We start from the raw sequence: 57671 nt of genomic DNA, 5'->3' as shown, positions 1-57671 counted from the left end.
CCAGTTGGTTAATGGGGCGCGTATCTCGATACATCCGCAACAGATGCCAGTCGGTGCATATTTCCTCAATCATCTTCTGTTGCGCTGCTTTAACAGCCTGTTCAACAGTTGCCCCCGTCGCCAAAGCTAGATAAAGTGCCTGTGCTGCTACAATACCCGTGCGGTCATACACCGGACGCGCCCAGCCTAAAACTATACCCGCCCCCGCTTTCACCAATGCCTGCGCCATCGAGGGTACTGTCCCCTTGTTAGAAACCTGTCCTGTATGACAACCAGAGAGAAAAGTTACACGTGGCCAGCGGCCGCGAAAGGCTTCAGCTAAATTCTTGACGGTAGTCAGTTGGATATTCCCCACTTCATCTTCAGTGATGAAGCAAGGTGTATTGTCTCGTAATGCTGTACCTTTTGGCAGCAAATAGCCGTAATCTTTGTGGGTGTAAATTATCCCGTGTCCTGTGAGGTGAAAGACATCAAAATAGTCTTCTGAGTAGGATTGCACCAAATTGCTTAACTCTGCAACCGAGCCACTTTCTTCAACAATCAACGCCAAGGGCTGATTTTCAGTTGCTTGCAAAATGTTCGCTTCTTCCCGCTCAAAATCCAGAATTGGTTTTATCCCTTCAGGAGAAGTCGCCATGAACAGCAACCGCAAGGGGCGATTTTGCACGCTAATTAATGGGGTTTGACGCTGCTGCACAGAACGCACTGGTAGGACAGAAATATTTTGACGTTGCAGTAAGAATCCTGCACCATCATGTAGCAATTCCCAGGGTAAATGTGCCAATCCCAGCGCTACCCTTTCTGTTTCTGGGTTCAACCCCTGCGCTTCGCTGGTTTTAATCAAATCTAGAAGAATCGTTTGCTCATCGGCTTCATCCAGCGCCTTTCTCAGCCATCCTTCTTTACCATCCAGCCATTGATAAAGTTGCCGTCCCAACTGGGTGAGATAGGGTAGGCGATCTTCATCTTGAGCATAATAATTTTGCTCACACAAATCAATGAGTGCTGCCAACTCAGTTTTATCCAGGCGACGTGAGCCATAATCACAGCGCAGTTCAAAAGTTTGCTGTTGACTGAGGGCGAAGGTGAAGTTTAGGGGCATGGCTGACAGCAGTGATTTGCACAGTAACCTTCACCGTATTATCACCCAATTCCTGAGATTATCGCCGATATTCGTCGCCGCAATCGCCGATAAGCTGGTACAAATCGCGTGATTGGCGAGATACTGCACTGATGCGATCGCGATCGTCTGCATCTAAACTAAAACTAAATACTTTGGCGTTATCTTCTATATGTTCAGATACCCCAAGTCTGGCACCAACTATCACACCTGCCACAGTTGGCCGATCTAAAATGTAACGCACTGCCACGTTAGAAATGCTTACCCCATGCTTATTAGCAATTTCCTTTAAGATAGCTAGCAACTCTTGAAATAAGCGCCAACCACCCCAAGCATCGATCATATTTTTATATTTTTTCAAACTCGCAGTGGAGAGATCAAATCCTCGCGGTTCCGGTTTCCCCAAATAGTTTTCTGATAACAAACCGCCGCATAGTGTCCCGTAAGTAAAAAGCTTGATGTCATGCTGTTGACAAAACTCCACCATATTAACTTCAGGGCGGCGGTCAATCAGCGAAAATTGCACTTGATTAGAAACTATTTTGATACCTGCTTCGGTAATAATCTTTAAGTTTTCTGTGTCAAAATTAGTTAAACCTAGATGCTTAATTTTACCCTCAGTCTGAAGTTCTGCCATATATTTGAGGGCATCCAGATAATTTTTATCCTGATATTCCCACCAATGAAACTGCATCAAATCCAACGATTGCACATTCATCCTTCTCAGGGAAATATCAATATTTTCTTCGACGAGTTTTTTCGTCATTTTACCTGGACGAGGTACCCATTTTGTAAAGGCTTGTATCTGAGATAAAGCATCTTTTCCACGAGTATCAATTAGTTGACAGCGAAACTCACCAATAAAATCTTCTGCGGGCCCATAATGATCTGCTAAATCCCAAGTAGTAAAGCCTGCATCTAAATATTGAAACATAGTCTCAATGGCAGCTTGGGGATTAATCTTTCCGTGTGCGCCAGATACTTGCCACATACCATTTAAAATGCGGCAGATGTTTAAATCGGGAGTGAATTGGAGACGGCTAGCTGCGGGTAAATTCATTTTCAAGTTTAGGAATGAGGAGTTGGGAGTGAGAAGTTGGGAGTTAGGAGTGAGAAGAATGAAGAATTTGGGAGTTCGTAAGCATCTTATTACAACATCCTTCGCTTTTATACCTTCTAAGAACCATTTATAACAGCGATAATCAATAACTCTTAAATCTTAACTCTTAACTCCTAACTTTGAACTCCTAACTTTCTAACGCCAGCCTTTTTCAGCTTGTTCGAGAACGTAAGCAGCAACGTCTTGAATTTGCTGTTCAGTGAGACGCTCTTTGTAGGCTGACATATTATTTTTACCATTGGTAACTATAGATGTAACTGCCTCGATTGAATCCATACCATATTTTTTCAGGGCTTGCTTTTTGAGATTTTTACCCCGCCTAACTATGTTGCTACCGTTGATATGACAACCAGCACAATGAACACTAAAGATTTGTTCACCGTTAACTGTGTTTGCGGCGTTAGCAGGCAAAGTAAAAGTACTGATTAATAACAAAAAGGTTACTAATACTAATTTAAGTAATTTTTTCAATTAACTTCTCCAGATTTGGACATACTAGTTACAGGCATAAGTGTCAGAAGCAATCCTAGAGAGATTCAAAGTCAGTTGTAAATCCAGCAAAAATTGCACAATCTTCTTGAAAAGACTCTGCATCACTAACATCTTCAATTTTATAAGACATGATGCGCGTCCCATCTGGCATTTTTTTGGAACCAATCAATTCACCTTGATATTTCTCTGCGATCGCTTTAAAATCAACACCATAGACTTTCCAGGCATCGCCCGAACAAGTAATATTTACTCGCCACATATTTCACTCCTAATTACTACCACTAAATATTTATCATCTCACAAATGGGCAACATACTACACGTCACCTCTTGGAGACTGGAGTTTTCTATCTAAAGGAAGTACCTAGCTCTATCAGACTACGCCATAATGTGGGTGTAGGAACATGTCTAGAAATTTTTATCCCAATTAGTTAAATTCTCCGAGTTGAAAATGCCTAACAATATCAAACAACAAATTCAAGCCGACTTGCAACAAGCAAAAGAAACTGGACAATTAAGAACTGAGCGGATTCGAGAAATTGTCAAATCCGCAGTTTCTCAAGTAGCTTCTGAGTTTAAACAAGGTTCTAGTGAAGTTCGTAGCATTGTCAGAGATGCTGTTTCTGCTGTCATTGAAAACTTCCAAGAAAAAGGTGGCGAACTCAAAGATGAAGTGACAGCTTCCATTGAAGGAGCGCTGGAAGGAATTAATAGTCAAAGACACGAAGCTATTGCTAAAACTCAGATAGATATCAAGCGCCTACAGGCTCAACTAGATGGTGAAGAAGAACAACTCCAGCAAGAAGTTGATGTAATTTTGGCAGAGATTGAAGAGACAGGTAAGGAAAAATCTGATAGTACCAAAACTGCCATTGATTCTGCTGTCAATGCCATTAAAGATAGTGAAGAGGTTGCACTGTTAAAGAAACGTTACGCGCAACTGCAATCGCAGCTAGCCATTGTCCGAGCCAACTTAGCTGCACGCTATGGCGGACGTAATCTGGAGGTTCAAGATTATCTAGACGAGGCTAAACACTGGTATGATAAAGCTCGTCCCCAAGCGGAGTCTGTAGTCGTACAGGTAGAACAGAAGCGATCGCAGCTAGAAGATAAACTGGGTGAAGCTGGCACATCTCTCGCCAGAAAAGAACGCCAAATCAAACAAACGTTGCGAGAGTTACTCTTAACCGCAGCTGACTTATTCAAAGATAAGGAACCTGCTGATAAAGAACGGGAGACTATTCATAAATAGACTGCTTTAATGTTTAATTGAATTAAAAAATAGGGTGGGAGATTTCTCACCCTATTTTGTTAAATAATAAAAACTGCAATAATATTAACGTGAATTCGATTGCTCATATAATATCTACCCAATTTGCTCAATCAAAAAACCTCTCCCTGGTTTTACTACGCAAAACCGTCCCTCTCCGAGTCGGAGAGGGACAGACTTGAACTAAAGTTCAAGGCAGAGAGAGGTTCGTCGAACTCACGTTAATATTGATTCCCGACTTCTTGAAGAAATCGGGAATCTGGTTAGAAAATGGGTAATTATGGTTTAATTACCGATTAATAAACTTCTGATTGCGTATTAGTAAATACGTCCTTCTTGGTTAACTTGTTCGTCATGCTTGGCTATAACCCAAATTGCATGAATACTACCAGGAAGCCAACCTAGAACTGTGAGCAAAATGTTAATAATCAACGTTGGGCCAACTCCAACTGTCAAGAAAACGCCTAAAGGAGGAACTAATAGACCTAGAAGAAAACGAACTAATTTCATGATTTTACAACTTTGTGATTTTGTTTAGTGACATTCATTTGAGGATGCCGAATTAGGAAATCCAGATTCGGAGATTTTATGTAATTAAAGAAACGTGAGCTAACTAGCGTTTCTACTCCTTCTAACTTATCTAGAAGGTAACTCACTTTGATTCTTTACACTACCACTGCTGGCTAAAAGATTTCTTTCAACAAAGTAGTTGTTAATGAAGGTGTTAGCAAAGGTTAAAATTACTGGGCCAAGAAGGAAAGCAATGATTCCGCGAACTGCGAACCCAGGAACTAATACTGCTGCTAACCAGAAACATAAACCGTTGACGATGAGCGAGAATGCTCCAAATGAGAGAAAATTAAGTGGTAGGGAAAGAGCAGACAGGATTGGTTTAACTGAACCGTTAATTAGACCAATTACTAAAGCGGCAATCAACGCTGCGGGAAAATTAGCAATGTTAACGCCTGGAACAACTAAATCAACAATCAACAGGCTCAAGGCTGTAGCTAGGGCGGTTAAAAATGGAGTCAACATCGTTTCTACCTAATAGAGATTTTTTTGCAACTTCTTATATCATCTTTAACTATCTGCTAGGTTTTTACCTCTCTTGCAAGATAGAATTTCTTTCTACCATTAGGTCTATCATTCATTGATCGAGCGCTTCTCTGTTGAGTCTAATACAGACCTAACAAGAACAGCCCTTCCCTACAAGGAAAGGCTACGGTGTACACACATCTAGGTTTTGGTTCATGAAACGGTTGCTTGCTTTTATTACAATTGCTTTCCTCTGCTTTGATTTCGCTCATCTTGTCAAGGCATCTGGGTCAATCTCAACACTTTCAGATCATAGTTGTACTTTAAGGATGTTGAAAAAAGGAGAGGGTTGTTTTCTTTACAAGGTTGAAGCTGGCAATTTCTCTATCCCTGTTTACTACTACCTACCTAATCAATTGCAGGCAAATACGAAAGTGGTATTCGCTATGCATGGCGAACAACGGAATGCTGAAGATTATAGAAATAACTGGAGAAATATTTACAACCACAAGGGCAGCAACAATCCAAATTTTATCCTGCTTGCTCCCCAGTTTAAGCAAAAGCGCTATCCATTAGCTACAGGGTATAATCTTGGCAATATGTTTACAGAAGATTTGAAGATTCTAAATCCTCGAAACCAATGGGCATTTACTCAAATTGAAAATATTTTTGACTTTGTGAAAAGAAGCACCAAAGTTAACGCAACCAATTATTATCTCTATGGTCACTCTGCTGGCGCACAGTTCGTACATCGGATGATCATCTTTATGCCCCATGCACATATTAAAAAGGCGATCGCTGCCGAAGCTGGTTCGTATATAATACCCGATGAGCATAGGGATTATCCTTGCGGGTTCCATAAAAAAACCGGAGAAAAACTGCCATCTGTGGACTTGAAAACGACTTTCAGTACACCAATGACAATCATTTTAGGTACTAAAGATAACAAACCTTTATCGGATGACCATGATACCTATAAGTGCGATGCACAACAAGGTTCTAATCGTTTGGCTCGTGGCGAATATTTCTACACTCAAGTAAAAAGTATTGCGAATAAGAAGAAAGAAGATTTTCAATGGACTCTCAAAAAAATTACTGCTGCTCACATTGTTGCAAAAACGAATCCCCCCATTGAAGATCCGATGTTAGTGTCTTGTGCTGCAAAGGAGTTTTTTCCAGAATTAACGGGGGTTAACTGCCAATAGGGTAGTATTCTAAAATGTTCTGAAGTGTTGGGACAGATAAAGGATTGACAAGACAAAAATTAATCAGATTTTCCCGACTCAGGCTTATAGTAAAGGGCTGATTTATATAAGACTTGTTCTTGATGGGTTTCTAAAGTGCAATCAGACAAAGGGTAAGTTACACAAGTAACAACATAACCAGCCTCTATTTCACTTGCACGCAGAAATTTTTGCTCGCTTTGGTTAACTTCACCACTAATAAGTTTAGCAATACACGCAGAACATTCGCCTTGTTTGCACCCAGATGGTAGACGGATATGAGCATCTTCTGCCATATCCAGAATATACTGATCGTCTGGTACTAGAATGGTGCGATCTAATCCAAGTGCAGGATTGATGAATCGAACTTGATAAACTGCCATCTGCTATTTCTAATTATTGTTTAACTGCTTTCATCGACAAACTAATCCGCTTGAGTTTCTCGTTGATTTCTAACACCTGCACTTTAACTACTTGTCCCACTTTGACAATTTTGTTGGGATCGTCTACAAATCTATCAGCAAGTTGAGATATATGCACTAAGCCATCTTGATGTACACCGATATCGACGAAAGCACCGAAGTTGGCGACGTTAGTCACAATTCCCTCTAATTCCATTCCCACTTTTAAATCCCTGATTTCTTTAATTCCTTCTCTGAAGGTGGCATACTTAAACTCAGCACGAGGATCTCTACCTGGTTTTTCTAGTTCGCTGAGAATGTCGCTTAGTGTGGGTTCGCCAACAGTATCAGTAACGTATTTCTTCAGGTTGGTCTTTTTGAGTTTTTCGGCAATTTGTGTCACCTGATTTAATGGCACATTTAGATCGGATGCGATCGCTTCTACTACAGAATAACTCTCTGGATGCACTGCTGTATTATCTAATGGGTTATCACCACCGCGAATCCGCAGAAAACCGGCTGCTTGTTCAAAAGCTTTCGGCCCCAACTTCGGAACTTTCAACAGTTGTCGGCGATTTTTAAAGGCTCCATGCTGGTTGCGATAGGCGACAATATTATTGGCAACACTTGCCGTAATCCCAGAGACGGAAGTTAGCAGTTCTTTGGAGGCGGTGTTTAAGTCTACGCCGACGTAGTTCACGCAGCTTTCTACGGTGTCATCTAATTTCTTTTTTAACAACTTCTGATCGACATCATGCTGATATTGTCCCACACCAATAGATTTGGGATCGATTTTCACCAGTTCTGCCAAAGGGTCTTGTAAACGGCGACCGATACTAATTGCACCGCGCACAGTAATATCTAAATCGGGAAACTCTTCTAAGGCTACAGTACTGGCAGAATATATAGATGCACCAGATTCATTCACCATTACCTTAACTGGTTTGCGTTCTATGGTTTCTAAAACTTGCGTGACAAATTCCTCTGTCTCGCGCGAAGCTGTACCGTTACCAATAGCAATTAACTCAATTTTGTACTTTTCAATGAGATTTTTGACAGTTTGTGCAGCTTTGAGTCGCTGTTCGGCTGCTTGGTGGGGAAATACCGCTTGATATTCCAAAAATTTTCCCGTTTGGTCGAGGACTGCAACTTTGCATCCAGTTCTAAATCCAGGGTCTATCGCCAGTGTTGGTTTCATCCCGGCTGGTGCAGACAGCAACAACTCCCGCAGATTAGTTTCAAATGTCTTGATTGATTCTATGTCTGCGTAAATTTTCTTCTCAGAAATGACTTCTCCCATCAAAGATATTTTCATCAAACGGTTAAATGCATCCTTCAGCATCGCCTGATAAAAATCCCGAATTGTCCGAACTTTGGTTTTAATTTCTTGCGACTCAAGATAGTAAAGTAGCGTATCTTCATCAAAAGCAATTTCAAAACTTAATATTTTTTCAGTTTCACCCCGACACAACGCCAGCATATTGTGGGGGGCAATATTTTTTACCTTAATTTGATAGTTACGATACATCTCAAATTTGGTCGTACCTTCAGGATAATCATCTTTGATGCGGGAGACAAATACACCTTCTTCTAAAAGGTAATCGCGGATATATGCGCGTAACTCAGCTTTTTCGGCGACTTCTTCCGCTAAAATGTCGGCAGCACCTTTGAGTGCTTCTTCTGCTGTTTTGACTCCCTTGGTTTCCGAAATATACTTAGTCGCTGCTTCTTCCAGGGAAGCTGTTGTAGCATTTTTTATATTTAAAGATTTGATGAACTCAGCCAGTGGTTCGAGTCCTTTTTCTCTGGCGATGGTGGCGCGGGTACGTCGTTTTGGCCGATAGGGTAAGTATAAATCCTCAAGTTCAGTTTTTTGTAAACAGGATGAGATTTTGGCTTTGAGTTCATCCGTAAGTTTACCTTGTTGAGCGATCGCACTTAAAATTACCGATTTTCGTTCCTCCAGTTCTGTTAAGTAAGTATAGCGATCGGACAGTTCACGTAGTTGCACTTCATTCATCTCATCAGTGCGCTCTTTACGGTAACGTGCAATAAAGGGAATTGTTGCACCCTCCGCCAAAAGTTCCAGCGCGTTTTGCACCTGATGGGATTTGAGGTTTATTTCAGTTGCCAGTAGTTGAGGAATATTCAGCATTAGGTGTCTAAAATGAAAAAATGAAAATGTGACTTCTAAAGGTAATATGCTAGATTCTTAATTTTGGCGCAAGGCCAAAGTTTTACGCCAATTTACCTGATGATTGCTCACAAGAGTGTAATTGGCGAAATAGACAAAACCCACCCACGCAAGTTTTAAACCCTTTCAATCCGCGTAGATGAAGGAGAGTTTGTATAGCATAGCGCAGCTATCGGAATCCGGTTTGATTTTTGAAAAACCTCAGTACACATCTATTTCCTTCTTTCCCTCTTCCCTGTCTATACAAGTATCTTCAGTAATCGAGTAGGATTGCTATATGCTAAGTTAGAGAGCAGTAGAACGAGTATCACAAAAAGGATTCTATACACAAAAACAAGCTACGTGTAGCATCTTGTAACCTACTTTGAAAGCAAGCTTGGCGCACCATCAACTATATAAAAACAAGCTTTTGGATGCTTCATCTGTCGCCAGAATTATTCCTCTTGGTGTAATATATAACGTTACATAATTTTGATTTTCTATAATATTTATTTCGATCGGTTGTTGTGGCTGAAACCTGATTGGATGTAGAATTGACCAGAATTACAAAAACAATTTCGTTTTCTAAGCACAACAACTTTTAGTCCAGAGGTTAGTAGAATGCCTTTGTTTTTCTTGATACCACTGTGTACTGCTTTAGCTACTGGCTACTTGTTTAAAAAGAGTAATGATGAAATTGCATATCTTGCAGGTGTATTTGCAGCTATTAGCTTGATTTTAAGTTTGGTATTAGCACCTTGGCAGATTCAGTTTGGATTGTTAATCGTTGTTTTCATAATTAGCAACAGGCTTTTGCAGAAAAATGAGTCTAAACAATAGAAAAACAACCTAAAAAAACTGAATAATCCCAATATCCTAACCATGACTAACTTTTATCTTCTCATTTAGCCTATAAAGGCGATGGTTAGGTATTTCTAAAATTGTTTACCAATAAGACCACGCCAACTTTTAAAAATATACTTACAATACCAGAGGGTATCAAATAATACTTAATGTTCAAATCATTAATGGGGCTTTAGGCTGACTTGGAATCTGAATTAACTGTCAACCTCGTTCGGTGTGAGATATGTGAATTTGGGTATTTGTGTAGATAAATAGAAACCGATTCCGACTCCGAGTTACCATCTATAATATCCAGTACGTATTAGTATATTTTTTTACAAGTAAAAGTATTGTTTGTACTGTTGTTCAAGCTTAAATTCAGCCTTTTATCAAATCTGATACTAAGTCCCTACTTCTGCAAATTTATTACCCAGAAAGTACTTCATAAATGTACAAATCCTCAAAATAAAAATTCACATAAAGGAAAGTTGCGATTTTATGAAGTTTTTGTTTAAGTATATTTTCGGTTAATGAATTTTTGATGAAGTATGACGATAAATTTGCAACACGCTTTTCTCGTGGTATTCTAGTAGGTGATCACATGTAGCAATAAACTTGGAGAGAAAACCCTAGTTAGAATTACGAAGAACAATCAAGCAAACCTAATACTAAATAGTCTAAAAACATTTCAAATCTAATGCAATCAATGTCAACTCCGAGTTGAGCGCCGCATTAGCAGTTAGTGTTTGTAAAAACTATATTTGGGCATTCAGTAAAATTATCTAGTAAGCTGTAAACTGTACTCTAGTAAATTAGTTGATTTATCAATGATTTACGCAGTTAAACAGACTTCTGTTAATAATTGTATTCCCATATCGAAAACTAAGTATGTATACACACTTAGTTTGAGTACGAACAAATTTTTATTATTCGGTTTAGTTCCCAGCCAAGATTTAGAGATATGTTGGTGAGCCTCGATAATTTCTACGGTGTATCAGTATAATCAACTTTTCTGGAACAAATAGATTTATCAATCCAGCTAAGTTTTGATTTATGAGTTGATGGCTTGGGAAGTTCAGTAGTGTCTTCAACAAGATTTCTACAGCAGGATACAACAGATGAAAGTTAATGAATGGATTAATCAAAAATTCTGGCAATCCATTTTTATTCGTTTAGCTGCACCTGTTGCAGATGTGGTTAGAGTCAAAGTTCAGGATAAACGATGTCTACTACAGGCTACACCTAAACGTCCTGCTAAACTTTGTCCAGAAATGTTTTGTGGCAAAGCTTTCAACCTTTATTACATCTGTATCTTTTATAGCCTAGATATTGCGATCGCGCTCAAAGTAGTGTTGAAGGGTAACTGGCTGATACTAAAAACTTCTGCAATTCACAGTTGGGCAAAAACGAAATTGATTGTGCCAATTGCCAAGCAGGAAAAATGGTTAGCCTGGGAATATAACTCGGTAAACCAATTCAGTGCGCTCTACTCCGAATCATATCGAACGCTGCTATAAACTAACCATCGGAGAAATTGCATCGCATCTTATTTAGTTACTAACCCTAGAAAATAAGCTTCAACGATTATTTTGATTATGAGTCAGCCTTACTAACTTTATTGTCTATTGACTGAAGTGGAGGTCGAATTGCAGAGAAGGTGTAACCGAGATCCGAAACATTCAAAACAACGGGCTGTTTACTGTCCGGTTCATACCTGATATCTGAATAGAGGCAAATGTACGATGAAATCTATGTCCCAAACTTCCAACTTTAAAATAATTCCCTATATCATCTTGTTGATCAGTATTTTGTTTAGTATTTCTGGACAATTGCTGATGAAATACACCATGAGTCATGCAAATGAGGGACTATTGACATGGGAATTTATTCAAAAATTAGCACTAGCTGTTAGTGTTTATTGTTTGGGAATAGCAAATTGGATATTGGCTTTGCGCTCTGTAAAATTGAGTATTGCTTATCCATTAACTAGTTTAAATTATGTCGGTATACTTTTTGGCTCCTACTACTTTTTTAATGAGGTGATTACATTGACTCGAATAGCAGGAGTCATAACTATTTTTATGGGTGTACTTTTAGTGGCTATTCCACCGAAAAAGTCTATATAACTTTATAGTAAATTCCACAACTAAAGTATTGACAAATGAACATCACTACTTGGCTACTTTTAATGGTTGTAGTTTTATTTGGAACAATAGCTAACCTGTCACTAAAATATGGACTTTACATTTCTAGCCCTACTAATGGAGAAAGCCCATCTATCCTAAATTTGTTACTTTCTCGTTATTTTTTGATTTGGTTTATCTGCTATACATTTATGACTCTTTTGTGGCTTTATGTATTGCGGACAATTCCTTTGAGTCAAGCATTTCCAGTTCTTGGATTAATGTATGCACTGATCCCAATTGCTTCTCACTATCTTCTCAAAGAGCAAGTTGTATTGAAGCAGTGGATAGGAATTTCCATTATCATCACTGGTGTAATTCTTGTTGTAAACTAATAGCTGTACAGGTAATAACCCAGGTTATTAATATTAAAATAAAATCCTCTAAACATAAATCTCAAAAGCATCTTTACAAAAATCTAAATTTATGAATATAGGTATTGTTGGCGGGGGTATAACTGGGCTGGTATTAGCTCAACGTCTTTCACATCAAGGACATATAGTCACTGTTTTTGATAGTAATAAGCAGCTTGGTGGACTTACTACTTATCATGATTATGGATTGTTTACCTGGGATCGCTTTTATCACGTTATCCTCCCTTCTGATACTCACTTAATAAATTTTATTAGAGATATTGGTCTTGGAGATAAACTGCGTTGGCATCGAAGTTTAACAGGGTTCTATGACAATAAAAAGTTTTATTCTATTAGTAATACTATAGAATTTCTGCGCTTTCCTCTTTTTGGACTTATCGGTAAAATTAGGCTAGCTTTTACTCTTCTGTATGGTTCACGGCTGAATAACTGGCGGCGCTTAGAGAAGATTTTAGTTGAAGATTGGTTACTAAAACTCGGTGGAAGAAACACATACGAGAAGCTCTGGAAACCCTTGCTCTTATCCAAATTAGGAGAGAATTATAAGCGAATATCAGCAGTTTTTATCTGGGCTTATATTAAACGGCTATTTTCAGCGCGTGATTCTTCATTAAATAAAGAACAACTTGGTTATGTTTCAGGAGGTTATAAAACAGTTTTTGACCATATAGAAAAATTAATTTACGCGGCTGGAGGTCATATCCACACAGGTGTTTCAGTAGAATATATTGCACCTCATCAAGGGGGTGGAATGTGGGTAGAATATCAGGGGAAAAAAGAACATTTTGATAAAGTCATTTTTACTGGCCCAGTTAACATTTTGCAACAGGTTACTGCTAATGAACTGGTGAAAGTTTCAGACAGTAGTGAAACAGTAGAATACCTGGGTGTAATTTGTATGGTACTTATTACTCGCAAGGCTTTAATTCCTTATTACGTAGTAAATATAGCCGATAGAAGTATTCCCTTTACCGGAGTTATCGGCATGAGCAACTTAGTTTCTTTACAAGAGACAGCAGGATATCACATGACATTCCTACCCAAATATATACTTTCCACTGACGCCTTGTTAAAACAACCAGATGAGGAATTACGCCAAGTATTTTTCCAGGGAATACGTTTGATGTTCCCAGAACTCAAAGAGGATGACATTGTAGCAGCACACATCAATCGAGCTATTAAAGTGCAGCCACTACAAGTTTTAAATTATTCAAGTCTTGTTCCCAAAGTGAGTACAGAAAACGATGATTTTTTCGTCGTCAATACCTCACAGTTGGTCAATGATAGCGTCAACAATAACGCAGTTGTGCGACAGGTTGATGAATTTCTCAAAAAATCAACATTGCTGAATTCTTGAAATTTGAGTAATGATATTTTATTTTAAAAATCACAGGAGTTATTTATGAGTCTTTTTGTTCTTTTACCTGCATACAACGAGCAAGAATCAATTCGCCCCTTGTTCAAAAAGTTTCAGACATTGCAGCAAATCTCTAAGATGGAGATAAGACTGATTCTAGTTGATGATGGTAGTAGTGATGCAACTGCCCAAACAGCTTTAGAAGAATCTCAATCACTGGGTATATTATTAAAATTAGTCCAACATCCCAAAAATGCTGGTTTAGGTCAAGCAATTAAAACAGGTTTCACGACTTTCTTAGAAATATCTCAAGAAGGCGATTTTTTAGCGGCGATGGATTGCGACAACACTCAGCCACCAGAACTGTTAATAAAGATGTATGACACTATGATAGCTGGGAGCTATGATATTGCGATCGCATCCAGATATCGAAAAGGTTCTAAAGTCATAGGCTTATCAAAATTCCGAGAGTTTATGAGTTATGGAGCCAGCTGGCTTTTTAGAATTGCCGCCCGTGTACGAGGTGTAAGAGACTACACTTGTGGCTATAGACTATATAACCGTAATTTCCTCACTAAACTGGATATGTATTATGGAGACAATCTATTCACTGAAAGTGGATTTGCCTGCATGATAGATTTACTGCTGAAAGCCAAAGTCCTCAAACCAAACATCGTAGAAATTCCAATGGTTTTGAGATACGATCAAAAGCCTAGTGCTAGCAAAATGAAAATTCTTAAAACTATTACTCGAACCCTAAAGCTATTGTTTAAGAATTTAGTATCGACAGCACCAACATCTAATTTAGGTCAGCCTTTCAATGAGCAAGAAACAGCAAGAATTCCCTTGAAAATGGCAAATCGCAAATAAATCTGAGTAGGATAGTCTGGATTAAATTAAGCATTTGCGGTAAACAAGATTACATATTTAAGATGAGTTAGTCGTCCAAAAGCCTCTGTATGCTGTCCATAGGTGGAATTTCTTGCGTTCTACTCCTAACTCATAACTCTCTTCGTTAAGAAGAGTGCCACTTAAATACATAATGTATAGGTGCATCTCATTTTCTGAAGACATCCTCAAGGGTATGAATTTTCAAAATAAAGCCCGCAAAGGCGGGTTTTGTTATATAGTATTCCCAAACTTTTACTCTATGGGCTAATTTGCCAAGGCGTTGCTGAAGAGGAGTAAAATCCACACACCTTTCAACCAACAGTGACTTTAACTCATTTGTTAGACTGAACACACCAGGATTTTTCAGTCAAATCTCTGAACTACGCCAGCAGACGAGGCTACCCATGCTTACAAGTACGCTACTTCTCTCGAATCAACTTCCCACCCTGCAATATTCTTCCACACCAGAGCGTTTTGACGAAACCTGGGAAGCCCCCCTGGCTACCCTTCTGGGATTAGGACGCGCCGCTGGTGCTGACTTCATCGAATTATTTTTAGAACGTCGCAACTATATTAGTTCTCTTGCAGAAGACGACGCCATCACTAGTATTTCACCCAGTCTATCTACAGGCGCGGGAGTCAGAGTATTTCGCGGTAAAGCTGACTGCTACGTTAGCACCAATGACCTTTCGTTTTCCGGTTTGAAAGCAGCCTTAGAAAAAGGTCTTTCTATCTTGGGATTACAACTACCCACAGCGAAGGCTTTCATCCCAGAAATCAATCTGGAATTATTGAGAGATTATGCTACCAAAAGAGGTAAAGATGCCTGGCTACCAGTGTGTAGTTCCATCCGAGAAATGGGAGAAATCCTCCTTGAGGGTACTGCCAACCTGAAGCAAAAAGCTAGTCACGTCCAATCGAGGCGTGCTACCTATTTCCGCGATTGGCAAGAAGTTTTAATCGCCGCCAGTGATGGTACTTTTGCTCGTGATATTCGCCTCACCCAGTCAGTAGGATTTAACCTACTGTGTGCTGATGGTGCTAATCGTACCTCAATTGGCGATCGCGCAGGTAATACTAGTGATGCCAACTTCTTGAGAACTTGGGATTCTCAACAAGCCGCCGAGAAAATAGCAGAATCGGCTGGAAAAATGCTCTATGCAGATTACGTAGAATCGGGTACTTACCCCATCATTATGGCCAACCACTTTGGCGGCGTAATCTTCCACGAGGCTTGCGGACACCTGCTAGAAACTACCCAAATCGAACGCAATACTTCTCCCTTTGCTGACAAAAAAGGCGAAAAAATTGCCCACGAAAGTTTGACAGCCTGGGATGAAGGGCGCTCTGAAAATGCCTTCGGGACAATTGATATGGATGACGAAGGTATGCCTGCTCAAAGAACCCTATTAATTGAAAAAGGCGTTCTCAAAAACTTCTTAGCAGATAGAACAGGTTCCTCACGTACCGGACACCCCAGAACAGGAAGTGGACGCCGCCAAAATTATACCTATGCCGCCGCTAGTCGGATGCGTAACACTTATATCGATTCTGGCGAATACACCATTGATGAATTATTCGCCTCTGTTGATAAAGGTATTTACTGCAAAAAGATGGGTGGCGGTAGCGTTGGTGCTACAGGTCAATTTAACTTTAGTGTTGATGAAGCTTACTTGATTGAAAATGGCAAAATCACCAAACCGCTAAAGGGAGCAATTCTCATCGGTGAAGCTAAGGAAATTATGAATAAAATTTCTATGTGTTCTCAAGATTTGGAAATTGCACCAGGCTTTTGTGGTTCCGTTAGTGGCAGTATTTACACCACTGTTGGACAACCTCATATCAAGGTTGATTCTATTACCGTCGGTGGAAGATAATAATTTTAGATTTTAGATTTTGGATTTTGAATATTGTAATTCAAAATCCAAAATGCTCAAATTTCCTGATTGTTCCGTAGGCTCAATCTAAAATCTAAAATCCAAAATTGCTTGAGTATTACTTCAGTCAGAACTCACGAGAGAAGTACAAGCAATAACATCTAAAATCTAATATTCAAAATAGAATCGCTGCCAATCCAAAATCTAAAATCCAAAATCCAAAATTGACTATGCCAAATATCAATGAGATTGCAAATTCTGCCAAGGACAATGCTGAGAAGCTTGGCATTAAGAAATTCGACATTTATGGCTCAACAGTAGATGATACTAGCGTACAAGTAGACCAAGGTGAGCCAAAACAAGTTAAAGCCTCAAATCGTTCTGGTGTTACTGTTCGTGTCTGGAATGAAGATAATACAATGGGTGTCACCAGCACTACAGACGTAGACCCCAAGGGATTAGAATTAGCGTTGAAAACTGCCTACGAAGCTAGTTTCTTTGGTGTTAAAGAGAATGTTCCTGATTTTAGTCCAGAGGCTACTGTTCCTATCCCAAATCAACATCAGGATAAAGCACCCCAAGCACCTGTTGCTGAACTCATAGAAAAATTGTTGGTAGCTGAAAAAGAATTACTAGCAGCGCATCCAGCAATTAAAGGTGTACCCTATAACGGTTTATCACAAAGAGATGTTGACAGATTCTATCTCAATAGCGATGGTGCTGTGAGAACTGAATCTCACTCTTTGGCATCAGTTTATCTTTACAGCAAAACTGAGGAAGAAGGAAAAAAACCTCGCAGTGCAGGTGCTTTTAGAATCAACCAAAGTTTAGACAATCTCGATATTAATGGTTGCATCAAAGAAACCGCCGATAAAACTATCAGCCACTTGAATTATGAAAAAATTCCGACTGGTAAATATCGAGTTGTTTTCTCTGCGGAAGCTTTCTTAAGTCTATTGGGTGGTTTTTCTAACTTGTTCAATGCCCAAAGTATTTTGGACAATCAAAGCCTATCAACTCCTGATGATTTAGGAAAGGAAATTGCTTCTCCTCTACTTTCAGTTTACGATGATGCCCTTCACCCAGCTAATGTAGGTGCAGAAAGTTTTGATGGTGAAGGAACTCCTACTCGTCAGATTTCGCTGATTGAAAATGGTGTTTTAACAGGATTTCTCCATAGTGCCGGCACTGCTAAAAGGTTAAATGCCCAGCCAACGGGTAATGCCAGTATTGGCGCAAAAGTCAGCGTCAGTCCCAACTTTTATCACGTTTTTTCAACAACAACTCCTGAGCAAGAGTTGAGCTTAGAAACGGCTGAAAATGTGATTCTTATAGATGATTTACAAGCTCTCCATGCCGGAGTTAAAGCCTTGCAGGGTTCCTTTTCTTTGCCGTTTGATGGTTGGCTAGTTAACAAGGGTGTTAAGACGAGTATTGAGTCAGCAACAGTTGCCGGCGATTTCTTAGAACTCTTGAAGTCAATTATTTATGTAGAGAAAGAGCCAGAGTTAACGCCAGGGGGAGTTTGCCCAAAAATCTGGGTTAATGAACTATCAATTACTGGTGAGTAAAAGTTAGAAAGTAGAGAGTTAAGAGTCGAATATAACTCTTAACTCATCACTTTGAAATCATTATTCACCATCAGTATTCACCACCAATGCTAATGGCAGTATTAAATACATCAGCACCGCTTAAATCAATATTAGCCATAATAGCGCCATCTACATCACTATTATATAAACGGGAATTACTCAAATTAACGTTGGTGAGATTGGCATTATTTAAGATACTATCGCTGATGAATGCTTTTGTGAGATTAGCAGACTTCAAATTTGCACCGGTTAAATCAGCACCTTCTAAGTTAACGCCTTCGAGATTAGCTCCTTTTAAATTTGCATTTCTGAGGTCAACACCTATTAAGTGAGCGCCTTTGAGGTTTGCTCCTGTTAAATTACATCCAGAACATTCTCTAGTTTCCAGCAAGCGCCGAACAGCGGCGGAGTTTTCAGCTTTGACGGAAAGGGGAGCAGCTAAAGATAGTGTGCTGAGTAAGGCTGCTGCCAGCAAAAAAATTTGTTTCATATTTACCTCCGACAATTCTAGAAGTCATTAAATTTTTGAACTTCTAGGATACTAGTGTGCCAAGATTACAGAATTCTGTACTCATGCGATCGGAGGAATATATAATATCTATGAGCTTAGATATTCTTCCTTGCGGGGGGACAAAATGGTTTAGAATGCTTATATTGCAAAGAGTGCAGCAATTTGTGCTAAAAGAAAAAGAGCATTTATTCGCAATAATCTCTATTTAATGATAATATTACCAGAATTTTACGAGACAAACCTCAAGCGAGAATTGGGACGTGCAGAATATTTATTACTAAAAATCCTGATAAATTTATTACAATCTATTAAAACTGTTAGCATTGAAGCACTGGCTACTGCTTTACCTATCCCCATATTTTTTGAAAGTAGAAGAAAGAAAGTTCAAAGATTTTTGTCTTTAAATTACATAAATATTGAAGAAATTTGGTTCCCAACTATTAAAAGCTAGTTAGCGGCAAACTATTGGGTCTTTGTGACAATGCTTGCTTACTCACTCTTGCTGCTTTCACCCACATTAATTCCTCTATTTATAGCGATCGCAATACATCTATGAAATGCTGTATTTGTCGATACACTATACTCCAATACGGTTCAGTTAAGGCTGAAAGTCCTGTAAATTAAGCATTGTCCCAAGAATGAAAATGAGTGTGTGGTGTATCTCAAAGATTTCTTAGTCATTCTTTTTGCATAAAATTTCCGACAAACCAAGCATTCAAAAGGAATTATCAAAATATGTCTGAAAATTACAGCATAAATCTCAAACCTGTTTATTCTCAAACCGTCCCTACACCTGACGGGGTGAAATTATCTAAAGGTTGGTCACTTTCAAATCAGGTAAGAAAGACTCTAAGAAAGATACCAGGAATAATAAGAAAGCTGCTGCTGTAGCGGAGTAAGCAAGATGGTTTCAATTTATCGCTGTCAAATAGAACTACATGACAGCCTTTATTTCGCAACTCGTGAAATCGGACGCTTGTATGAAACAGAGCCAATAATTCACAATTACGCTCTTTGTTCTGCACTGGGTTTAGTTGATAGCCAAATCTACTCTACTACCGTTGCTGAAGAACATTCTTATCGCTATTTTTGCCCAGAACAAGTGCCAAAATATGAGGAGCATTAACGCCACTCAATCAACAGGAAATTTACGTAACCCCGGCGCGATCACTCAATCATTTTTCCATCCTCAACACCTGGAAGTATGCTAACAACAGTTTTGGGAATTAATTAATTCCCAAAACCCTGTAAAACTTAGGCGTAATGGTGGAACTTCGACAATGCTTGCAGCTTGAAAAATAGACCTCTTGCATGAATGAAATTATGCCCTCAGACTGGAAGTCTAGGGCTACTAAAATTTAACACCTAGTTTCGATATCGTATAAATTGCATAGGGTGAGGAGTTTTTGTTTGAGACGATCGCGTAGACCCTCAGGTGATACAATCACGCAATCTTCCCAATACCGTGATACTTCTCGAATCAGCCAGAAAGGATTAGCTACTCGCCGCACCACCTGACGCACATCATTAATCATGTCATCCCCAATATCATCTTCTTTAGGTTGATAGGCTTTAGATAACCAACCTCGAAAGTGTAATTGCACTTTTACATAATCAAGTTCACCCCGCCAATCTCCACTTGTCGGGACAACAGACTTGATTCGCTCAAAGCTCAAGCAACGATTGTGCCAAAGTTCAGGTAATTCTGGGATATCGTTTTCTACGTCTGCTGTCTCTTCACACCAAATCATGAGATAAAAGCGTTTCTCAAAAAACCTCACCTCAGCGTGACGAACTTTGTAATCTAACTCGTGACCTTGAGAGTTGGAATAGAGAATGTAGAAAGGCTGTTTTGCTTTACTTAATTCTTCTATGGTATTTCGCCATTCTTGGATAGGTTGACTAAGTTGTTTCATCAGCAATTGACGAAGAGGCGCTTCGAGATTGCCGCGTTCTAGCAAAAGTGCAAGTACAGTTTGAGCTTCTCCTATGTGACCTGCATCGTTTAAAGCTTTAATCGCTTGCTGTAAGGCATTAATTTGGTTAGAGTCAAGCGTAAAGGGCTTTCCGACCTCTACAGATTGTTGTGCGATCGCCACTATTAAGCCCGAAATACTGGGTTCTTTGCCCCAAGTGATATTGAGTTGGCGAGCGATCGCTTCTAGTTGATCCTTAGTTCCTGGCGGAATTGACAGTGTAATCGTTTCTTTTTTTCTTGGCATTTACAAAATGTACTTGCACTTTTAAATTAGTTGTGTCATATTCATAGATGTAATTATAAATAGTCTAGTTGCAAAAAAGTGCAGTGACATAACTTGAGTTTGTCAGGTTATCTCAGTATAAGTACTCATCTCAAAAGTTGACTTTGCAACCTAGACTCGATTTTGGATTGGAGTATCTTTATATGTCCAAGCGCAATAGGCTTTTGAATAATCCTCCTAAGACTTTGGAGGAGATTTATTTCAGTGAAATTCGCCCCCAGCTTTACGAAAATCATGCACATCATCATCAATACGGCGTAAGAAAAGGTACGACCCTTGCAGAACACCTCGATTCTGCGTGTCAGTTCATTTTGACAGTCAGCCGAATCGCAGAAGTTCCAGAAGATAAAAGACCTTTGCTACTAGCTGCAACTGCTGTTCATGACCTGAATAAATTAGATACTCAAGGACGTAATGTTAAAACCCTGGCTAGAAATCAGGAATTTTTACGAGAACAACTTGAAAAGGCTTGTGTGCTTAGATTTGTTGTCTCAGAAGATGATTTGGAGTTAGTCAGAAAGCTAATTGAACGTCATTCAGGTCATAACGTCAGCGATGGTGCAAGATTTTTACCAGAAGACCCAAATATTGAACGTTGGGCGGCGATGCTTACAGCTGCGGACTTATTTGATTTAGGAATTCCAGATGCACAACGTTTTCGCAAACTGGAAAAAGAATTAACCGTTGCTTTTGGGCGAAGCTGTAACCTTTTTAGAATCAGTATCTCTGAAGACAAAGGCTATATTACAGCCCTATTGCTGGGTGCTTGCGAAGAGGTTTTACAAAAGTATGGGTTAAATCCTTTAGCAATTTTCCCTGATGGCGAACTTTTTGAAGGGGAAGCTTTAGCAAATGTAGATTTTACAAAAGAAATAGCTGCTGTTTGGCAAAGTAAAATTGACCAAGTTTTTGGTAATAATATCGAAAGACTTGTCAGACCTACGAAGGATGGTATTAAAGTTACTTATCAAGCCATCCAACAAAATATTGAGGAAGTTTTGGTAAATGTTGAGGCTCTTTTAGAAAAGAAGAAAGCTGGTTATAAATCAGACAAGATTGCTAAAGATGTAACGAAATGGGGTGATGCGGCTGGTGAAGATGCACTAATAAAAGCGGCTGAACTTCAGTTATTACCTGTAAGCAGTGCAGAAGAATTTGCTATATCTGAAGGTTTAAAAGCAGCTTACCTCAGTTATAGAGAAGCCGGATTAAGCCCTAAAGAAGTTTGGGATAAAATCGCTCATCATACAGGTATATCTGAACAGCAACGTATTGCAATTGAGCCATTTAATGGTCAATATGGGCGACCTTTATTTGCTGCTAAGGCTGCTGTTAAAGGAATTGAGGGTATTAAAGAAGCTCTACAAGAATCTTTCCAACTAAGAAAGCAAAGTGCACAAATATCTGAAGAAACAGAAGTATCTGAAGAAATAATTGCAGCCGTTAGCCGAATGGTAAATTTACCTTTTGCTATTCGGCTAAATGGAGTCGATGATTTAAATGCTTATGTAGAAGCAAATCCTAGACAAAGATGCTCTCTAGGTTCTACTTCTACTGATATAGATGAGCTAATTTCAGATAATATGCCTCCTGGTACAAAAGTACAAGCTTTTTCTAACCGCTTACCGGGTGGTATTAGTGCTGAACCGAAAAGACAAGCAGATTCAATTGCAGCTTTAGCCTATCAATTAATGGCAGTCGGCGCGAACTTTCCTGCTGTTAAAAAACAAGATCCGCTTTATTTGCACTTAGCATTACCGAAAGGTTCTGCTCCAGAACTGTTGAGAATTTGGCGTGGACTTTTAAAACAACTTGCAGCGACAAATGCTGAAGGCGGTACTGTCACTATTGATGAATTTAAATTGTATAGAGATAACCAGCTTGAATTTAAAGCTAACAAAGTAGTCGGTTTAGCATTACCAAAGCGTCCTGATTTTGTTCATACATCTGTCATTATTCCTTTACTTTGGGGAGATGTTAATAATTCTTTAGCTTTACTAAAATCACTGAGACTTGCTTTAGAAATTTCCTTGTCTTTAGATATTGGCTTTCCTTTTACTTTGAGTAGCAATCTAGAGGTGGAATTATCTAATGATGTTTACGGACGAATAGAGGGAATTCCTTCTGCACTGCAAACTTTATTAGGAAATGGACAATATCAACAGCGCCAAGATGCAGAAAAAATTCTTGAGCGACTACGTTGCATTGGCAAATTAGCAACATCTGTTGCAAGTATTCAGAAAGCTGATGATTGTTTGTATGATTTGGCTCGTGCTTGTGTCAGACCAATTGAACTTTATTATGTCTTGCTACGTTGGACTCTGCGAGAACAAGATGAACCAAACTTGAGTGTTATTTGGAGTCGGATTTGTGAGCCGTTAAATACTTTACTGGAGAGCTTTATGCCGGATGAAAACTTACTCTTAACTAAATATCTTAGAGAAGCTGCTCAAGTTGCAGCAGAGGGAAAAATTTGGGGAAGTTCTTTTAAACGAACTGCTCAAGCAGAACCGTTTACAGCCTTTATTGCTGCTATTCGTTCTCAAAAATCTTATTTGGGATTAGATGTAATTTTTGCGGCCTTAGTACAGCAATATCATACTCGCTTAGACCGTATTCGTGAGCATGGCGTAGGTGCAACAAAGTATGAACAGGTCAAGCGTTATTACGAGCTATTACGAAAACTATATGAGGAGGTTTATTCAGCACGTCCTGAAAAGTTATTGTCTGACCAAAAAACTTTAGAAGCTGCTTATTTATTCTTCCTTGAAGAAGCACGTAAACAACTTAAAAGTCAATCTCAAGATGATTCTGTCGAAACAACTACAACTGTTTAAATAATTAGGAGTTTTTCATCATGTCAATTTCAAAACTTTCTTCAGTTCTAGCAACAAGTTATGAGAATTTTCCAAAAGGACGTTTTATTACTTTAGTTGTTTTAAGAACAACCCATTCTGAAACTATCTTTCGCACAGAAGGTTCAGGTGAACCAATGTGTAGCGAATTTGTTCAAGCTGGTTTAGAGGGTGAAAATCAAAAAACTATAATTCAACGCTTGGTAATGACTAAGCGTAAACAAGTAGCACCAGAAAGACGCTACGGACGAGAACATTTAAGAGCGCATGAGCTTTTATATACTAACCCTAAAGATGGCTCTCTTTGTTCTTTAAATACTAATGCACCTTGTGAAATGTGTGTAGATTGTTTCCTCTACGGCTTCGCGGCTGGTGGGGGTGGCGCTCAAAAAAGTCGCATTTGGACTGAAGACGCTTTTAGTATTTTACCTGCTAGTGATGTTGTAGGCGATCGCACCATAAATGCCATCTACGAAACTGGTACAATGCGCGATGAAAAAGGTAACGCCTCAACTGCTTTAAATACCAGCGAATACATCAAACCAGGTGTGCATTTTTTAGATGTCGTCACCCTAAAAGATGTAACTGCGGATGAACTGCGCTATATCATCGGTAATATTCTTTTTACAAGTCGTTATGGTGCGGTTTCCAGTCGTGTTGGACGCATGGAAAACGAGATATTAGGTGTATTTGGTAGTATTACCGAACTTCCTAGTTCTCTGGAACTTGTACAAGCTACTTATGATGTCTTAGGTAAACCTTTAGAACATCCCTTGAATATTAATCAATTAATTACAGCAAGCAAACAAGTAATTGCCAATTGGAAAAATAAGAGAGGAGTTTCTGTGCAGCTATCTGAAGAAGAGTTAGCCAACTTAGTGACTGATGTAGAAACTAATTGGTCAGAAGCTGAACGTGATAATTTTCTCAAGCGTTTAACGCAATCCTATGAATCCTTCCGTCAGGTTGCACCTGAAAAGAAAAAGGCTAAGGCGAAAGGCAAGAATACACCAGTTGAAGTAGAGATTTAGGTTATGTCAACAATTCCTTTTCAGCAGGCAAAACTTGTTGAATTATACTGTCTTGAACCAGTCTTTTTTGCCTCTAGGGAGTTGTCTGATACCTATTACACTGAGGGGGTAATTGGGAATTATGCTCTTACCTATGCTTTAGGTAGAGTAAATTCCCCCTATCGCCTCCAAGGTCAGGCTACCGGACGACCAACCTACAAAGAAGATTTACAACCAATCGCACAAGATTTTTATATATTACCAGCTTCACCAGTAGGTAGAGTTACATTCAGATTTGAACGTTTCAATGCTCTTTCTGATTCTTACTGGTATGCAATGACTAATAACCGTGTTGCTACGGCGCGGGAAGATTTACCATTACAACGCCAAGGTAAAAAACCTAGTTCATTTAGACCAAGTAATTTTCCGCAAACTGGAAGACTGCGGATGATTGAACGCAGAAACAAATTTCAAACTTTGGTATTTGGAAATTACCAATTACCAAATTATATTCGCCTTGGTAAATTCATGAGTAAAGTCAAGGTGAATGTGCTTAATGAATTTCCTGTAACTTTACTACCAGAAGGTGAATATCAAAGTCAACATTATCTAAATGCTGCTGATTTACCACAGCAAATAGAGGCTTTAGCGTTTGATTTAATTTCTATTCCTCCTGCACCCATCATTAAAAATCTGCGTTTTCGGGGTGCTGCTTGGCAAGTTGGAGAAATGGTTGTACCAGCAGGTTTGCATTTTTGCGGTAGAGAAAGTAACAATGAGTAATCAAAGATTAGTTATCAGATTAGAACCGCGCAGTATTTCAGCTTGTGCATCTTTGCCAGATGAACTATCTTTTATGGGGAATGCACTTCAGCATCAAGTAGATGTATTTGAACAATCTAAGGATGCAGATATTATCCTTGATTTAGCACCAACTGGTACAGGTAAAACCAACGCAGGACTAACAGTATTAAAACATCAGCCAAATAAAAGTGCTGTTTACATTGCTCCAACTAATGCTTTAATTGAACAGCAAACAGAAGCAGCAAAAAAGTTTGTTAGTGATGCTAATTTACCTCATGTCGTCAAATCAGCTTCTGCTAAAGATATTAAAAGCTGGTCTAACGATAAAGTCGGCAGTCGTTCAGGAGAAAAGCTGTATAACGTATTACGGAATCCAGCTACAGTCTTTCCTGATGTTGGAGCTAATACACCCATCATTTTAGTCACAAATCCTGACATCTTTTACTATGCAACTTTCTTTGCATATAACAACCTAGATAGAGGTAATATCGCCAGTAGTTTTTACACCAAATTTTCGACAGTCATTTTTGATGAATTTCACCTCTACGATGCTAAACAGCTAGTAGGAATGCTGTTTTATCTCGCTTATTCTCACGTTTTTCGCTTTTTTGAGAACGGACGCAAAGTAGTATTGCTGACAGCGACACCAGAACCAGCTTGTGAATTAGCATTACAGAATTTAAAACAGGCTGGTGTGAAGATAGCAACAATTGATGGAGAAGCAGGTAATACTAATCTTTTACCGTCACAAACAGCAGTTAATCTGGAATTAAGACCAAAACCAGATAGTAAGGAAGAGTGGTTAGCAGAGTTAGCAGCAGAAGTTGTCCAACGTTTTCGAGAAAGACCTAATGAAAATGGTGCTGTAATTCTTGACTCTCTTGATAATATTAATCGTCTCTCAGATTTGCTGCGACAGCAAGGACTTGGTGATGACATCGGACGCATAACTGGCCCTGCACCCAAAAAAGATAGAGAAAGGGCTATGCAGAGTCAAATCATTTTGGCTACTAGCACCGTAGATGTAGGATTTAACTTTGAAAGACATCCTCAACCGAAACGGCAAAATTTAGATTGGTTGATTTTTTCAGCACGCGATCGCGCCGCATTTTGGCAGAGAATTGGTAGAGTAGGGCGTGTTTTGGGTAAATCTGAAACCAATATTGATTCAGAAGCTATTGTATACTTACCTGCTAACGCCTGGGAAGAAGGTTTAACCTCTCTAGATACTACTGGGGGACGTACAGCGTTAAAAGACTTACTTGAAACACTTCCCTGCTTAGATAAGCCTTTTTTAAAAGCTTATTGGCGTTCAGAAGCATTTCTAGAAATTGCCCGTCCCTTGTTGGAATTGGAAGAAATGCTTGAAGGTTTAGCTGAAGAAAAATTGATTTTGGAGTTATTCAATACTCTAAAATCGATTTTTGAAGGAAACAGAACTTGGGATGATTATCGCTATAGAATGAAACTTTTACGAGGCGCTGAAACTATTGCGAAAAAAACTCCCAAAGAAATCAAAAAGGATTGGAAGTATATCAAAGGTGGCCAGGCTTTTGTCAGAAGTTTTATCAAAGCTAAATTTCCTGAAGATTGGGATGATTTACAGGCTGGACGTACAACTTTAGACGAATACATAGATTTATTTCAAAAAGATGAAGATGCACTAGCTGAGTTAAAAGAATTTGCTGAAGTTTTTAGTACAAGCTATGCACCTTTATTTAGTTTTCGTTCTAGTCTATTTGAAAGTCTTTCCATTCGTGACCCTCATGGTTTTATTCTAGATGAATCGGAGGAAACAAGACTAGATCCTTTTCACCTATTACGCTATTACGAATTTGTCCAAAATGGTGATTATATTGAAGTCACTAGTCGCGCTACTGAAACTTATCAATTGAGTTTTGAATTACGCTACACTGATAACTGGCAAGAACTTATCAGTACAGAGTTGAACAAACTAACAGCTTTTAAAAATTGTCAAATTATCCGCAGTGCAGGAGGAGCAATACGACCCACACCCCTAATACGAGCTTTGAGTAGGCATCTTTTACCAGGAGTAATTATTTGCCCAAGAACAAATGCTGCTGTAATTTTTCAATTAAACAAGCAAGGAATTATTTCTTATCCAATAAACATTGTTTGCAATGATATGGAGAAAGAATATAGATTCTTTTCAGGCTTGTCAGGAATTTTAACAATGGCAATGAAGTTTAAACAATTACGTCTTCCAGATGATGAAGTTTTTATTGCGGGATAAATAATTAAATTCTCGCACCAATGGTGCGAGAATTTGTAGAACATCGATTTATAAGCATATTTCTCTCACATCCCCAGTGAAACACTATCAACAACAAACCAACGCCTTCCCCAGCGATTACCTAAACAACTTGTGGGGAGAAATCCAAGCTTGTCCTTACTTTGCTATCAACAACCTCAACCGCGATTTTGTCGCCACTAAAGGATTTTCTGTAGTATTTCAGCGTTCTGGATTAGCAAAAGTGGAACAGCAGTTTCCCTACTTCAAACCTTACCTTGATTTGGCTCTCCAGCCGAATTGTAATGCTTTTTACCTCAATCCTTTACAACTCAAAGAAGGCTCCCGCGTCGATCCGCATATTGATCGCTCTTTACGTTCCTATAGCAAAACTGTTGAACCGCCTGCGGTTGTCAGTGTGCTTTATGTGCGCGTACCTGCGGATATGGAAGGGGGAGAACTGGTTTTGCGATCGCACAAACGCCAACTTGGGCAAGTTAAGCCCCAATTCAATACTTTAGTTTATTTTCAAGGTGATTTAACCCATTCGGTTAACGCTGTCAAAACCCTAGGAAATCGCCTAAGTTTAGTTTGTGAACAGTATAGTTTGAGTGAAGTTGAACTCCAGGAAATTCCTGAGTTTACTGTAGAGTCAAGAAGCACTCAGTCTACAACCAAAAAGAGAAAGTATGCCTCATAGTTTAGTGTTGAATTTGCTACCTCAATCGCCCATTCCGCCACAGTATCTTACAGGTAGACATCTCCACGCCCTATTTTTAACCCTTGTTAGTTCTGTAGATCAAAGTTTGGGCGATCGCTTGCACGATTCTACCGCAGATAAAGCTTTCACCCTCTCTCCCTTACAAATTAATTCCCCCCTTTTGAAGGGTGGTAAAGGGGGATCTAAATTGCAATACTCACATCAACAACCCATTCCCGCCGGTACTCCTTGTTGGTGGCGCATCTCCTTATTAGATGACACACTCTTTAGCAAACTTACCCAACTGTGGCTAAATCTTAATCCCAATCGCCCTTGGCATCTTGGCCCAGCTGATTTGTATATTACCAGCATTCAAGGCACACCCCAATCTATTCAACCTTGGGCAAATGCCAGTACTTATGCTCAATTATACGAAGAAGCTAGCGAGCGCAATTCTTCCATTAACCTTAGCTTCTCCACGCCTACCGCCTTCCGCCAAGGACAGTATGATAGTACCCTTCCTACCAGAGAATCTGTGTTTAATTCCCTACTTTCGCGGTGGAATAAATACAGTGGTATAGAATTTCCTCAGATTGCGATCGAATCAATATTTCCCTCATTTGTCAACATTCACACAGAAATATTAGCTGATTCTCGCAGCAAATTTATTGGCATTATTGGCGAAGTTAACTACAAGATTTTGGGACAAATTGAACCAATACAAATTAAACAACTTAATGCTTTAGCTGATTTTGCTTTGTATGCAGGAATCGGTCGTAAAACAACTATGGGAATGGGAATGACACGACGGCTATATTCTCCATAATTCTAATAATCATTTAAAAACCACCTCAATTATGAATCAAACCGAATATATTTCCATTGCGGCATTGAATCAATATGCCTATTGTCCGCATCGGTGTTGGCGGATGTTTTGTGCCGGGGAGTTTACCGATAATCAATACACAATTGAAGGCACAACTTTACACGATCGCGTCCACACCACAAGCGATATACAGCGAGGAGAAACTTGGCAGATTCGGGCAATTTGGCTGAAGTCTGAGCTATATAAACTCATCGGCAAATCTGATTTAATTGAAGAACAATCAGGTCAACTTTATCCAGTGGAATACAAACGGGGACGCAAAGGCGAATGGGATAACGATGAGTTGCAAGTTTGCGCCCAAGCCTTATGTTTAGAAGAGATGACAGGACAATCTGTTACTACTGGATATATTTATTATGCCCACTCCCATCAACGGCAATTAGTAGAGATTAATGCAGAATTACGGCAAAGTGCGATCGCTACTATTAAATCTGTTACAAATCTCCTAGAAACAGGAGCAATGCCAAAACCAGTTTATAGCAAACGCTGCCAAGGATGCAGTCTTTATTCGCAATGTTTGCCCAAAGCAACCGATAAAGTCAAAACTTATCAAGAAGTGAATTAAATCATCCAATTTATTACTAGCCTTGGCGACTAGAAGTTGCGGCTACACAGACAAAACTCACCTTTCCTACGGAACGCTACGCGAACGTGGGTTAGAAAACACCTTGATTATTAGTCCACGGAGGTGGACTTTGCTTGTGTAGCAGCGAATTCTATTCGCTAATACTTTTCAAACATCGTCTTAGCAAATTCTATTGACTTCAGCCCCAATTATTACTAGGAATCATCAAAAATGGGAACACTTTACGTAACACAAGCCGATGCTTTCATCGGTAAAGTTGACGAACGTCTCACCGTCAAAGCTGAACAAAAAACAATCTTAGATATCCCTTTAATTAAAATAGAAGGAATTGTAGTACTAGGAAGGGCTACTATTTCTCCCGCCGTCGTTAGTGAACTTTTAGAACGTCACATTTGTTTAACATTTCTCACACAAAACGGACGATATTTAGGACGTTTAGAACCAGAAGCTACTAAAAATATCTTTGTTCGTAAAGCCCAATGGCAAGCTGTGGGAGAATCAGAACCAGCAATACATTTAGTTAGGGGATTTGTGCGGGGTAAATTGAAAAATTACCGCCATACCTTACTTCGCACTCAACGAGAACATCCTGATACTGACCTGAATAATAACATCACTCGATTGGAAAACGCGATCGCACCAATTGAAAAAACTAGCAGTATTGATTCCCTCAGAGGCTTAGAAGGTGCTGGTAGCGCAGCCTATTTCGGTTCCTTTCAACAGCTAATCAAAACCTCAGAATTTCGATTTGAAGCCAGACGCCGCCGCCCACCAACCGATCCGGTTAATGCCCTACTGAGTTTTGGGTATTCATTGCTACGTCATGATGTGCAAAGTGCTTTAAATATTGTTGGCTTCGATCCCTATCTAGGATACTTACACGTCGAGCGTTATGGTAGACCTTCTCTAGCCTTAGACTTGATGGAAGAGTTTCGTCCTTTAATAGTGGATGCTGTAGTGTTGTCGCAGATTAACAAGCGATCGCTCACCCTAACTGATTTTACCACCGAACCGCTCAGTGGTGCTGTGTCTTTAACCAAAGAAGGATTGCATACATTTCTTCGCGCCTATCAACAAAAGAAACTATCGAGTTTCAAACATCCAGTTTTAGGAAACAAATGCACCTACCAAGAAGCTTTTGAAATTCAAGCTAGGTTACTGGCTAAATACCTCATGAACCAAATCGATAAATATCCCCCCTTAATTCTCAAATAAACCTCCTCAGTTCTCAAATCTGTATCTTTCAATTACGAATTACGAATTACGAATTAGTAATTATTTGTCCCATTCCCATGTATATTGTTGTCAGCTACGACATTCCAGAAGATAAGCGTCGGACTAAAATCCATTCGATTCTTAAGTCTTATGGACAATGGATGCAACTGAGTGTATTTGAGTGTGATATCACTTCCACTCAGTATGCTAAACTGCGATCGCGTTTAGCAAAATTGATTAAACCCGACACAGACAGCGTTCGCTTTTATTTTCTCTGTGGCTGTTGTCAGCGAAAAGTCGAACGCATTGGCGGAGAACAGCCACGAGACGAAACAATTTTCTTTGCTGAACCCCCTTCTAGCTAGGTTCCTGTATCTCAAATGCACCAAAGGGTAAGTGTAGAAATTTCACAGCCCCAAAAAAGTGCTTTTATCATAACTCCAGCTAGGATTTCACTCCATTAATTGCATAATCCTTATCCGTACAATCTCTGAAATGCTGATTAAGCTGTTCCACATTTAACTTGCATCATTAGGGCGGGCAAGATGCCCACCCCACAAGAGTTAATTGAATATTTTGTTATTTGTCAGTCCCCATGCCCCATGCCCAATTTGTTATATTTTCAGTCTTTCGTGTAAAGCATTGCGTGCGTGTTCTCGGTCGTCAAAATGGATTTTTTCAGTGCCGAGAATTTGATAATCTTCGTGACCTTTACCGGCAAGCAATACTCCATCACCGGGTTCTGCTTGTAAAATAGCGGTACGAATTGCGATCGCTCGATCGCAAATTACAGTTGGCTGTACTGTGTCAGCTATTCCCGCTAAAATATCTTGCAAAATCCTTTCTGGGTCTTCAGTCCGGGGATTATCTGATGTCACTACTGCTACATCAGCTAACTCAGCGGCAATTTTACCCATTTTTGGGCGCTTGGTGCGATCGCGATCACCTCCACAACCAAATACACAAATCACTTTACCCGGTATAAACGGACGTGCAGCTTTCAGTAAATTTTCTAAGCTATCGGGTGTGTGGGCATAATCCACAATCACGCTAATATCTTGCTCGGTATTAATTTGTACCCGTTCCATCCGTCCGGGAACTCCGGGAAACTCAGGTATTACAGATGCCACCAACTGTAAATCTAGCCCTAAGTGTAAAACTGCTCCGACGGCTGCGAGAAGATTTTCTAAATTATATTGTCCGACTAGGGGCGATCGAAAAGCCACCTCACCTTTTGGTGTATGTAATGTCCCACTGACACCATTGGGCTGGTAATTTAAATCACTCATCCATAAATCAGCGCTGTTGTCGTTGACGCTGTAACTCCAAACACGCTCAGAATCTAACGAAGCAATTAACCGTTTCCCGTAGGCATCATCAGCATTAATTATTGCCCGTCCCTTGAGATAATTCGGGCTAAACAACAAGGCTTTGGCCGCAAAATAATCTTCCATATCGCTGTGATAGTCGAGATGGTCTTGGGTAAGATTACTAAACACCGCTACCTCAAATTCACACCCCAATACTCTACCTTGAGCCAAAGCGTGTGAACTTACTTCCATCACCCCGAACTCACTACCAGCCTTTACGGCCTCTGCTAACTGCTGTTGCAATTCCACTGCAAAGGGTGTAGTGTGGGCAGCAGTTTGCTCAAAACCTGCCCAACGAGTGTAGAGAGTTCCCATCAAAGCTGTCGCTAAATTAGCTTTGATGAGCAGAAATTCGATTAGATGAGTAGTTGTAGTTTTACCATTTGTACCAGTCACGCCCACCAACTTGAGTTTGCGTCCTGGATAGCCGTAAAAAGCACTGGCTATTTGGGCACAAGCTTGAGTTATGTTACTGGCACTGATAACTACAGCCTCATTTGTGGGAGGATTTTTTTGTGCCGCTTCAGGAGAGACGATCGCAGCAACAGCCCCAGATGCGATCGCACTTTGCCAAAATTCCCCACCATCAACCCGCGTTCCTGGCATCCCAATAAATAAATCTCCCACACGACAAGCATGAGAATTCGTCTTTAAACCCCTAACTTCCACATCCTCTATCGGATGGCTAGGTAATTGCTCAACACTGTCTACCGCTGTTAGTAATTCCCGCAATTTCATTTTGTGAACCTCGTCACGTCGCTTCGTTCCGAATTAAAAATTCAAAATTCAAAATTAACAAGCCCAATCAATAAACTCAGTTGCTCTGTATCCTTTTCTTTTTCGTTAACATGTTTGTCTTGCGCTTATTGTGCATTATTTTTTTCTAATTGGCTAAATACTTACGCAACATTTGCTCCAACTGCTGCACACTAGCACGAGGAGAAGGACGCGGCAATAATTTCTCACTCCCCTCCGCGTCCTCTGCGTCTTCTCTGCGAGACGCTGCGCGATGGCGGTTCGATAAATAAAGTACCGGCACTTCATACTCATACGTAGCAAACCAATCTTCACGAGTTGTAATATCTCTAACTTCCAACTCGAAACTGAGATTTTGGATTTGTTCTAGCTTTTCTTGCAAGCCTTCACATAAATGACAGCCGGGTTTACTGTATAAGATTAATCGCATTTCAGTTGTCGCAAGAAGTTATTAGTTTAGAATAACTAACCGCAGAGGCACAGAGGACGCAAAGGAAGAGAGATGAGAAGAGAAGGGTTTGATGTGGGTGAGTATGTTGATCAAATGGGGTTGTTGTTGGATTTAGAAATAAGAGATGAGTATCGTGATGGGGTGGTGGCAAATTTTGAGAGAATTAAGGCGATCGCTAATCTTGTAAATTCTTTCCCTTTACCAGAGGATGTTGAAGTTGCACCAGTTTTTCAACCATGAATGATGCTGTATCAATAGCTGCTGCTGTGCGTGAAGGCAAAGTTAGTGCGGTGGAAGTTACCAAGGTTGCGTTAGCAAGAATCGCAGCAGGGGATAATCAACTCAACTGTTTTACGGCTGTGACTGCTGAGACAGCTTTAACAGATGCAGCACGTATTGATAGAGAAATTGCCCAAGGTAATCATCCTGGAATACTTGCTGGTGTACCTTTTGCGGTGAAAAATCTCTTTGATATTGCTGGGTTAACGACTCTGGCGGGATCGAAAATCAATGCAGAAAATCCAGTAGCAAGCCTTGACGCAACCGCAGTAGCCAAGCTGAAACAAGCGGGTGCTGTGCTAGTTGGCGCTTTGAATATGGATGAGTACGCTTATGGGTTTGTCACGGAAAACTCCCATTACGGTACTACTCACAACCCCCATGATTTACAGCGAGTTGCTGGTGGTTCATCGGGTGGTTCGGCGGCGGCGGTTGCGGCTGGGTTAGTACCGTTGACATTGGGTTCTGATACTAATGGTTCAATTCGGGTTCCGGCGGCGTTGTGTGGTGTTTTTGGTTTTAAGCCGACTTACGGAAGATTATCTCGTGCTGGGGTAGCTTTATTTTCTAGCAGTTTTGACCACATTGGCCCTTTGGCGCGTTCGGTGCAAGATATCGCTACGGTGTTTGATGTGCTTCAGGGAGAAGACGATCGCGATCCAGTTTGTACAAAGCGTCCGCCTGAATTGGTTTTACCACAACTTAAACAAGATATTTCTAATATCAGAATTGCCATTGCAGCTGATTACTTTGTTAAAGGTGCAGAACCCGAAGCTTTAGCAGCAGTCCAAAAAGTAGCCGATGCTTTAAATGTCACTGAATATGTAACCATACCAGAAACGCACCGCGCCCGTGCAGCAGCTTTTGTGATTACAGCTAGCGAGGGTGCAAATCTGCATTTGCATCAGTTGCAAAGTCGTCCTGAAGATTTTGATCCAGCAACACGCGATCGCTTTTTGGCTGGGGCGTTAATTCCAAGTAGCTGGTATCTCCAAGCACAACGATTTAGACAATGGTATCGCGATCGCGTGCGGGAAGTTTTTCAAAATGTCGATGTCATTCTTGCCCCAACCACACCAATTTCAGCACCGCTAATTGGTCAACAAACCATGATTTTGGATGGCGAAGAAATTCTTGTCCGTCCTCATTTAGGGCTATTTACTCAACCATTATCTTTCATTGGTTTACCTGTTTTATCAGTACCAATTGAGCGCCAAAATACCTTACCTTTAGGTGTGCAATTGATTGCAGCACCATATAATGAAGCATTAATTTTACGGGTTGCAGCTGCGTTAGAGGCGAAGAGTGTAGTTTCAGCAAATATACCAGGCGATTTCCATTCGCCAGGGTAGGCTTTTACGGTGTGTTGCATCCAAATAAGAACCGCTATGATATTTCAAGACCAGATCAAATCTAAGTTTATCTATGACCACAAAGCCTTGGGATGCTCAACTTGCTTACAGGCTAGTTAAACCTTTAAAAGATAGTTGGGTAAACCCTAATCATCTCACCACAGTCAGGCTTGTAACTGGGTTAGCGGCTGCCATCGCGATGTCTACAACCGGCTACACCTATGCAGTTACCAATGTTATCTGGGCTAACATTGGAGCAGCGTTGTTTGCTTTCTCCAACTTTCTAGATCACACAGATGGGGAATTAGCCCGTTTAAGTGGAAAAACCAGCAAATGGGGACATCAGTATGACCTTGCTAGTGATGCCATCATCCATATTCTTTTATTTGTGTGTATTGGATACGGTCTTAGGGAAGGAAGATTTGGTTGGTGGGCATTGCTGATGGGGATAGTTTCTGGCGTGTCTGTTGCCTGCATCTTTCATTTGCGAAACCAAATAGAACAGCGTTCAGGTAAAGAGGCTAACCGTCAACCAAATTTCGCCGGGTTTGATATTGAAGACGTGTTATATTTGTTTCCCATCATTACCTTACTAAATGGACTAGAGCCGTTATTAATAGCAGCGACAATTGGCGCACCAATTTTTGCAGTATGGGTAATTTGGCAATTTCTGACACTCCCGCAGCCTGAATCAAACTAGTACCGCAAGGTGGAATTAAAAATTAAAAATTAAAAATGAATACAGCGTAAGCGTTTCATTGATTTGAAATGGGTGGTTTATTTACACCGTGTTGTACTAGTAACTTCATTTTGACGGTTAGAGAGACGCGATAAATCGCCGTCTCTACAAACAATTTATCCATCAATTATTTATTGACAGACTACTATATGACTCATATTTGATTTTTGAACAAAACTCAGTACACCTTCATTCCTTCTTCCCAGTCCCCAGTCCCCAGTCCTCAGTCCCTTACCTCTACGAGTGATTCAGAAATCAAATGGAATTGCTATAGTACCGCCAAGGGGAATTAAAAATTAAAAATTAATAAATGTTAAGTCGATTATTGATTATAAAAGAAGCTATCAATGAGCGTGGGGAGACTTATAGCCTAATAGCGATCGCCTTTGCGATTGTCATAGTGCTGGAATATTTGACACCCCCTGAGTATGTATTTGGCTATCTCTACACAGGGACAATTTTGTTAGCAGATTCCCGATTGAATCGGAGAGCAGTTTTGGGCATCACTCTTGCCGCTACAGGATTAACATTATTGAATTTGTTTATCCCAGGAGGAGAAATAATTTCTCTCCCAACGGTGGCAAATAGATTGATTGCAGTATTAGCGTTGGTGGTAACAGGTTGGTTAAGCGATCGCAACCACCGTCATGAAGAAGCGATCGCTTATACTCAAGCACAATTACGCTCTCAAGAACAACTAGCGATTATGCGTGAAGATTTCGTTTCTACCCTAACGCATGATTTGAAAACACCCCTATTAGGAGCAATTGAAACGCTGAAATATTTTCAAAATGAGCAATTTGGTGAAATCACGCCCATGCAAGCAAAAGTCTTGCAAACAATGGCTCGTAGTCATCGGAGTACACTGCAATTAGTCCAAACTCTTTTAGATGTGTACCGCAATGATGCCGAAGGGCTAAAACTCCAGATATCACCCGTTAATTTAGTGACAGTAGCAGAGGAGATCATCGCTACCCTGAGTGAACTAGCGAGAACACGCCAGGTTTATATTTCTCTGCACTATGGTGAATCAGATTTTCGGAGTTTTCTCTGGGTAAACGGCGATTCTTTGCAACTTGGGCGAGTTTTCACCAATCTCCTGAGTAATGGCATTAACCATACTCCTCGTGGCGGTAAAGTGGAAATAGTATTTGAAGGTTATTCTAGCGATCAAGTGGTAAAAATACTCGATACTGGTTCCGGCATTACCGAAAAAGAATTACCCCACTTATTTGAGAGATTTTATCAAGGAAATAGCGATCGCCACGTCTCCGGTTCTGGACTAGGGCTTTATTTGACCAGGCAAATTATAGCTGCTCATGGGGGTACAATTTGGGCAGAGAATCGCTCACCACGCGGCGCACTCTTTGGTTTCCGACTCCCTGCTTGTCCACCGCCGGGGAGTTGAGAAATCAATTAAAAATTAAAAATTAAAAAACTCTTGCCTTGTCTACGACACGCTGCGCGATCTGCTTTCTCTTTCCCAATGCCCAATACCCAATGCCCAATCCCCAGTCCCCAATTACTAATGACAAAAATCTTACTCGTTGAAGATGATGAATTATTTCGGCTTGGTTTGCGGATGCGGTTGCAACAAGAAACCAGTTTGGAGATTGTCGCAGAAGCAGAAGATGGGGAACAAGCTGTAGAATTAGCAAATCGCTATCCTCTGGATTTGGTCTTGTTGGATATAGGTTTACCGGGAATTGGCGGGATTGAGGCTTGTCGCCAAATTAAGCAGAAGCACCCAAATTTACCAATTCTCGTTTTAACATCTCGTTCTGAAAAGCCCCTGATTTCGCGGTTAATTGCTGCTGGGGCCCAAGGTTATTGTTTAAAAGGTATTCCTGCTGAGTCTCTAATATTGGCGGTGCGATCGGTTGCGGCGGGCGCTTCTTGGTGGGATCAAACGGCAACCACAGAAATTAGAGCCGCTTTTGAGGGCAATTCGATGGCGATGCAGTCCGCAAAAACTGAGGAATCCTTAGAAAATCCCTTAACGAAGCGCGAACAAGAAATTTTGGCACTAGTAGCAGCTGGCAAAAGCAATCAAGAAATTGCTGAAATTCTCTACATTGCCCCTGGTACAGTGCGGGTTCACGTTCATGCTATTTTACAGAAACTAGAAGTACGCGATCGCACTCAAGCCGCAGTTTTAGCTATCCAAAAAGGATTAGTAGCACCAGAATTGTTGATTAATTAGATTTTATCGGGGACTGGGGACTGGGGATTGGGGATTGGGCATAGGTTATTCTCCTTGTCCCCTTGTCTCCCAGTCCCCAGTCCCTTATCCCCTTGTCCTTTGTCCCCAGTCCCCAGTCCCAATCCCCAATCCCTTCAAACCTGCAATAAAACCTCAGGTTGCTCTATGGGAATTTCGATCGCAAATTCTGCTCCTTTGCCAACAGATGAGTTACAGGTAATATTTCCTCGGTGTTTTTGGACGATAATCTGATAGCTAATGGATAATCCTAGCCCACTACCTTTACCCACAGGTTTTGTGGTAAAAAATGGATCAAATAAACGCGATCGCAATGATTCTTCAATACCAAGACCATTATCTGCGATCGCAATTTTGACCATATTTAAGTCTGTCACCTCTGTATGAATCCGAATTTGGGGCGTGGAAAGTAGGGAGTAGGAAGTAGAAGATTTATTTTCCACTCCCTCTTCTATTGCATCAATAGCATTATTCAACAAATGCATAAATACTTGATTGAGTTCACTCGCGTAACAAGTTACTAGGGGCAAATTACCATAATCTTTCACTATAATAATTGCCGATCGTTCGGCTGTTTCTCTGAGCCGATGTTGTAACATCACCAAAGTATTTTCAATGTCTTCATGGATATTTACCCGCTTCATCTCTGCTTCATCGTGCCGAGAGAAGTGTTGTAGCGCCAGTACAATTTCCCGAATTCGATCGGAGCCTCTATACATTGCACTTATCAGATTTTGTAGATCCTTAATCATAAAATTCAGGTCTATATCTTTGGCTATTGCCTGAATTTTTGGTGTGGGTTTGGGATATTCCTGTTGATAGACCTCGATCATATTTACTAGGTCTTCTACATATTGACCAGCATATTGGAGATTCCCATAAATAAAACTGATCGGATTGTTAATCTCATGAGCCAGCCCAGCTACTAACTGTCCCAACGCCACCATCTTTTCGTTCTGAATTTGTTGAACTTGAGAGGCTTGCAAATTATCTAAAGCCTGTTGGAGTAAAAAGTTTTTTTCTTGTAGTTTAACTTGGAGCAAACGTAAATTAATCTGATTTTCAATTCGCAATACCACCTCTGCCCCATGAAACGGTTTGGCAATATAATCTACACCACCAACATCAAAAGCTTTTACCTTATCTACAACATCATCTAGGGCACTAATAAAAATTACTGGAACTTCGCAAGTTTTCTCGTCAGCTTTCAGTTGTTGACAAACTTCATAACCATCCATCCCTGGCATGTTGATATCCAGCAAAATTACATCAGGCAGAACCATTTGACATGCAGTCAGTGCCATTTTACCGTTTAAGGCTTTGCGAACTTCAAAACCTTGTGCAGTCAACATCGCTGATAAAAGCCGTAAATTATCTGGCGTATCATCTACTACCAAAATATTTCTTTTGTAATTGTTAGTTTGATTAAAATGCATTATTATCAGAAGTTATACGTATAATTATTGAGGATAGTAAATGCTTATTTGAAATCACCCTAAAATTTGCTGATCAATTTCACCTAAATACTTATATTTATAGTTTAACTCCCCCGGTGGCTAGAGAGTTTTGCTGAATATAAAAGCTATTAACCAGTTATGAGCTTTATCTAAGGGGAGGAACTTTTTAAGACAAGGTGTACTTGTTTTAAATCCTTAAATTTACTTATGGAGTTTCCCTCCTACCTTCTCATTTAATAGTTACCATTGAGGCGCTGCGGCGAGCAACTTCAGAACTAATTGTTGTTCTATGGGTTGAGAAAATAGATATCCTTGAGCAAAATTACAATTTAAAGTTCTCAATTGTGCTAACTGTTCTTCTGTTTCGACACCTTCTGCGATCGCACTCATCCCCATTGAGTTAGCAATACCAATCATTGCTGGTACTAACCCCATATTTTCTTTATTCTCCTGCATACGTTTGACGAAAGATTGATCGATTTTAAGTGCATTAAAAGGAAAGCTGTGTAGGTAACTTAGAGATGAATATCCTGTACCAAAGTCATCCATAATTAACTTAATTTTTCGCTGCTTGAGTTGTTGCAGAATTAGTTTAATTGCATGGCTATTTTCCATAATTACACTTTCGGTAATTTCTAATTCCAAATATGCCGGATTTATTTTATTTTCATAAATTATTCGGTCAATTTTTTGTACAAAATTCGGCTGTAAAAATAATCTAGCACTCAAATTGACACTCATAGTTAGAGGTTCTGGTGTCACTGGAAAATGTTGCCAGATGCTTAATTGATGACAAGCTGATTGTAATACCCAAGTATTAATAGCATTAATCAAACCCGTTTCTTCAGCCACAGGAATAAATTCTGTGGGAGAAACTAAACCACGAATCGGATGTCGCCAGCGCACCAAGGCTTCAAATCCAGAAATCATACCTGTATTCAAAGAAACAATTGGCTGATAATAAACGAGGAATTCTTGCCTTTCCACAGCCCTTCGCAAGTCATTTTCTAACTCTAAAAGCTGAATAGCTTCCTGATGCATTGCTGGATTGAAGACGTGATATTTACCTCTTCCTTGAGCCTTAGCCCGATACATTGCCGTATCAGCATCTCGCAATAAATACTCTGGGCGCTCGTAATTTTTATTACCCCAACTAATGCCAATACTGGCATTCATAAATACTTCATATCTTGACAGTTTAAAAGCAAGGGATAGCTGTTGTAAAATCTGTTCGGCAACTTGGATTGCTATATTGATATCTGTGATATTTTCTAGGAGGATGCCAAATTCGTCACCACCCAATCGTGCTAGAGTATCAATAGGAATCAAACATGCTTGCAGGCGGCGGGCGATGTTTATCAGCAATTCATCTCCTACCAAATGACCAAGAGAATCATTGACAACTTTGAAGCGATCGCAGTCTAAAAAAAGCACTGCAAACTGATAACTAGATTCTTGCTTCGCCCGATTCAGAGCATTTTCTAGTCGCCGAATAAATAAAACTCGGTTTGGTAATCCAGTCAGGGAATCATGCAATGCTATATCTAGCAATTGACTTTGCAATTTCTGGCGGGAATGGATTTCTTGTTGAAGTTTTTGGAGAGTTTTTTCTAGCTCACTAGTCCGCTCTTTTACCCGATCTTCTAGTTCGACATTTAGTTTCAATATTTCTAATCGCGCCGATCTCAATGCCAGTTGATTTTGCACGCGTACTAAAACTTCTTGAAACTCAAAAGGTTTGGTAATGTAGTCTACACCACCCACCTTAAAGGCTTTAACTTTATCAAAAACATCATCTAAAGCGCTAATAAAAATCACCGGAATATCGGCTGTTAGTTCCCAAGCTTTAAAGGTCTGACAAATTTCATAGCCATCTACTTCTGGCATCATAATATCGAGTAGAATCAAATCCGGTAATACTGTTTGCGTTGCTGTCAGTGCCATTTGCCAGTTTAAGGCTTTACGAACGTTATACCCTTCCCTTGTCAATATGGAGGATAAAACTCGGAGGTTATCCGCCATATCATCAATGATCAAAATATCTTTTTTATTAGGGTCTAAATGCTCGTAATTCATTCTACGTTGGTTCTAGTCAATTCCATGATTTTCTCAAACTGGTAGTTATTTGCTAAATCCTTAAGAACTTGGAAAACTTGACCATTATCTGATGGAATTTGCTTAAGTAACTCTAAAATCAGTTCATCGCTACAGCTGGCTGCGGCGTAGTGGATCTGTTGGAGCCACTCAGGTGACATTTGTGATAAATGTCTCAGGAGTTCGGCAGCACTGACAAACACCTGTGTAGATTGATCCACAAAAACAGTGTTTGTGGTTTCTACTTGGTTGGTATATTTTAAACCCAGATGTTGGCTCAGTTTTTCCAATAATACTTCCTGTGTGAATGGCTTGCGAATAAAATCGTCGCAGCCAATGGATAAAATTTTCTGTCGTTCTTCTTCAAAGGCGCTAGCAGTTAAGGCAATAACGATCGTGTGTGTATTGGGGCGATTTGGCGTTGCTTCCGAGAAGTTGTAAGGAGAAGCCAAGGCTGTTGGCATCAACTTTGCGAACGTGGATACACCAGTTGCTTCGCCTACGGGAGAAGCTTTGCGTACAACTTTGATTGTCTCAGAGTTAGCTGAATCGGTTAACCCTCCCGTCAGGTAATGGGTTCCCGATGATGCCAGCTGTTTGAATTTTGGGAACCTCCGCAACTTATTGGCTGCCCCATGCCCAATTTCTCTAGCTTTAATTATTCTTGTGGCTTCATAACCGTCCATAACAGGCATTCGCATATCCATAAAAATCAAGTGTGGTTGCCAAGATTCCCAATTTGCGATCGCTTCACAACCATCTGTAGCTTCCCGGACTTCAAAGCCTAGAGATGTGAGAATTTTAACTAGCAGCAAACGGCTTTCTTTGGAGTCATCAACTACTAAGATACGGTATGCTTTCTCACTAAGGGTTAAAGCTATAATTTTGGATTTAATTTGATTTGTCGGAATTTCTCTAGGACAAGTGAGAGCAATCTGAATATTAAAGGCAAATGTACTACCGACACCAGGTATACTGCTGACCGTAATATCTCCCCCCATCAGTTGTACATATTTGCGGCTAATTGCCAAACCTAATCCCGTCCCTTGTTGCGATTTTCTGCCGATTTCAGTTTGCTCAAAAGCCTCAAACAACAAGTCAATTTCTTGGGGTGCAATACCACAGCCAGTATCTTGGATCTCGAAGATTAGGGAGTGGGGAGTAGGGAGTGGGGATTGGGGACTAGGAATTGGGAATTGGGGATTGGTTATTAATTCCTCTACCCCTGCTTCCTGCTTCCTATTCCCCACTCCCAACTCCCTAATCCCCAGTCCCCAGTCCCCAGCCCCCAGTCTCACACTTAATGTCACGCTCCCCGAATCAGTAAATTTGATGGCATTTCCTAAGAGATTGATCAAGACTTGACACAGTTTATTTTCATCTGTTTCTATGTACTTAGGAATATCTTGTGTATATTTAAACAGTAATTCTAAATTTTTAGATGCAGCACGCAAGTGCAACATTTCTTCTAAGTTCTTTAACAGATGAATTAAGTCAAAGCTGCTGCGATTTAATGTGATTCTGCCAGCTTCGATTTTGGACATTTCTAGAATTTCGTTAATTAAGTTGAGTAGATGTTCGCCAGCCCGGTTAATAATTGCTAAGTTTTCTTGATGTTCGCCAGATAGTGAATAATCTCGGCTCATAACTTGGGTAAAACCCAGAATGGCGTTGAGTGGGGTACGCAGTTCGTGGCTCATGTTAGCCAAAAATTCACTTTTGGCAAGGTTGGCGGCGGCGCTTCGTGCGGCTTCGCGAACAGCGGCTTGTTGCTCTTGTGCAGCGATTTTTTGCGATTCAATCAGTTCTTCTTGGGTGGTTTGTAGTTGCTCAATCACTTGTTGAAACTCTTCAGTGCGTTTTTTGACTTGAGCCTCTAAGTTGCGATTGTATTCTGCTAATAATTTTTCTGTTTGCTTGCGTTCAGTGATATCAAAAAATGTAGCGATCGCAAAAGCTAGATTCCCCGATTCATCATAAATTGGCTTTCCTAAAGCTTCAATAGGAGTAATCTTGTCACCATAGCGAATTTCCATATCATCAACTCTGATACTTTCCCCAAGCAATGCTCTCAAAAGCGGTATGCGCTCGTTGGGGTAAAGTTGATCTGTCCCAGCAAGGTAAGTTTGATATACCTCTGATAATTGTTCGGCGCTAACTTCTGCGATCGTTCCTTGACCAAGAATTTGCTGCCCAATTTGATTTGTATAATAAGGTTTACCTTCAGCATCTATGATAAATACACCTACCGGCATGGCTTCTAAAAATTGAGTGAGCCGACTTTGACTGTGACATAGAGCTTCATTTAAAACCTGCATCTCGGCATTCTTTGCTGACAAAGCACTAAAAGATGCTTGGAGTTGCTTTGCCATAGTTTCAAATGACTTTGCTAGTTCTCCCAGTTCATCGGAACGCTGAATTTCTGGTGTTTGCTCCCATTCACCTTGAGCAATTTTCTTCGCTGATGCATTTAATTGTAAAATCGGTTTAATTACCCACCGAGCAGTCAAAATCCCAATTCTTGTCGCTACTAAAAAAGCAACTATGGACAGCAAAATAGTAATGCGGGTGTTAGCGTTAATTTCCTGCATAAATTCGCCTTCGGGAATCACCGCCACAATTAGCCAATCTAAACCCAGTTCATCCTTCCAGCTTTTTACCTGCACAAAATAACGCATACCATCGGCGATAAAACTTAGCTGGTGCTTTCCCCCAATAAACCCCAGATTGCCAAAACGTTTAATTAAAGACTGTGTTGTAAGTTTAATTAAAGAATTTTGACTATTTAATGCTGATAGACGTTTTCCTTTACCATTAACGATGGTATATGGTGGCTCGCTTGTAGAAGAAGCTACTATATACCCAGAACGCTCTAAAATAAAAGTTTTACCCGACTCTTTGATTTTTAAGTTTGCTAAAAATTTGCCGATTTGTGATAAGAGTAAATCAACACTAATCACCCCAACAAATTTGCGATTTTTATCGTAAACAGGATAGCTGGAAGATATGGATAAAATTTCTGGTTTATCTTCCCATTGATAAATTTGACTCCAAACTCGTTTGCCGCTCTTGACTGGATCTGCATACCAAGCTTCCAGGCGAGGATCGTAATTTTTGACTTGCTGCAAATGGCGACGATTTCCTTGCTTGTCTGTAGGATAAATATAAAGTTTGCCTATACCATTCTTTTGGCTAACTTCATTAATCAAGAGCTTGCCATTATCTAGACGTTCAACACCGATAAATTCACCTTTGGGATTGGCAAAACTGTTGTAGCCAACATTGAAAACCTGCATTTGTTTCCAAAAGTAATTGCCGGTGGTTTTAAAGTCCGAAAGGTTCAGCAAACCTAGCTCAACTGCATCTAAGTTGATTTGATTGATTTGCTTCGGGGTTGTTAAATAGCGATCAAGATGCTGTTCAATGCGATCGCAGATTTCATTTTCTAATTGAGTCGCAAGCTCATTTACGGCTTTTTGACCGTTTTGATACGAAAGATAACCTACAAGTCCCACCGCCCCACAAATTTGTAGTATAAAGGGCACAATCAGAACATATCGTAGGGGCATTTTGGCATAAACTTTGCCAACTAAATAATTAATAGATTTGACGGGCTGAAGTTTGGATAACATTGTTGTTTAATTCTTCCCTAGCATATTTAGGGCTGTTCTGCCATATCAGCTACATCGTGTATCAGCATAATTACGGCGTACTATCACTTTCTCTACAGTATACTTCAAAAATTACAAGTATAAAAAACTACATTTTTATACTTGCTTAACTAGCTGAGTTCCTCCAACGCCTAATTTTCAAACTTTGCGACTGCCAAGGCTGTTCGGGTACGCGATCGCGCCTGAATTCATTTTTATCTGGCAATGTGTCAACAGATGTTCTCAGATAAGCTGAGATTTAACCGATTCCAGTATGCCATTCTAAAATTCAGGTCGCCATTAGCACCCAATCCTAAATTGAATTTTTAATTGCTGATGTCTTGATCTTCCGGTATCAAAACCTCTAGGCTTCTGAAAAATTTATCTTTTACTACAACAATTTTAAAATTGTCATGCAAATACACAGTAAAAACAAAAAAATCCAAAAAAATTTACTTTGTATTTTCTATTTTTAAGAAATGTTAACTTTGTTGTGGAAGTATGTCAACCTCGTCACCAATTTGTAAAATTTTTCCGGCTGACGACGGGGGTAATTGGGTGTTGACACTCAAGCTGTAAAAGTGCTTAAAAGGCGTTGGAGAAACCCAATTTGGCAGAGTTGCTTGTCGTTGGGTTGCAAAGATTTTTTGAAAGTTTGGGTAAGCTTCCCCTAAGAACGAATCGCGTGTTGGAACTGTACAACGCTGACACGGGTTAACCCCAAAAAAGTCTACATCTCCCACTCGAAAGGAGACTAAATCACCTGGTTCACTAAATAGCCGATCTTCCCAAAATGCTGATATACCGCTAATCTCGATATTGGCACGCATCCGACGGCGCATTTCATCTACACTTAAACCGGAAAACCAAGAAGCAACCTCTGTCAACGTTGCGGTACTAATTACCGTTGGGCCAAGTGAGTTTGTATCGTCAGGAAAACCCATCAGAGAGTTTTGTCTCAATGTGACAGAAAACTCAAAAAAATCACTCAAAGTTGCTTCTAATGCTTGCCGTTCTTCATCCAGATGAAAAGTTTGTAGCGAGTCGCCACCTGGGATTTGCAACGAGATAGTTCTATCTAATAGTGCAAATTGTGCCCTTAGTAAAAGAATTTTAGGATGACGCTTGCCATTGACAAATCTACCCTGTTCGTCAACAATGGCAAACTCTCGATCATACTGTAGTGCCCCACTAGCAAGAACTCTAGCGTTCTCAACTTCAACACCATCTAATGACTTAACTGGATACAATAAAACTTTTGCTAGGTAAGGTGTCATAGCAATTTTAGATTTTAGGTCACATTTTTGTTGCGCTTCCAGCGCAATTTGGATTTGGGATTAAAAATTGGTGTCAGAATTCTGAATTCTGAATTCTGACTTCTGAATTCTTAATTATGGATATACTGGCGATTTATCGATTCCGCCAACATGATTTAGAGGCCAGAAGCGAACTACAGCACGTCCAATAATGTTCTGGCGGGGGACAAGACCCCAACAACGGCCGTCGTAACTACTGTTACGATTATCACCTAATACTAAATATGAATCAGCTGGTATGGTCTGGGGTTTTGCTAAAAAAGGCGGCTGTGGCCCTGATTGGCAAACATCAATAACTGTGGTTTGTCCAGAACTGAGGTAATTTGCTTCTGGGAGAGGTTTGCTGTTGATATAAACTTTGCCATCCTTAAGTTGTATTTTTTCTCCAGGTAAGGCTATTATACGTTTAATAAAAGCATCTTGATATTGTTCTTTTTGTAGCTCTTTTGTCGGTGAAAATACTACTATGTCGCCCCGTTGCGGGTCAGCAAATTTATACTTCAACTTATCGACAATAATTTTGTCTGCTTCCCACTGGTTTGGTGTACCATGCAGAGTCGGTTCCATTGAGCCAGAAGGAATCCAGCGTGCTTCTGCAACAAAGGTACGAATTCCCAGAGCTAGAACAATGCTCAATACAATTGTTCTACCTAGCTCTGCGATCCAGGAATTATCAGGTTGTTGACTAGAGTTGTTATCAGACACTTGATTATGCATGAAATTACTTAACTTAACAAAAGATGTAGGTAATTAACTCGCCTAGTGAGACTTTATCTGTTAATCTTAACGGGAAATTTTTAATTTCCTAGTATATTTACATCTTGACTACCAATTTTAGATTTTGAAGGAGGTAGGAGGTTTGAATTTAGATGAGGCTTCTAGATGAGACGCTCTCATGTTCAACCCTATCTAAATCTAATTCCAGCCCACTAAATGGGAGATTTTGTGGAATTAAACCCTTGCTGCCTCTCTTGTTAAAAATAAACTTTTTTTTAAAGCGCGGCAAAAATTTGTGACTGCGATCGCGAATAAGTTTAACCTAAAAGCATGGTTCTGTGTAATACATAGCCTCCTGTCTAAACTTGGTTATCATTATGTCATCTCCAAAAAGTTTACTAATTCGCCGCGCTCGCATCATCTTACCCAATGGTGAACTGATGGTTGGGGATGTGTTGACGCGCGATCGCCAAATAGTCGAAGTTGCGCCAGAAATACCCCAAACGACACTAGTCACTGAAGTTGACGCAGAAGGCTTAACTTTGTTGCCAGGAGTTATCGATCCGCAGGTACATTTCCGGGAACCTGGACTAGAACACAAGGAAGATTTATTTACCGCCAGTTGTGCCTGTGCGAAAGGGGGAGTTACTTCCTTTTTGGAAATGCCCAATACGCGCCCTCTGACAACCACACAGCAGGCTTTAGACGACAAGCTAGAACGTGCCTCACAGAAGTCTTTGGTTAATTATGGCTTTTTTATTGGGGCAACAGCAGAGAATCTACCAGATTTGCTTTTAGCAAAGCCAACACCGGGAATTAAGATTTTCATGGGGTCGATGCATGGTCAGTTGCTAATTGATGGTGAAGCAGCATTAGAGGCGATATTTGCGAAAGGCGTTAGCGAAGCTCCTGCGAAGCAGGCTCGCTTGATTGCTGTTCATGCCGAAGACCAAGCTAGAATTAACCAACGCCGCCAAGAATTTGCCAACATTCACGATCCAGCCGTTCACTCGCAAATTCAAGACGATCAAGCGGCGTTGCTGGCAACCCAACTCGCATTAAAACTTTCTCAAAAATATCAACGTCGGCTGCATATTCTCCATCTGTCAACGGCACTGGAAGCAGATTTGCTGCGTCAGGAGAAACCAAGCTGGGTGACAGCTGAGGTAACACCACAACATTTGTTGTTGAATACTAGCGCCTATAAGGAGATTGGTACATTAGCACAAATGAATCCACCTTTGCGATCGCCCCACGATAACGAAGTTCTCTGGCAAGCTTTGCGCGATGGCGTGATTGATTTCATCGCCACAGATCACGCACCGCACACCTTAGAAGAAAAAGCCCAAGAATATCCTAATACTCCTTCAGGAATGCCTGGGGTAGAAACTTCCCTCGCTTTGATGTTAACTGCGGCGATGCAAGGAAAGTGTACTGTAGCCCAAGTTGTGAACTGGATGTCTAAAGCTGTAGCTGTGGCTTATGGTATTCCTAATAAGGGAGCGATCGCACCTGGTTACGATGCCGATTTAGTACTTGTAGATTTAAACACATACCGCCCAGTGCGGCGCGAAGAACTTTTAACCAAATGCCATTGGAGTCCTTTTGAAGGCTGGAACCTTACTGGTTGGGCTAAAACCACCATTGTCGGCGGTGAAATAGTTTATGACAAAGGCCAGGTAAATACGCAAGTGCGGGGTCAAGCTTTAACTTTCTTATAGCAAATATTTATTTAAGCTTACGTAGTAGACAAATAATTTTACATCAAAGCCATACTTGAACTGGCAAGATTTTCATCTATCCAGAGTCAAGACTAAACCAATGCGGTTTGGTTAAAACCAAAAGGCGAAAATCCTTGTTTTCCCCCTTTACCCTTTTAACCAAAGGGTATTGACTTGTCCCTGCATCAAAAATTGCAACTTGAAACACTGAATTTATTTATAAGTGTTTCAAGTCAAATCTTCAATAATTACTTTCTTTCCACTATTTAAGATTACCTATTTTTCTTTCCCCTGCTTGGCGTCCTTAGCGGTTCGTAAAAAAGCTTAGGTATTCTTTCAGTCGGATAGAAGTAAACAAAATGAGATTGTCTTGCAATTAATCTCATTTAATCCAGGTAATGTATTCCCCAGAAACTATGCCCGGAAACATAACCATAGAAATAATCAAGGAGAATTGCTATGTCCTTCAGAATTTTGACTTTAGACGGCGGTGGTGTTCGCGGAATCGTTGCAGCACGAATCCTTCAACAAGTAGAACAAGAAATTAGAAATCAGGGTAAAGGAGAGTTTTTACACGAATATTTTGACCTGATTGCTGGCACTTCTACTGGTTCAATACTAACAGGAGGAATTGCTGTCGGAAAGACGAGTGATGAACTAATTCAACTGTATAGAGAACGGGGTAAAGATATATTTCCAGTGGATAGAAAAGAGCGCTATAAAAACTTTCCATCTATCATCAGATCAATTCTTGAGGTCTTTTCAGCATCGAAATATTCTCATGAGGGAATTACTAATGTCCTCAAAGATGCATATAATTATAAAAGAATCAAAGATATTGAAAAACCCATTATTTTGATTCTTGCTTACGATACCCTATATCGCAACACAACCTTTTTTACAAATTGTCATCCCGACTTAGGAGATCGATGGTACGACGACTGTTATTTATGGGAAATATGTACCGCTTCTGCTTCAGCACCCACTTTTTTCCCACCATATAAATTAGAACCTGTAGATAAACAAAAATTTGGTGATTGGGAATTCCCACACATTGACGGAGGAGTTTCTGCTAATAACCCTTCTCTGGCCGCTTTGAGTCTAGTTATGAGGGTCAGTCAGTCTTCAGTCCCTCAAGAAATCAAGGAACAATATAAACTGGATAATCTCCGATTGGAAGATATTTCTATCCTTTCTATTGGCACTGGCCAAACTGGTGAACCATATCAATATGAGCAAATAAAAAACTGGAGAGGTTTAGACTGGGTAAAAAATCTTACTAACATCTTTATGGAACCTACATCTGAGATTGGTAGTACGATTTGCCGACAAATTATGGGTGGATATGATTCTAAACGTTATTTACGTCTTCAGTTTGATTTAAATGAAACATTTAAACCTAAACCGAAAGAGACTTATAGAGATCCTCGTATTGTATTACCTCCAGAAGATCGAACAAACCGATTTACAGGAGAAAAAGTAACTGAAGAAATAGATAATACTAATTCCGAGATTCTTCAGCAGTTAATAGATACCACCTCTGCATTCATCGATCGAGGTCTTACGTACTATACCAGAGACGACTCTGGTTATCCGATCAAAAAGGCGATCGCCTCTTTCATTAGAGATAACTAGTACTTTGTCAAGCTGGCTTTGAGGTTTCGTAGTCAAGTCATTACTACAAACTTGTTGACCATCAATAATTTCAACTTGACAGACTACAGTGCATCCACGTAGGTATATAAACTTCAATTAATTTAGGATAAAACATCTCGTATTTCTACGATAATTTCTGTAGAAATACGAGATGTTTTAGTTAATATTTTCTTGATATCAGTGCTAATTACAGATGTGAATATAATAATTTATTGCTAGTTATAAGTATTAAATCTAATTTAAAAAAATAAAAATTAGTATCTTTTATGTATAGATTGTGAACTTAACTTGGGAATACTAAATGTAAGGAAATTTAAGCGATGTATACAGAACTTGATTATTGTTTAATTTTTCTCTACTAGATTTCGTTGCTAAATGAATTCAGATTGCTTCTTGTAATGACAGTCAGGAACTAATCTGGTTCAGCAAAACTGACTAAATTCTGTAAAAACTCTCATTTATCCCAACAACAGTTTATTTACGCTTGCTTGATTCGTACACCCATCTAAATTAGCTTTGAACTGCTTATTACAGCAATAAAGCTATTAGATGCTAAATCCTGAATATATATCTCGTTCAGTTAAGAATCCTGTAGGTTCAATACTATTCAGATAAGATACTTCAGCTTAGATTGACTCCCTTTTTAAGGTTATGAAGGGAAAAGTAGTCTCCCTTTTGAAAGAGAGCCAGTGCGTTACAAACTTTTCCAAACTTATAGTAACTGGCGTCAGTTTTGCTGAGTGCCAATTTTGGATTCAAGAAAAGTCAATTTGAGATTTTTTAGTTGAGATAACAATGTTAGTAACTGACAGTGGTGAACGTGGTAGTGGCAGATAGGAGGAGTGTAAATTTCACTCTCGACTATTTGCAGAAATTTTTTATAAGGGACTTCCAAATAAAAAAATATTCAATTAACTCTTGTGGGGTGGGCGTCTCGCCATTGGTGTCAACTTTAGCTGGAAATAGCTTATCTGTTAACTTCCATACCCGCCCGGAAATAAATTTTCGGGCTAATAGCTTAAGTCTACTTCAGTAGACTGGAGATTTTTGGCGATATTTAGTCATCTTCAGATGACTTTAGCGATGAGACGGGAATTTCAATTCCCGGCGGACAAGCGGTTTCGCGTTAAGTTGACACCCTATGGACTGGACGGGCAAGATGCCCACCCCACAATGTTGAATGAATAATTTATTTCTTGGAGTTCCCTAAAAGCTAGTTCTAGACTTGCTTTCACGTTAAGTTGACACCAATGTACTCTGCGGTAAGCCGCTTTGCGTCTACATGAATTGCCCCTACAGGTGTACCTCACGTGAATGAGAACCGCTATAACCCTCTTTTGTCACTCTCCGAAAACATTTGCCATTTCTGGATTCTAGAGCTTTTGTATAGCAAGCGATCGCGCGATTCTTTTCTAATAACAAATACAAGACCAATTTTTTTCTAATAGTATAGCTTGTATTGATTGCCTCATCAGGCTTCTAGCGATCGCCCTCCCGGAGAGTGACAGAAGAGGGATAAGCTTAAATCACAGTAATGACTTTGCTAATATCATAATTGAATGGTACGAGTTCGACTTGACGAGTAGCCTCATCTCCATAGGTCAAACTCACACTCAGATAACTATCTGGCTTGTAGGGTAATCGTTCAGCCCATTCAATTGCCACAATTCCTGATATAAATTCAACACCTTCCCAGTAACTTTCTAAATTCAGGGCTGCAACTTCTTGTGGTTCTAAGCGATATAAATCCAGGTGGTAAAGGGGGAGGCGTCCTTCTGTGTACTCATTAATCAGTGTGAAAGTGGGACTGACAATAGGTTCAACAATTCCCAAACCTTTGCCAATACCTTGAACTAGGGTAGTTTTGCCAGCCCCTAAATCACCTTCTAGTAAAATTACACTGGCGGGGGTCAAGGATTCACCAAGAGTAATACCTAAGCGTAGCGTCGCTTCTGCATCTGCAAGAAAAATTTTCATAATTTAGTCATTAGTCATTAATCATTGGTCATCTTCCTTAATTTTGAGTTTTGAATTTTGAATTCCCCGAAGGGGCTGACCTCTACCGTACCACCGCAATAACACTCGTGCTAGTTTCTGCGGATTGTGACGTACAAAACCTGTTTCATCTTCATATAAAACATTAGCTGGAACAATTCTTCGCCCTAGCTGAGTTACGGCTTCTCTATCTAGAAAAACGGGATGGGAGTTTTGTTGGGCGTAACGAATGAGTGATTGCTCTGAAGGGGATTTTTTGTGTATTAGGACAGCATCGAATAACCGTCTTTCCCCACAAGCAGCATCAATTGCTCTGATGTGGTCGGCAACAGTGTAACCTTCAGTTTCTCCTGGTTGAGTCATTATATTGCAGATATAAATACGGGGGGCATCTGTTTGAGCGATCGCATCGGCAATTTCTGGTACTAATAAATTAGGAATCAAACTTGTATAAAGGCTACCTGGACCAATAATAATGTAATCAGCTTCTTTAAGTGCCTTAATTGCTGCTGGCACTGCCGGAGGATTAGCCGGAATGCAGCCAATTTTGACAATTTTACCCCCAGCTTTGGGAATGCTAGACTCCCCATCAATACGGCGGCCATCGGCTAATTCTGCCCAGAGGCGAACATCACTGAGAGTTGCTGGTAGTACTTGTCCCCGCACCGCTAGCACTTTAGAACTAGCTGCAACTGCTTGTTCTAAATCTCCAGTAATATCACTCATAGCCGTTAAAAACAAATTGCCAAAACTGTGACCCGTTAACCCATCTCCAGCCCGAAAACGGTATTGAAACAATTCTGTCAATAACTTTTCTTCATCAGCTAGTGCAGCCAAACAATTGCGAATATCCCCCGGTGGTAGCACTCCAAATTCTTGGCGCAACCGTCCAGAAGATCCACCATCATCGGCGACAGTGACAATTGCAGTAATATTAGCGCTGTAGGTTTTCAACCCCCTCAACAATGTAGAAAGTCCCGTACCACCACCAATTACCACTATTTTTGGGCCTCGGTACAATCGACGATGAGCCATCAAGACATCAATGAGTTCTTCTCCGCCTTCTGCTCTCAGTACCTTAGTAATTGAGCCGACAGTCCGAGTTTGTCCCCAAAGCACTAACAGCAGACCACCGAGCAATACCAAAGGGCCACTGATATAGTTGGGTAAGATGTTAGTGATTACTCCCAGGAAATTCTTAATCAACTCAATCATCAAAAAAATTGGAGTCAGCTTAATCCAGATAGCTAACCCCAAACTTGCCAGCAGTACACCCCCAACACTAATCAACAACCAACGTTTTACCGATAGTCCAGGGGATAACCATTTGAACCACTGGTTAACTCGATAGGAAGTACGAGAGCGCGACTGCTTTTGCAGGGCGTTGAGGGCTTGTCTCAGAAAACCAATTGACATACCTGATTCGGAGCAGTGCTACAAACAATAATTAACAGAAAACGTACACCACTTGGTTTAAAACCATAGGTGTGAAACTATTATATTTGTCAATCCCATTAGACTAAGAATAAGTGGTCAAGATTGCCAGTATTCCTAATGAGAGCATTTTTTAGGTATTTAGACCACAACTGAGAGACTGAGCAAGAAGTGGTGTAGTTTAATTACTTGAAAAGTACTGTAAAAAATATCCTGGCTTGGTAAAAGTAAATTTAATGGAAAAACGAATTTTAGGATTAGATCCAGGATTGGCAATTTTAGGATTTGGAGCAATTAGCTGCACACAAAATCCCAATAAAATACCAGAGACTACAGTAAATATGCTGGATTTTGGAGTAATTAAAACGTCAGCAGATGTAGAAATGGGACAGCGCCTATGTACCTTATTCGATGACTTACACACCGTAATGGAAGAATTTCAACCAGATTTGGTTGCGATCGAGAAACTATTCTTCTATCGGATGTCAAGTACAATCCTGGTTGCACAAGCGCGGGGTATAGTTATTTTAGTGTTGGGGCAGCGTCGTCTTCCCTACGTAGAGTTTACCCCTGCTCAAATTAAACAAGCTTTAACAGGCTATGGCAATGCCGATAAGTCGGAAGTGCAAGAAGCGGTGGCGCGGGAGTTAGATTTAGATGAGATTCCTAAGCCTGATGATGCTGCGGATGCTTTAGCAGTGGCTTTGACGGCTTCGTATCAGTTGTAAAACTGTGAACTAGCTTTGCGAGAACAGTGGTTTGTCAGGGCAAGAGCAAATGGCAGATGGAAGATTTCTATTGCTTATGATATACAACCTAAAGCTAGAGGACGAAACCAAGTGTCAGGTAGAATTTCACGACTTGTGTGTACACCGTAGCCTTGACAAGGGGGGTAATTCGACTTGTGATCCTATAGGGTGGTGACAGGGAAAGCTTTACAAGAGAATGTGTAATTAATTTTGTTGAGTTACTTACAAAGATTAGCCGAAGAACTATAACTGAGGTAAAGATTTAGCCAGAGATGTCCATAAGTAAGGAGATAAGATGGTTAACAGTTCTAAAGGCGATATAAATATTGGCTGTAATATCCAAGGTATTTCTGAATACGACTTTTTTTCTGACAGTAATTTTGAGGACATTCATTGTTATCCACTTAAAACAGACTCGCCCTACTTAGGATTAAAAACTTTTAGAATTAAAGATAAAGACAATTTTTTTGGTCGGGAGAAGTGGATTGCTAATCTGGGCGATCGCTTAAAAAAAGATAGTATACTCTTGCTTTTAGGAGCATCAAGTACTGGCAAATCATCGTTGATTCAGGCTGGGTTAATTCCTTATTTGGGAAATAAGAACAATTCCTTAATTAATATAAGTTTTCACCCAGATAAAAATCCTTTTAAATCTCTTTACCAGTGTCTTGCTTCTACTTATGGTAAAAAATCGCAAATAGCGGATATTACTAGAGAAACAAGAGAAAATACCCTAATTAAAGTTGTCAGATTCCTCAAACAAGATTATCAGTGCGTTCTGATTTTTATTGACCAATTTGAAGAACTGTTTACGAAAACTCAAAAGCCGGAACGCGATAAATTTGTTGCTAGTCTATTTCAACAGTTCCAGCAGCAGGATAGCTCTGTCAAAATTGTTTTAGCAATGCGGTCTGATTTTTTGGATAAATTTAGTGAGTATCCCCAACTTGCGAAGATTCACGATCGCTATAGTCGTATACTCACTAGAATGAGCGATGCAGAATTAAAGTTAGCGATCGCTGAACCTGCTGCTAAAAATGGCGTTACCTTTGAACAAGGGTTAGTTGAACAAATTATTCATGATTTTCACCAACAAAATGATTATTTACCACTTCTGGCATACACCCTGAATGTATTGTGGGAAAAAGAAGATATTGCAAACGGGGTTCTGAAGATAAAGACTTATCAAGAACTAAAAGAGCAAACGTTTGGTTATTTAAGCGAACAAGCTAATGAATTTATTAATACTAGTGTTGGATGGCACGATCGCCATTCGAGAGAAAAGGAACAAGAAATTCAAAAGTTAAACCTTGCACTGACTGAATTAAAACTGCGCGAGCAATCCGCCAGGGTTTTGAATTTACTTCCTGTCCAACCGCTAGAGGGTTTGGTGCTGGCAATTCAAACAATGGGTGAGAATTTAGAGAAATACCCAAACCAGCTTCTAGCTCCTGTTTTGGGAAGCTTAAAGGAAGCAATGAACACACCTACAGAGGCAAATAGCTTGCGCGGACACGAGCAAGAGATTAATTGTCTAGCCTTTAGTCCTGATGGCAAGTTTATTGCCAGTGGCAGTAGCGATTCTACGGTGTGCTTGTGGAATATCATTGGTAATCCTACTGCTCAATTTTTGTTGGGGCACGAGCAAGAGGTTAATTGTCTAGCCTTTAGTCTTGATGGCAAGTTTATTGTTAGTGGCAGTATTGACGGAATTTTGTGTTTATGGGATCTACAAGGTAATCTCATTACTCAACCGTGGCAGGGACATGAGGAAGGAGTTATTTCCGTCGCCTTCAGCCCAAATAGCGATGGCTACGACAACCCCTCCGGGGTACGCATTGTCAGTGTTGGTTTTGACGGTACAGTGTGTTTGTGGGATTTAGAAGGTAACACGATCGCTCAACCCTGGCGCGGACATAAGGAAGGAGTTATTTCCGTCGCCTTCAGCCCAAATAGCGATGGCTGCGCCAACCCCTCCGGGGTACGCATTATTAGTGTTGGTTTTGACGGAACGGTGTGTTTGTGGGATTTACAAGGTAACACCATCACTCAACCCTGGCACAAACATGAGGCGAAAATTATTTGCGTCGCCTTTAGCCCCGATGGCAAGTTTATTGTCAGTGGTGGTAGTGATTCTACAGTGCGGTTGTGGGACATCCAAGGTAATCCCATCGGTCAACCTTGGCACGGGCATGAAGGACATATAAATTCTGTAGCGTTTAGCCCTGATGGCAAGTTTATTATTAGTGGTAGCTGCGATCGCACAATACGCTTGTGGAATATCAATGGCAAGCCCATTACTCAACCTTGGCGGGGACATGAAGGAGAGGTTAATTCCTTAGCCTTTAGCCCCGATGGCAAGCTGATTGTCAGTGGTGGCGATCGCACTGTGCGTTTATGGGAGCTACATCAAATATTACAAGATCGGGTCATCGGGCGATCGCAGCGCAAATATGAGAATTGGGTCAATTCTGTCGCCTTTAGCCCTGATGGTCAGTGGATTGTCAGTGCCAGCAATGATTTGACAGTGCGCTTGTGGGATATTCACGGCAACCCCATTGGTCAACCTTGGCAGGGACACGAAAAAGAAGTCAATTCTGTCGCCTTTAGCCCTGATGGTCAGTGGATTGTCAGTGCCAGCAATGATTTGACAGTGCGCTTGTGGGATATTCACGGCAACCCCAT

The 57671-nt window shown here is 40.2% G+C and carries 48 protein-coding genes and 2 pseudogenes (1 of these 50 running past the window's edge); 31 read left to right on the top strand and 19 right to left on the bottom strand.

The genetic code is table 11. The features are described 5' to 3' along the window. From V7L31_RS25745 to V7L31_RS25730, 4 genes are all read right to left on the bottom strand, one after another. Nucleotides 1-1102, bottom strand: part of the annotated coding region (locus tag V7L31_RS25745; RefSeq protein ID WP_334698896.1) for a tetratricopeptide repeat protein (this coding region is incomplete at its 3' end). Its footprint begins 2068 nt before the window's first position; 1102 of its 3170 annotated nt are in view. 58 nt (nt 1103-1160) lie between these two features. Further along, on the bottom strand, nt 1161-2180 hold the full coding sequence (locus V7L31_RS25740) for an aldo/keto reductase (RefSeq protein ID WP_334698895.1): 1020 nt from the start codon (nt 2178-2180) through the stop codon (nt 1161-1163). Between the two features lie 195 nt (nt 2181-2375). Then, nucleotides 2376-2711: a cytochrome c6 PetJ gene (petJ, locus tag V7L31_RS25735; protein WP_334698894.1), complete on the bottom strand. Its 336-nt coding sequence runs from the start codon at nt 2709-2711 to the stop codon at nt 2376-2378. A gap of 55 nt (nt 2712-2766) precedes the next feature. Then, entirely contained in the window at nt 2767-2991 is a 225-nt protein-coding gene (locus V7L31_RS25730) for a hypothetical protein (protein ID WP_334698893.1), read from the bottom strand. A gap of 191 nt (nt 2992-3182) precedes the next feature. Between V7L31_RS25730 and V7L31_RS25725 the strand changes: the two genes are divergently transcribed. Further along, nucleotides 3183-3983 carry a histidine kinase gene (locus V7L31_RS25725; RefSeq protein WP_334698892.1) on the top strand — a complete coding sequence of 267 codons (801 nt, stop codon included), beginning with the start codon at nt 3183-3185 and terminating at the stop codon, nt 3981-3983. Between the two features lie 336 nt (nt 3984-4319). Here the strand turns inward: V7L31_RS25725 and V7L31_RS25720 are convergent, their stop codons facing one another. Next, complete coding sequence (locus tag V7L31_RS25720; protein WP_334698891.1) at nt 4320-4511, bottom strand: YqaE/Pmp3 family membrane protein; 192 nt, start codon at nt 4509-4511, stop codon at nt 4320-4322. Nucleotides 4512-4637: 126 nt separating this feature from the next. Next, nucleotides 4638-5036 carry a phage holin family protein gene (locus V7L31_RS25715; RefSeq protein WP_334698890.1) on the bottom strand — a complete coding sequence of 133 codons (399 nt, stop codon included), beginning with the start codon at nt 5034-5036 and terminating at the stop codon, nt 4638-4640. A gap of 215 nt (nt 5037-5251) precedes the next feature. Between V7L31_RS25715 and V7L31_RS25710 the strand changes: the two genes are divergently transcribed. Further along, entirely contained in the window at nt 5252-6241 is a 990-nt protein-coding gene (locus V7L31_RS25710) for a hypothetical protein (protein WP_334698889.1), read from the top strand. Between the two features lie 59 nt (nt 6242-6300). Here the strand turns inward: V7L31_RS25710 and V7L31_RS25705 are convergent, their stop codons facing one another. Then, entirely contained in the window at nt 6301-6642 is a 342-nt protein-coding gene (locus V7L31_RS25705) for a 2Fe-2S iron-sulfur cluster-binding protein (RefSeq protein ID WP_334698888.1), read from the bottom strand. Nucleotides 6643-6655: 13 nt separating this feature from the next. Further along, nucleotides 6656-8815, bottom strand: a complete 2160-nt coding sequence (locus tag V7L31_RS25700) for a Tex family protein (RefSeq protein WP_334698887.1) — start codon at nt 8813-8815, stop codon at nt 6656-6658. A 639-nt stretch (nt 8816-9454) separates the two neighbouring features. Between V7L31_RS25700 and V7L31_RS25695 the strand changes: the two genes are divergently transcribed. The 8 genes from V7L31_RS25695 (at nt 9455) to V7L31_RS25660 (ending at nt 17929) form a co-directional block, all read left to right on the top strand. Further along, entirely contained in the window at nt 9455-9673 is a 219-nt protein-coding gene (locus V7L31_RS25695; RefSeq protein ID WP_179067865.1) for a hypothetical protein, read from the top strand. 1121 nt (nt 9674-10794) lie between these two features. Beyond that, nucleotides 10795-11193: a hypothetical protein gene (locus tag V7L31_RS25690; RefSeq protein WP_334698886.1), complete on the top strand. Its 399-nt coding sequence runs from the start codon at nt 10795-10797 to the stop codon at nt 11191-11193. Between the two features lie 225 nt (nt 11194-11418). Beyond that, entirely contained in the window at nt 11419-11802 is a 384-nt protein-coding gene (locus V7L31_RS25685; protein ID WP_334698885.1) for a small multidrug resistance protein, read from the top strand. Nucleotides 11803-11837: 35 nt separating this feature from the next. Then, on the top strand, nt 11838-12194 hold the full coding sequence (locus V7L31_RS25680; RefSeq protein WP_334698884.1) for an EamA family transporter: 357 nt from the start codon (nt 11838-11840) through the stop codon (nt 12192-12194). 91 nt (nt 12195-12285) lie between these two features. Then, complete coding sequence (locus V7L31_RS25675; RefSeq protein WP_334698883.1) at nt 12286-13590, top strand: NAD(P)/FAD-dependent oxidoreductase; 1305 nt, start codon at nt 12286-12288, stop codon at nt 13588-13590. A 45-nt stretch (nt 13591-13635) separates the two neighbouring features. After that, nucleotides 13636-14460 (top strand): glycosyltransferase family 2 protein, encoded by an 825-nt coding sequence (locus V7L31_RS25670; RefSeq protein WP_334698882.1) that lies wholly within the window; start codon nt 13636-13638, stop codon nt 14458-14460. 425 nt (nt 14461-14885) lie between these two features. Next, on the top strand, nt 14886-16358 hold the full coding sequence (locus tag V7L31_RS25665) for a TldD/PmbA family protein (protein ID WP_334698881.1): 1473 nt from the start codon (nt 14886-14888) through the stop codon (nt 16356-16358). A gap of 230 nt (nt 16359-16588) precedes the next feature. Then, entirely contained in the window at nt 16589-17929 is a 1341-nt protein-coding gene (locus tag V7L31_RS25660) for a TldD/PmbA family protein (protein ID WP_334698880.1), read from the top strand. 70 nt (nt 17930-17999) lie between these two features. On the opposite strand, the gene V7L31_RS25655 is transcribed toward V7L31_RS25660, so the two are convergent. Then, nucleotides 18000-18440 (bottom strand): pentapeptide repeat-containing protein, encoded by a 441-nt coding sequence (locus tag V7L31_RS25655; protein WP_334698879.1) that lies wholly within the window; start codon nt 18438-18440, stop codon nt 18000-18002. Nucleotides 18441-18675: 235 nt separating this feature from the next. Here V7L31_RS25655 and V7L31_RS25650 point away from each other — a divergent pair. Both V7L31_RS25650 and cas5d (V7L31_RS25645) read left to right on the top strand, forming a co-directional pair. Further along, nucleotides 18676-18909: pseudogene (locus tag V7L31_RS25650) on the top strand (IS4 family transposase); the annotation flags it as partial. A 456-nt stretch (nt 18910-19365) separates the two neighbouring features. Then, nucleotides 19366-19682, top strand: a pseudogene (gene cas5d, locus V7L31_RS25645) (type I-D CRISPR-associated protein Cas5/Csc1); the annotation flags it as partial. Between the two features lie 137 nt (nt 19683-19819). On the opposite strand, the gene V7L31_RS25640 reads toward cas5d (V7L31_RS25645), so the two are convergent. After that, on the bottom strand, nt 19820-20683 hold the full coding sequence (locus tag V7L31_RS25640; RefSeq protein ID WP_334698878.1) for a transcriptional regulator: 864 nt from the start codon (nt 20681-20683) through the stop codon (nt 19820-19822). 182 nt (nt 20684-20865) lie between these two features. Between V7L31_RS25640 and V7L31_RS25635 the strand changes: the two genes are divergently transcribed. The 9 genes from V7L31_RS25635 to cas2 all read left to right on the top strand — a co-directional run bounded on the left by V7L31_RS25635 (nt 20866) and on the right by cas2 (nt 31394). Next, nucleotides 20866-23559: a CRISPR-associated protein Csc3 gene (locus V7L31_RS25635; protein WP_334698877.1), complete on the top strand. Its 2694-nt coding sequence runs from the start codon at nt 20866-20868 to the stop codon at nt 23557-23559. Between the two features lie 20 nt (nt 23560-23579). Continuing rightward, entirely contained in the window at nt 23580-24608 is a 1029-nt protein-coding gene (gene cas7d / locus V7L31_RS25630; RefSeq protein WP_334698876.1) for a type I-D CRISPR-associated protein Cas7/Csc2, read from the top strand. 3 nt (nt 24609-24611) lie between these two features. Next, nucleotides 24612-25370 carry a type I-D CRISPR-associated protein Cas5/Csc1 gene (cas5d, locus tag V7L31_RS25625; protein ID WP_334698875.1) on the top strand — a complete coding sequence of 253 codons (759 nt, stop codon included), beginning with the start codon at nt 24612-24614 and terminating at the stop codon, nt 25368-25370. Continuing rightward, complete coding sequence (cas3, locus tag V7L31_RS25620; protein ID WP_334698874.1) at nt 25363-27645, top strand: type I-D CRISPR-associated helicase Cas3'; 2283 nt, start codon at nt 25363-25365, stop codon at nt 27643-27645. The genes cas5d (V7L31_RS25625) and cas3 overlap by 8 nt, the downstream gene beginning before the upstream one ends. A 76-nt stretch (nt 27646-27721) precedes the next feature. Next, entirely contained in the window at nt 27722-28342 is a 621-nt protein-coding gene (locus V7L31_RS25615; RefSeq protein WP_334698873.1) for a 2OG-Fe(II) oxygenase, read from the top strand. Then, entirely contained in the window at nt 28332-29168 is an 837-nt protein-coding gene (cas6, locus tag V7L31_RS25610; protein ID WP_334698872.1) for a CRISPR-associated endoribonuclease Cas6, read from the top strand. The genes V7L31_RS25615 and cas6 overlap by 11 nt, the downstream gene beginning before the upstream one ends. A 31-nt stretch (nt 29169-29199) precedes the next feature. Next, nucleotides 29200-29793 (top strand): CRISPR-associated protein Cas4, encoded by a 594-nt coding sequence (cas4, locus tag V7L31_RS25605; protein ID WP_334698871.1) that lies wholly within the window; start codon nt 29200-29202, stop codon nt 29791-29793. Between the two features lie 231 nt (nt 29794-30024). Beyond that, complete coding sequence (gene cas1d / locus V7L31_RS25600) at nt 30025-31029, top strand: type I-D CRISPR-associated endonuclease Cas1d (RefSeq protein ID WP_334698870.1); 1005 nt, start codon at nt 30025-30027, stop codon at nt 31027-31029. Between the two features lie 77 nt (nt 31030-31106). Then, a complete protein-coding gene (cas2, locus tag V7L31_RS25595) occupies nt 31107-31394 on the top strand; it encodes a CRISPR-associated endonuclease Cas2 (RefSeq protein WP_334698869.1) in 288 nt (95 codons plus the stop codon). A 249-nt stretch (nt 31395-31643) separates the two neighbouring features. Here the strand turns inward: cas2 and V7L31_RS25590 are convergent, their stop codons facing one another. Together V7L31_RS25590 and V7L31_RS25585 are read right to left on the bottom strand one after the other, a co-directional pair. Next, entirely contained in the window at nt 31644-33137 is a 1494-nt protein-coding gene (locus tag V7L31_RS25590) for a UDP-N-acetylmuramoyl-L-alanyl-D-glutamate--2,6-diaminopimelate ligase (protein ID WP_334698868.1), read from the bottom strand. 145 nt (nt 33138-33282) lie between these two features. Continuing rightward, nucleotides 33283-33585, bottom strand: coding sequence for a glutaredoxin family protein (locus V7L31_RS25585; RefSeq protein ID WP_334698867.1), 303 nt, complete (start codon nt 33583-33585; stop codon nt 33283-33285). 72 nt (nt 33586-33657) lie between these two features. On the opposite strand from V7L31_RS25585, the gene V7L31_RS25580 reads away from it, so the two are divergent. The 5 genes from V7L31_RS25580 (at nt 33658) to V7L31_RS25560 (ending at nt 38179) form a co-directional block, all read left to right on the top strand. Continuing rightward, complete coding sequence (locus tag V7L31_RS25580; protein WP_334698866.1) at nt 33658-33846, top strand: DUF4089 domain-containing protein; 189 nt, start codon at nt 33658-33660, stop codon at nt 33844-33846. Beyond that, a complete protein-coding gene (locus V7L31_RS25575; protein WP_334698865.1) occupies nt 33843-35237 on the top strand; it encodes an AtzE family amidohydrolase in 1395 nt (464 codons plus the stop codon). The genes V7L31_RS25580 and V7L31_RS25575 overlap by 4 nt, the downstream gene beginning before the upstream one ends. A gap of 73 nt (nt 35238-35310) precedes the next feature. After that, nucleotides 35311-35937: a CDP-alcohol phosphatidyltransferase family protein gene (locus V7L31_RS25570; RefSeq protein WP_334698864.1), complete on the top strand. Its 627-nt coding sequence runs from the start codon at nt 35311-35313 to the stop codon at nt 35935-35937. A 349-nt stretch (nt 35938-36286) separates the two neighbouring features. Next, complete coding sequence (locus tag V7L31_RS25565) at nt 36287-37384, top strand: sensor histidine kinase (RefSeq protein WP_334698863.1); 1098 nt, start codon at nt 36287-36289, stop codon at nt 37382-37384. A gap of 120 nt (nt 37385-37504) precedes the next feature. Continuing rightward, nucleotides 37505-38179 carry a response regulator transcription factor gene (locus tag V7L31_RS25560; protein WP_334698862.1) on the top strand — a complete coding sequence of 225 codons (675 nt, stop codon included), beginning with the start codon at nt 37505-37507 and terminating at the stop codon, nt 38177-38179. A 134-nt stretch (nt 38180-38313) separates the two neighbouring features. Here V7L31_RS25560 and V7L31_RS25555 read toward each other — a convergent pair whose 3' ends face one another. The 5 genes from V7L31_RS25555 to lepB form a co-directional block, all read right to left on the bottom strand. Then, the gene (locus tag V7L31_RS25555; RefSeq protein ID WP_334698861.1) at nt 38314-39633 is read right to left on the bottom strand and encodes a hybrid sensor histidine kinase/response regulator; all 1320 of its coding nucleotides are present in this window, start codon (nt 39631-39633) and stop codon (nt 38314-38316) included. Nucleotides 39634-39894: 261 nt separating this feature from the next. Next, nucleotides 39895-41730, bottom strand: a complete 1836-nt coding sequence (locus tag V7L31_RS25550) for a two-component system response regulator (RefSeq protein ID WP_334698860.1) — start codon at nt 41728-41730, stop codon at nt 39895-39897. After that, a complete protein-coding gene (locus V7L31_RS25545; protein WP_334698859.1) occupies nt 41727-45380 on the bottom strand; it encodes an ATP-binding protein in 3654 nt (1217 codons plus the stop codon). Before V7L31_RS25545 ends, V7L31_RS25550 begins: the two co-directional genes overlap by 4 nt. Before the next feature lie 500 nt (nt 45381-45880). Then, nucleotides 45881-46675, bottom strand: a complete 795-nt coding sequence (locus tag V7L31_RS25540) for an MOSC domain-containing protein (RefSeq protein ID WP_334698858.1) — start codon at nt 46673-46675, stop codon at nt 45881-45883. A gap of 114 nt (nt 46676-46789) precedes the next feature. Beyond that, on the bottom strand, nt 46790-47431 hold the full coding sequence (gene lepB, locus V7L31_RS25535; RefSeq protein ID WP_334698857.1) for a signal peptidase I: 642 nt from the start codon (nt 47429-47431) through the stop codon (nt 46790-46792). A gap of 377 nt (nt 47432-47808) precedes the next feature. On the opposite strand from lepB, the gene V7L31_RS25530 reads away from it, so the two are divergent. From V7L31_RS25530 to V7L31_RS25520, 3 genes are all read left to right on the top strand, one after another. Next, entirely contained in the window at nt 47809-49152 is a 1344-nt protein-coding gene (locus tag V7L31_RS25530; RefSeq protein ID WP_334698856.1) for a dihydroorotase, read from the top strand. Nucleotides 49153-49611: 459 nt separating this feature from the next. Further along, nucleotides 49612-50787 carry a patatin-like phospholipase family protein gene (locus V7L31_RS25525; RefSeq protein WP_334698855.1) on the top strand — a complete coding sequence of 392 codons (1176 nt, stop codon included), beginning with the start codon at nt 49612-49614 and terminating at the stop codon, nt 50785-50787. Nucleotides 50788-51855: 1068 nt separating this feature from the next. Then, nucleotides 51856-51996, top strand: a complete 141-nt coding sequence (locus V7L31_RS25520; protein WP_334698854.1) for a hypothetical protein — start codon at nt 51856-51858, stop codon at nt 51994-51996. A 333-nt stretch (nt 51997-52329) separates the two neighbouring features. Here V7L31_RS25520 and tsaE read toward each other — a convergent pair whose 3' ends face one another. Together tsaE and V7L31_RS25510 are read right to left on the bottom strand one after the other, a co-directional pair. Next, nucleotides 52330-52785: a tRNA (adenosine(37)-N6)-threonylcarbamoyltransferase complex ATPase subunit type 1 TsaE gene (tsaE, locus tag V7L31_RS25515; protein ID WP_334698853.1), complete on the bottom strand. Its 456-nt coding sequence runs from the start codon at nt 52783-52785 to the stop codon at nt 52330-52332. A 21-nt stretch (nt 52786-52806) separates the two neighbouring features. Next, complete coding sequence (locus V7L31_RS25510; RefSeq protein WP_334698852.1) at nt 52807-54219, bottom strand: gluconeogenesis factor YvcK family protein; 1413 nt, start codon at nt 54217-54219, stop codon at nt 52807-52809. A gap of 254 nt (nt 54220-54473) precedes the next feature. On the opposite strand from V7L31_RS25510, the gene ruvC reads away from it, so the two are divergent. Together ruvC and V7L31_RS25500 are read left to right on the top strand one after the other, a co-directional pair. Then, the gene (gene ruvC, locus V7L31_RS25505) at nt 54474-54965 is read left to right on the top strand and encodes a crossover junction endodeoxyribonuclease RuvC (protein WP_292852093.1); all 492 of its coding nucleotides are present in this window, start codon (nt 54474-54476) and stop codon (nt 54963-54965) included. Nucleotides 54966-55281: 316 nt separating this feature from the next. Further along, nucleotides 55282-57671, top strand: a 2390-nt coding sequence (locus V7L31_RS25500; protein WP_334698851.1) for a WD40 repeat domain-containing protein, incomplete at its 3' end; no start/stop codon positions are given.

Source organism: Nostoc sp. (assembly GCF_036916655.1).
Lineage (GTDB): Bacteria > Cyanobacteriota > Cyanobacteriia > Cyanobacteriales > Nostocaceae > Nostoc.
Note: the sequence above shows the minus strand (reverse complement) of the source record. Positions and strands in the feature narration are given on the sequence as shown.

Coding starts and splice junctions, on each gene's coding strand:
- V7L31_RS25740 (WP_334698895.1), bottom strand. CDS start 2,180: ATGAATTTACCCGCAGCTAGCCGTCTCCAATTCACTCCCGATTTAAAC.
- V7L31_RS25730 (WP_334698893.1), bottom strand. CDS start 2,991: ATGTGGCGAGTAAATATTACTTGTTCGGGCGATGCCTGGAAAGTCTAT.
- V7L31_RS25725 (WP_334698892.1), top strand. CDS start 3,183: ATGCCTAACAATATCAAACAACAAATTCAAGCCGACTTGCAACAAGCA.
- V7L31_RS25720 (WP_334698891.1), bottom strand. CDS start 4,511: ATGAAATTAGTTCGTTTTCTTCTAGGTCTATTAGTTCCTCCTTTAGGC.
- V7L31_RS25715 (WP_334698890.1), bottom strand. CDS start 5,036: ATGTTGACTCCATTTTTAACCGCCCTAGCTACAGCCTTGAGCCTGTTG.
- V7L31_RS25710 (WP_334698889.1), top strand. CDS start 5,252: ATGAAACGGTTGCTTGCTTTTATTACAATTGCTTTCCTCTGCTTTGAT.
- V7L31_RS25705 (WP_334698888.1), bottom strand. CDS start 6,642: ATGGCAGTTTATCAAGTTCGATTCATCAATCCTGCACTTGGATTAGAT.
- V7L31_RS25700 (WP_334698887.1), bottom strand. CDS start 8,815: ATGCTGAATATTCCTCAACTACTGGCAACTGAAATAAACCTCAAATCC.
- V7L31_RS25695 (WP_179067865.1), top strand. CDS start 9,455: ATGCCTTTGTTTTTCTTGATACCACTGTGTACTGCTTTAGCTACTGGC.
- V7L31_RS25690 (WP_334698886.1), top strand. CDS start 10,795: ATGAAAGTTAATGAATGGATTAATCAAAAATTCTGGCAATCCATTTTT.
- V7L31_RS25685 (WP_334698885.1), top strand. CDS start 11,419: ATGAAATCTATGTCCCAAACTTCCAACTTTAAAATAATTCCCTATATC.
- V7L31_RS25680 (WP_334698884.1), top strand. CDS start 11,838: ATGAACATCACTACTTGGCTACTTTTAATGGTTGTAGTTTTATTTGGA.
- V7L31_RS25675 (WP_334698883.1), top strand. CDS start 12,286: ATGAATATAGGTATTGTTGGCGGGGGTATAACTGGGCTGGTATTAGCT.
- V7L31_RS25670 (WP_334698882.1), top strand. CDS start 13,636: ATGAGTCTTTTTGTTCTTTTACCTGCATACAACGAGCAAGAATCAATT.
- V7L31_RS25665 (WP_334698881.1), top strand. CDS start 14,886: ATGCTTACAAGTACGCTACTTCTCTCGAATCAACTTCCCACCCTGCAA.
- V7L31_RS25660 (WP_334698880.1), top strand. CDS start 16,589: ATGCCAAATATCAATGAGATTGCAAATTCTGCCAAGGACAATGCTGAG.
- V7L31_RS25655 (WP_334698879.1), bottom strand. CDS start 18,440: ATGAAACAAATTTTTTTGCTGGCAGCAGCCTTACTCAGCACACTATCT.
- V7L31_RS25640 (WP_334698878.1), bottom strand. CDS start 20,683: ATGCCAAGAAAAAAAGAAACGATTACACTGTCAATTCCGCCAGGAACT.
- V7L31_RS25635 (WP_334698877.1), top strand. CDS start 20,866: ATGTCCAAGCGCAATAGGCTTTTGAATAATCCTCCTAAGACTTTGGAG.
- cas7d (WP_334698876.1), top strand. CDS start 23,580: ATGTCAATTTCAAAACTTTCTTCAGTTCTAGCAACAAGTTATGAGAAT.
- cas5d (WP_334698875.1), top strand. CDS start 24,612: ATGTCAACAATTCCTTTTCAGCAGGCAAAACTTGTTGAATTATACTGT.
- cas3 (WP_334698874.1), top strand. CDS start 25,363: ATGAGTAATCAAAGATTAGTTATCAGATTAGAACCGCGCAGTATTTCA.
- cas6 (WP_334698872.1), top strand. CDS start 28,332: ATGCCTCATAGTTTAGTGTTGAATTTGCTACCTCAATCGCCCATTCCG.
- cas4 (WP_334698871.1), top strand. CDS start 29,200: ATGAATCAAACCGAATATATTTCCATTGCGGCATTGAATCAATATGCC.
- cas1d (WP_334698870.1), top strand. CDS start 30,025: ATGGGAACACTTTACGTAACACAAGCCGATGCTTTCATCGGTAAAGTT.
- cas2 (WP_334698869.1), top strand. CDS start 31,107: ATGTATATTGTTGTCAGCTACGACATTCCAGAAGATAAGCGTCGGACT.
- V7L31_RS25590 (WP_334698868.1), bottom strand. CDS start 33,137: ATGAAATTGCGGGAATTACTAACAGCGGTAGACAGTGTTGAGCAATTA.
- V7L31_RS25585 (WP_334698867.1), bottom strand. CDS start 33,585: ATGCGATTAATCTTATACAGTAAACCCGGCTGTCATTTATGTGAAGGC.
- V7L31_RS25580 (WP_334698866.1), top strand. CDS start 33,658: ATGAGAAGAGAAGGGTTTGATGTGGGTGAGTATGTTGATCAAATGGGG.
- V7L31_RS25575 (WP_334698865.1), top strand. CDS start 33,843: ATGAATGATGCTGTATCAATAGCTGCTGCTGTGCGTGAAGGCAAAGTT.
- V7L31_RS25570 (WP_334698864.1), top strand. CDS start 35,311: ATGACCACAAAGCCTTGGGATGCTCAACTTGCTTACAGGCTAGTTAAA.
- V7L31_RS25565 (WP_334698863.1), top strand. CDS start 36,287: ATGTTAAGTCGATTATTGATTATAAAAGAAGCTATCAATGAGCGTGGG.
- V7L31_RS25560 (WP_334698862.1), top strand. CDS start 37,505: ATGACAAAAATCTTACTCGTTGAAGATGATGAATTATTTCGGCTTGGT.
- V7L31_RS25555 (WP_334698861.1), bottom strand. CDS start 39,633: ATGCATTTTAATCAAACTAACAATTACAAAAGAAATATTTTGGTAGTA.
- V7L31_RS25550 (WP_334698860.1), bottom strand. CDS start 41,730: ATGAATTACGAGCATTTAGACCCTAATAAAAAAGATATTTTGATCATT.
- V7L31_RS25545 (WP_334698859.1), bottom strand. CDS start 45,380: ATGTTATCCAAACTTCAGCCCGTCAAATCTATTAATTATTTAGTTGGC.
- V7L31_RS25540 (WP_334698858.1), bottom strand. CDS start 46,675: ATGACACCTTACCTAGCAAAAGTTTTATTGTATCCAGTTAAGTCATTA.
- lepB (WP_334698857.1), bottom strand. CDS start 47,431: ATGCATAATCAAGTGTCTGATAACAACTCTAGTCAACAACCTGATAAT.
- V7L31_RS25530 (WP_334698856.1), top strand. CDS start 47,809: ATGTCATCTCCAAAAAGTTTACTAATTCGCCGCGCTCGCATCATCTTA.
- V7L31_RS25525 (WP_334698855.1), top strand. CDS start 49,612: ATGTCCTTCAGAATTTTGACTTTAGACGGCGGTGGTGTTCGCGGAATC.
- tsaE (WP_334698853.1), bottom strand. CDS start 52,785: ATGAAAATTTTTCTTGCAGATGCAGAAGCGACGCTACGCTTAGGTATT.
- V7L31_RS25510 (WP_334698852.1), bottom strand. CDS start 54,219: ATGTCAATTGGTTTTCTGAGACAAGCCCTCAACGCCCTGCAAAAGCAG.
- ruvC (WP_292852093.1), top strand. CDS start 54,474: ATGGAAAAACGAATTTTAGGATTAGATCCAGGATTGGCAATTTTAGGA.